Raw genomic sequence first — 56,904 nt, forward strand, 5'->3', positions numbered from 1 at the left:
ACTCAACGACCGCCCCCGAATGACCCTGGGCTGGGCCACCCCAGGTGAGAAAATGACCCAGCTCCTCGGTGTTGCAACCACCGGTTGAGCCCGCCCATCCGCGAAGACCTGCGCTAGATCGAATCACCCGCTTCTTCGAGGAGCGAGTGTTCGGCCCCCACCCCCACGCCGGCACCCTCCGGGTGGCCTTGGATGACGAGGCCGCGCCAATGCTCGGCATCGCTATCGACATTGATCGACCAAGCGAACAGGCTTCTACCAGCAGACACAGAAAGCCGAGCGCAGCAGACCGAATGGCCACTGCTCTCGGCCGGCTTAATGACCTGCGTGGGTGGGCACCAGCTATCACTCGGATCCTTGAGCGGACTGAGAATCACGCACCCAAGGCAGCGGGGAGGGACACGGTGCCGCGCTCGTAGGGCGTGATGTCGATGCTCGTGACGAGGCCGTCGTGGACGCGGATCCGGATTAATGCGAACGGGTGCCCACCAGGGGCGATCACCGCTCCTGGGTAACCCTCAACGAGGACCGGGGCGGCGGCGGCGATGCGGTCCACGAACGCCCTGGTCTCCTTCGCGACCGCCCAGGCGCCCCGAACGACAGGCGCGGCGCCGTTCGCGAGGAATCCGAGGTCGGCCGTGCGGACGACGTCAGGCGCCAGGAGCGTGACGAGCCGCGCGATGTCGCCGCCACGCGCCGCGGCGAGGAACGCGTCGATGATCTCCATCTGGTGGGCGGACCCCGGCAGGTCGACCGCACGAGCGTCCCTGAGCCGGATCCGCGCTCGACTCGCGAGCTTCTTCGCCGCGGCCACCGTCGTGTCGAGCACGGGCCCGATCTCGTCGAACGGGACGGCGAAGAGGTCATGCAGCACGTAGGCCACCCGCTGCGGGGGAGACAGTTCGTCGAGCACGACCAGCAGGGCCCGGGAGACGTCCTCACGCCGGACGAACGCCTCGTCGGCCGCGAGCTGCTCGCTGGGGATGTCGTCGGCCTTGAGCGGGACCTCGCGCCGGCGATGGCGGGCGCGAAGCTGGTCGAGGCACAGGCGTGCCGTCACCGTGGTGAGCCAGCCCTCGGGGTTGACCAGTTGCGCCGGGTCGGCCGACGTCGCGCGCAGCCAGGCGGCCTGCACCGCGTCTTCGGCATCGTTGCGCGAGCCGACGATGCGATAGGCCAACGACATCAGTCGGGCCCTCGAAGCCTCGAAGTGTTCGACGAGTTCCACGTCTGGTCACCTTTCATCCGTGCTGAGCGTCAGAAGGGGCGAGAGACCACAGCCTGATGAACCCGCGCACGTGGAGGCACCTATGAGTCTACCGATTGCTCAATCGCGCCGACGCGCGTCATGATCGCCGTACTGGAGGGCGTCCTGGTCGTCGCGACCGTCCTTTGCGCCCTTGCCAACGCCATCGAGGTGACCGCCAAGGTGATCAGGGCGGACTTCGTGATGCGCAACTGTGCCGAGGTCGGGCTGTCCGCGCGGTGGATCCCCTACCTCGCGGTGGTCGAGGGGGCCGGCGTCGTCGGTCTGGTGCTCGGCTTTTTCGGCGTACATCCCGTCGGATTGGCCGCAGCCGTTGGCCTCGTCCTGTTCTTCGTCGGCGCGATCCTGGCTCACGCCCGCGCGCGGGTGTTTCACAACATCTCGTTTCCCGCGGTCTTCCTCGTCCTCGCCGTCGCCGCCGTGGGGCATTTCGCGTCGACGACCGCCTGATCAATCGCCGATCGGCCTTGGCGGTGCAGGGGCTGAGGGTCCGCGTGTCGGGGTCGCCGATCTGTGCCGCCGGAGGGGATGAGGCGGCTGCACGCCCCCTGCACATGCCCGAAAGGGCGGAGTTCACGCCGATCCTGCGCGACCTCGACCACGCGGCCGGCGAGCCGTCCACGGCCGGAGCTTGTCGGGGTGGCGTACCGCCCAGATGCGCTTGATCCGGTCGCCTACCACCTCGAGGCATACACCGATACGGTGACGCCGTCCTGCTGGGCGATCAGACCGGGTTGGCCGTTGACCGTACGCTCCAGAATCGTCAGATTCCGAAGTCTGCCCTCGAGGTGGATCGGGGAGCGGCCGATACCGAATGGTGGATGCTCAGCAGCACCGAGGAAGTCGCCGCATCCGACCAGCAACGTACCGCATCGTCCTGAGCAATCACCCGGCTAGCCGGCCCTTCACCGTCACAGGGCCCGCGTCGAAGCCGCATGCCCGCAGCGGCCGCAGGATTCGCGTACGGGAGGCACCCCGCCGCGGGTACGCCAGGCGGGAGGCGCCGCCGCCAAACCCCGTGCCGACGGCCAGCTTTCTGGCCTTGGCCGGGGGTGTCGTCGCGGCGCTGATCGTGCGCCGCCGGATCGCCGTGACCACGGTCGCCCGGGCCCGCAGCCGGTGGGTGTTTGCCAGCTTTGAGCGTTGAGTAGCGCCGAGAATCAGCGTCCCCGTGGGTGTCGCCGAACTCACGGGGACAGACACGCCCGACCGCGAGGTGTCGGCCCGGCGGCTCAGGCCGGGATGAACTGGATGAGGAGCGACGCGGTCGGCAGCTCGTCCGGAGCGGGTGGCGCCTCGGTGCGCCAGGCCAGCCGTACGCGCCACCGGCGGCCCGGCGGAAGGCGGTAGGCGTCGGCGATGCCGCCGGCCGTGCCGCTAAAGAACCCGAGGATGCCCGACTCGAAGACCACCTCGAGCACGTGGCTGCGGTCCCAGCCGGCCGGATCGAAGTCGGCCGGCCCGTCCCAGGTCTCCAGCCGGGTGTCGCTACCCAGCACCATGGCGTCGTCGATGTTTTCCACCACCACGTAGCCCGGCGCTGAGCTGACCCATTGATCGAGCTCGTGCGGTGGGGGTGGAACGTTGCGCCGGTCGTTGCTGTCGTCGATCATCGCGAACAGTCGATAGTCGACATCGACGTACAGCTCGGTGTGCTCGACCAGTGCCGCCATGCTGGCCCCTTCCCGCTCGGTGGACTACGAGGGTAGTGATCTCCCGCTGACCGTGAAGTCGCCGCCGTGCTCGACGACCGCGACGGCGTACTCGACGACGCCCACGGTGACGCGTGGCGGGCGTGGCTTCGCCTGTCCAACGCGCTCGCGCTGCGCGACTGGCCGACGATCGTGACGACGACCAGCGTCCTCGGACCGGCGAGCGTCGCCCCGTCCGACGAGACTCCCGGCCACGGGCGCCCCGTGGGTGCGTGGGCCGACGTCTACGACGCCGCCACACCCGACGTCTACGACGCCGCCACACCCGGCGACGAACAAAAGCTCGTCGCGGCCCTCGCCGCCCGCGATGGGCTCGCCCCGCCCGTGGTCGGTGCCGAAGGCCCCGACGGTATCCCGCTCGACCTGTCCTGGCCCGACCAGCAGGTGATCGTCGCCTTCACCCACATGCCACCCCAGGACCGCGCGGACCTCACCGCCGCAGGTTGGCGGGTCGTCGACCCCTCACCCGAGAGCGCCGCCGCCGCCCTGACCGACGCCACCCCCCCACGAGCACGGACGTCAACGGCGACACTTGATGCGCTGTAACGGCTAGGAGCTGGACGTGGGCGAGCGGGGGACGGGAGCACGGTCAAGAGTTGCGGATGAAAGAGCATCACGGTGACCGATCTGCAGTCTCACCCCGCGACGCCGTTTTGCCGACGGTCGTCGAGTACCTACCCCGTGTTGTCGCCGCTGCCGGGCCCGGAGCGCGCCGCGCCTATGGCACCTACTGGGACCGGATGGCCGCCGCGTGGCCCAAGCGGCCTTTGGGCACCATCACCGCAAGCGACGTCGAGGCCCTGAAACAGGCGATGATCGCCAGCGCCGTATCGCGGCACAACAGCCGCAACGGCCGGCACGCCGGTGAGCACGTCATCGCCGCCGCCCGCGCCTTTTACCGACGTGCCATCGCCGACGGGCTGATCGACGCCGCCGGCAGCCCTGCGCACCGAGTCGCGAAACGCCGACGCTTACCCGGCACCCGCCGAGCGTTCAACCCCGCGAGTTGCGTCCGCCTTACCGAGGAGGGATCGACCATCCGCTGGCAGCCCATCACCCTCGATCTCGCCGACCACCTGCGGGAGCATGCCGATGCTCGCGGCGCGGTTCTGCCGACAGAACTTCGGGACCGCCGAAACGGACGCACTGCACAGCTCGCATGATCAGCAACGTACCCCCGCCCGCAGTAACCGGCGAACGCAGCATGATCGATCATCCGCTCTTGCCGCCGATCGTGCGGGCCGCCAAGCGATGTGCCATGACGTACCGAGGTTCCTCCCGACATCCTGTGGCACGCGGAGCCGATGAGCGGACCGGCAGCCGATGCGAGTCGGAGATGCGGTAGCTGGTTGAACTTCAGGGCGTGACGTCCACCAGTACCTTGCCGACCGCGCCGGTCTCCACCGCTCGATGAGCGTCGGCGGTGCGGTGCAGCGGGAAGCGGTGCAGCGGCAGGCCATGTTCTTCGCCGACCGGCAGGGCGCCGTCGCGGATCGCGGCGGCGACGTCCTCGACGGCTGCGGCGCGCGCCTGCGGGCCAGCCGTATAGAGCACCAGGAACTGCAGGCGCGTGTTCAGCACCATGTTCTGCCCCACGTTCAGTTCGACTGCCTGTCCGCCCTGGTTGGCGTACGTCGCGATCGTGCCGCGGGTACGCAGCACGGCCAGGTCCAGAGGCAGGTTCGCGCCCAGCGCCACCTCGGCGACGATGTCGACGCCGGCAGGGGCGATCGCACGGATGGCGGCGGCCGGGTCGCCCTCGCGATAGTTGATGACGTGGTGGGCGCCAGCCGCGATGGCGAGCTTCGCCTTCTGCGGGCCGCTGACCGTGCCGATCACGGTGGCGCCGGCCCAGCGGGCGAGCTGGATCACTGCGTGTCCCACCGCGCCGGCCCCGCCGGCGGCGAGCACCACCGTGCCGTCGAGTGCGCCGGGGTGCAGGCGGCGTGGCCCGTCCTCGGCGACCGTGAGTGCGCGGTGTGCGGTGAGCGCGGGGACGCCGAGCGAGGCGCCGACGTCGAAACCGGCCTCGTCCGGCAGCGGCACGGCCTGATCGGCGGGTACGACGGTGAACTCGGCGGCGGTGCCGGTGGGCCGCCCCGCGGCGGCCATGAACAGCCACACCCGCTGACCGACCCTGCTCGGGTCGACGGCGTCGATCACACCGGCACCGTCGAGGTGCGGGGTGATCTCGGAGAACTGCTTGCGGTGGGCGACGCCGGAGCGGGCCTGCCAGTCGGTCGGGTTGACCCCGGACACGGCAACCCGGACGCGGACTTCGCCGGGTGCGGGCGTGGGCCGGTCACGCTCGACGAGTTGGAGAACGTCGGGGCCGCCGTTGTCGCGGTAGATGATCGCCTTCATGATCCATCCAATGTTCGATCTGCATCGTACTGTTCGAGGCGCGTCGAACAGTACGATGTGAGTCGAACTTTCCGCAACTTCTGGCTAGGCTTCGTCTCGTGACCGAGGTGATCGAACCCGCCATCGAGACCGTGACGATCAACGTCGTGTTCAGCGCGCTTGCCGACCCGGTGCGGCTCACGCTCGTGCGCGCCTTCGCCGCCGCGGGGGACTGGACGTGCGGCAGCGACGTCCTCAAGGAGACCGGCATCACCATCGGCAAGTCGACGCTGTCGCACCACATCAAGGTGCTGCGCGAAGCCGGCCTCATCCGCACGCGCGTCGACGGCGTCCGCCGACTCGTCGCGCTCCGCTACGACGAGGTCGAACAACGCTTTCCCGGCCTGCTGACCATGCTCCGCGAACACGGCCCTACCCGTGGCGCCGCGAAGGCACCCTCCTCAACCGCATGACACGTGAACCGGGGAAGGTGAATGGCGGGTCTCGTCGCGGCCTGCAACTACGGCAAACGCCGTGTCGGAGCACGCTGGCAGGAAGGGAATATGGTTCCCGACCAGTGGAACGCGCGACGGACCCGCCTTTGAGGTCCTGGTCACGTTCCAGCGGACCGCCTCGAGAACGCTACCGTTCGCAAGCCTTCGGACGGACAAGTGCAGCCTGGTTTGAGCCATCAAGGCCCCGTCGACGGATGATCGAGTGTCCGGATCTGCTGCTGACAGAGCGTGGTGTTCGTGAGGCGCTTATTCACGGCCGGGCGGTGGCGTGCCGCGCACAGGGACCTGAGCGAGAATGGGCCAGATCGAACTCTGCTCAACCCTGAAAGGACCCTCCCTTGGCCGGTGGACTCGTAGCCCTGCTGGATGACGTGGCGGTGCTGGCCCGGGCCGCTGCCGCGTCTATCGATGACATTGGGGCGGCCGCCGCGAAGGCCGGCGCCAAGGCTGCGGGCGTCGTCGTCGACGATGCTGCCGTCACGCCGCAGTACGTGCGGAGCCTCGCGGCCGAGCGCGAGTTGCCGATTATCAAGCGCATTGCCGTGGGGTCGCTGCGCAACAAGTTCTTCATCATCCTGCCGGCGGTGCTGCTGCTCAGTCAGTTCGTGCCCTGGCTGCTCACTCCGATCCTCATGCTCGGCGGCGCCTACCTCTGTTACGAAGGCGCGGAGAAGGTGTGGGCCAAGATCGCCCATCACGGCGCCTCCGGCGCGGGCGAGGAGAAGGTGCAGGACGAGACGACACTGGTGTCCGGGGCGGTACGAACCGACCTGATCCTCTCGGCGGAGATCATGGTCATCAGCCTCAACGAGGTGATCGATGAGGCGTTCTGGTCCCGCCTGGTGATCCTGGCTGTCGTCGCCGTCGTCATAACCGTCCTGGTGTACGGCGTGGTGGCCCTGATCGTGAAGATGGACGACGCCGGGCTGCGCCTGGCGCAACGTTCCGGCGCCGTCGCCACGTTCGGCCGCGGTCTGGTGAGGGCGATGCCGGTGGTCCTCACCGTGCTGACGGTGGTCGGCACCGCGGCGATGTTGTGGGTGGGCGGGCACATCCTGCTGCTGGGCACGAACGAGCTGAACCTGCACTTCCTGTACGAGGCCGTGCACCACGTGGAGGTCGCTGCCCACGACGCCACGGGTGTTCTCGGCGGGCTCGTCGGCTGGCTCGTCAACACGGTGGCCAGCGCGATCCTCGGGCTGATCGTCGGAGCGCTGGTCGTGCTGGTCATGACTCTCACGCTCCACCGCCGCAAACCCGAGGCTGCGGCCGCGACTGCGACGGCCGCGACTCGTACTGACGGCACCATCCCCGCGCCGCCGAGCCGTGCAGCTCGGCGTCCCGACGCTCCTGCGGACCAAGCGCCGCGCGGATGACCACGAAATCACCGCAACTCGACCACGGGGCCAGGCGTTCTGGTGCCGAACCGCGCCTGGTACGGGCGCAAGGTGGACCGGAACGGCCGGATTGTCGGGTGATGGTTTCGTCCGGGTCGAGGATTGCCAGGACGGGGGCAGCCGTCGCGGCCGGCTCGCGCACGGTGAAGGTCCGACCGAGCCTGATGCTGGGCAGCACGCCCTCGATGTGCTGGCACCGGACGTCCCGCGCGCGCCCAAGGCCACCGGCGCGACATATGAACCCGGACTCGCGTATGTCGGGCAGTACACGCAACGACGCACACGGTTCGCCGAGGCGTACGCCGCGCTCGCGCGCGACTGACGACCGCAAATCCAACCCGCTGCCGTCGGCCCGGTGTCACCGGTAGCCGAGCGACTGCGTACTGCCTAGCCTCAACGAGATCGAGGAACAGCTCCTGGCTCGGCGGCACGGCGTAGAACGGGAGGCCCTTGCTCGCCGAGATTTAAGGCGACACCGACAGCATCCGAATCTGCCGAAAAGGGGAGTTTGCCCGACGGGCCGTCTGGACACCTGTCTGTCATGTTCGATGACTTCACGGACGAGCGGGTCGACGTCGGGGAAGTGGAGCTACGAGTCCGGCACGCCGGACAGGGCCTTCCGGTTCTTCTCATTCACGGCCATCCCCGTACCGGTTCGACGTGGCATCGGGTCGCGCCGCAGTTGGTCGAACGCGGGTTCACCGTTGTCTGTCCGGACATGCGCGGCTACGGACAGTCGGGGAAAGCGCGTATCCTCCCCGACCACTCCCAGCAGTCCAAGCGAGCAGTCGCAGCGGATCTCGTCCGGCTGATGAATGCTCTGGGCCACCCGAGGTTCGCCGTAGTTGGGCACGACCGCGGTTCCTACGTCGGGCTACGCCTGGCACTGGACCATCCCCACGCAGTTAGCCATCTGGTCGTGCTCGACGGCGTGCCGATCAGCGAGGCCCTCGCGAGGTGCGACGCCACGTTCGCCCGCGACTGGTACCACTGGTTCTTCTTCGCCCAGGCTGACACGCCAGAACGGGTAATTAACGCCGATCCCGACGCCTGGTACGCCAGCAAGGCGCGGCCCGACAGTATGGGAGCCGAAAACTACCAGGAGTTCCGGCAGGCCATCCACGACCCAGCCACGGTGCGGGCGATGCTGGAGGACTACCGCGCTGGCCTCGGAGTTGACCGAGAGCACGAGGAAGCCGACCGGCATGCCGGCCGCACCGTAGGCTGCCCGCCGCTCTTCCTCTGGTCCACGCGGGACGACATGGAGAATCTGTACGGTGATCCGCTCACGGTCTGGGCGGCGTGGGCCGATGATCTTCGTGGTCATCCGATTGAGTCCGGACACCACGTCGCTGAAGAAAATCCCGACGGCTTGACCACAGCGCTGCGGGACTTTCTCACCTGACAGTCTCGCTCCGCCACGCTGGTCCACCACGAGGGCACCGGGCAGCACTTCGGCGCCTGGATCGATTCGGGCTTTCCAACGAAAGCGCCTATGGCGTCGCGGTGCCTTGAGGCGCGTCGTCGCTACGACGACGATGGCTCGTGCTGAGAAGCCTGCCTAAACAGCCTGAACCCGTTAGACAGGAGTGACTGTCATCAGGTCGGCCAGGCCTGCGATGGTCAGGACGGGAGCCAGGAGTGGGCTGGCGATGAGGTGGATCCGCTCGACGTGGGGAAACAGGACCGCGAGACCCGCGCTGTCGAGGTATTCCAGTGCGGTCAGATTGACCGTCAGCTGGCCGCAGGCGGCTTCTACGGCGCGGGTGAGGGCTGCTGCGAAGTCGGCGGCGTTGCTCATGTCGACCTCGCCGGTTGCGGTCAGTACGGGAGTGCCGTCTGACTGGTGACTGGTGGTGAGGGTCAGCGGGGTGCTCATGAAATCCTCGCCTGCATGTCGATGGTGGTGCCGGTGGCGCCGGGCGTGATGGTGATGGCGTCCATCAGGGCACGCATGAGGACCAGGCCCCGTCCCCGGTGGGTGTCGGCGTCCGGCTGGGGTGTCTTCCAGCGCCCGCTGTCGGTAACGCTGAGGTGCAGGCCGCCGGCGGTGGCGGTGGCCCGTAGCCGGATCCGTCCGCCGGGGTTGTCGCGGTGGCCGTGCTCGATGGCGTTGGCGCAGGCTTCGCCGACGGCCACCAGGACGTTGTAGGCGTTGGTGGGATCGAGTCCGCAGCGCTCAAGCCAGCTTCTCAGGGCGGTGCGTACGGGTGCGAGACCGGCGCTTTCGGCGGCGAAGTCGAGTTCCAACGGGCCGGGATGGCGGTAGAGCAGGACCGCGACGTCGTCGTCGTACCCCCCCGACGGGCTGAGTTGGTCCATGACATCGGTGGCGAGCGTCTCGATGGGGTGGGCGCGTCCGTTCTGGATCACCGTCACGACGTGGTCGATGCCTGCGGTGAGCGGTTGGCGGCGGCGTTCGACAAGTCCATCGGTGTAGAGCATCAAGGTCGCCCGCGCTGGCACACGTTCCTCAGCTTCGGGCCGCTCGGCGCTGCCTCGAACTCCGAGGGGACGCGAGTGGCCCTGGTCAAGCATCCGGGTGAGGCCGTCGGGAGAGGTGATGATGGCGGGAGGATGCCCGGCGCTGGCGTAGCGCAGGTGCCCGGTCGTCGGGTCGAGGACGCCGCAGAAGACCGTCGCGCACAGCGCTCCGGGCAACTGGGCGGCGAAACGATCGAGTGCGGTGAGCGTGCGCGACGGGCTGGAATCCTGCAGCAGCAGAGCACGACAGGCGCTGCGTAACTGTCCCATGACGGTGGCGGCTTGCAGTCCGTGACCAACGCAGTCTCCGACGACAATGCCGATCTGCCCGTCGACGAGCGCGATGGTGTCGTACCAGTCGCCGCCGACCTTCAACGGCCGGGTGGCGGGTGCGTACCGCGCGGCGAAACCACTGGGCAGCTGTGCGGGCCCGAGGATGGCCCGTTGCAACGCGAGGGCGGTTTCCCGCTGCTGATCGATCTGCTGCACCCGCTGCAGCCCTTGGCTGAGGTGGCCGGCCAGCAAGGCCAGCAGGGTCTCGTCCTGTTCGGTGACGGGGCGCCTCTCGCCGAGGTCGATCCACAGGGCCATCGTGCCGTGCGGGTGGTCGACGGCGATTCCGACGCCCGTGGTCCGGTCCGCGACCGTGGTGAGCAGGGGTCGGTCCCGCAGGACGGTGAGCATCTGCCGGCGCTGGTCGGACAGGGTGTCCCAGCGCTGGTGCGGATCGGTCGTGGCGATCGTCGGGGTGTGCGAGCCGTCGAAGACCGCCGCGAGCACTCGCCTCGCGCGCCACAGCCCCCGTAGCTCATCGAGGACGCCGTGCAGGGCGTTGGCGAGGTTGTCCGCCTGCGACAGACGGATGCTCAGGGCGGCCAGCGCGCTCTCCCGTTGTACGGCGTAGTGCTCCGCCGTGACATCGCGGAAGGTGCCGACGATGACCCGTCGACCGGTATCGGGGTCCTGCACCTGGTTGAAAGCGGCGGCGGCCCACAGACGATGGCCGTCCCGGTGAGTCACCGGGATGGTGTACGCGCCGCTGGTCTGACCCACCAGCAGGGTGAGGGCATCGACGACTTGCTGGTATGCCTCGGGCTCTGCGTCCCGGCTTGGCCACCAAGGGGGATTGGCGGGGTAGGGAAGCCCTTCGGGGCCGTAGCCGAGGATATCGGTGAACGTGGTGTTGATCTCGATGACGGCGCCGTTCTCGTCGCAGACGAAAAAGGCCTCCTGTAGCGAGTCGATGAGGGCTGTGCGCCACCGAGCGTGGTGATTGCGCAGCCGGGCCAACTTCACGTTCGTCCGCACCCGGGCCAGCAGTTCGGCGGCGGCGAACGGCTTGACCAGGTAGTCATCCGCCCCCGCCTCCAACCCCTCGATGGAAGCCTCCTGCCCTGCCCGCGCCGACAGCAGTAGGACCGGAGTTCCCGCCGTACGAGGTTCGGCGCGCAGCGCGGCTACCAGTTGCAGACCATCCAAGCGAGGCATCATCACGTCACTGACGACCAGATCGGGTTGGTTGACGCGTGCCGCTTGCAAGGCCGCTTGGCCGTCGTTGACTGCCTCGACCCGGTAGCCGGCCGAGCGCAGCAGGCGGGTGAGGTACTCCCGCATGTCAGCGTTGTCGTCAGCGACCAGGACATGCGCCGGGCTTGGCCGCACGTCTGTCGTCGATTCCCGCGCGCTGCTTCCGGCAACCACGTCGAGCGCGCTCGTTGAAGGCTCTTGTGGTAACCATCGCAGCGCCTCTTCGACGAACGGTTCGGCGGTGGCGGCGACGTCGTACTCCTCGCCAGGAGTGACGGTGCCCGCCGGCAGGTGGAGGCTACCGAAGGGCAGCCCGACGGTGAAGGTGGTGCCCTGTCCGACGGTGCTGTCGGCGCTGACGTCGCCGCCCTGTAACCCGACGAGTTCCCTCACCAGCGCCAAGCCGATGCCACTGCCCTCGTTCGAACGTGAGCGGACGTTCTCGATGCGGTGGAAACGTTCGAACAGCCGCGGCATCTCCTCGGCCGGCACGCCGATCCCCGTGTCGGCCACGGTCACCACAGCCCGGCCGCCCTCGGCGCGTAGCCGTACTCGGATCGAGCCGTCGAAGGTGAACTTCAGGGCGTTGCTAAGGAGGTTCAGGATGATCTTCTCCCACATGCCCCGGTCGACATACACCGGCTCGGGGAGCGGGGAGCAGTCCACCTCGAAGGTGAGACCCGCGCGTTCGACGGCGGAGCGGAACACGCTGGCGAGATCAGCGGTGACCGCGGCGAGGTCCACCGGCTCGTAGCGGGCCTGCATCCGTCCCGCCTCGATCCGGGAGAAGTCCAGCAGCGCGTTGACCAGCTTGCCGAGTCGCAGCCCGTTGCGGTGCATGACCTGCAACTCCTCGAGCACCCCCTCGTCGGTGTCGCCGAGTCGGGAACGCAACTCCTCCAGCGGACCCATGATCAATGTCAGTGGAGTGCGGAACTCGTGGCTGATGTTGGAGAAGAATGCCGTCTTGGCGCGGTCGATCTCGGCGAGTTCCTCGGCCCGCTGCTGCTGCGCCTGGTAGCTGCGCGCACTGGAGATCCCGGCCGCCACGTGGCCCGCTGCCAGATCGACGAAGCCTCGGTAACTGTCATCGAGCGCCCGGTACCGATTCAAGCCGGCCACCAGGAAGCCGTACGGCCTCTCGCCCTGTTGCAGCAGCGGTACCAGGAGTGCCTGCGTCGGCGGCTGCGACCACGCACCGGTAGGCAGTCCCACGAACGGGGCGCCATCGAGCCGAACAAGTTGTGACTCACCCCGCGCCAGCGCCGCAAGCGGCCACACCATGGCCGGCTCATTGGCCAAAATCGTGCGAGGGGCTGCGGTGTGACCTGCGGGGATGCCCGCGGCCGCCGCCAGGCGAGCGCTACCGTCGCCATCGAGAAGGTAGATCGCCGTGAACGGCAGGTCGAGGTCGTTACGTCCGAGTTGCCGGCCAGCGAAGGCCAACATCTCCTCTTCGGTCCGCACCACGCTGGGATCGGACCCGAGCTCACGCAGCGTGGTCATCCGCCGTTCGCCGACGACCCGCTCGGTGTCCTCGCTGACCACGCACAACATGCCGATGAGGGCGTTGCCGTCGTCGCGCAGCGGGCTGTAGGAGAAGGTGTGGTAGCTCTCCTCCCGATAACCGGACCGCTCCAGGAACAGCAGCAACGCCTGATCCCAGGTCGCCACGCCGGTGGTCAGCACCCGATCGATCCGAGGGCCAATGTCCGGCCAGATCTCCGCCCACACCTCACTGGCTGGTCGACCCAGAGCCCACGGGTACTTGCGGCCGAGGGTGTCACGCCGGTACGCGGCGTTGCAGAAGAACGTCAGCTGAGGACCCCAGGCCATCCACATCGGGAAGCGCGACGACAGCAGAATGCTCACCGCCGTCCGCAGGCTCTGCGGCCACCCTGCGGGATCCCCCAGCGGAGTCGACGCCCAGTCCACCTTCGCGAGGTCACGGCCGATTTCGCCGTCACCGGCGAACACGTCGGCCCTGGTAAAAGGCCTTTGTGTGGCGCTGCTCATCGTGGCGACACTCCCTCGAACCGCACGCCTGACCCAGCGGCACCCATTTCGCAGCACGGATCGGTGCTGCCCTCTGGCACCGACGTGCCGACGCGCAGATGCCTCGCGGCATCGTAAAACATGTTCAGTCTGCCGGCCCGCCAGAGGACGGCGGGAGCGTGACGCACGGTCGCGTGCGGTTCTACCAGCCCGCCCCCTTGGAGCCGGTATCTGCGCTTCGCTGGCTTGTGCGGTGCCTGGACGAGATCTTCTCCGTGCCTCGCCTCATCACGACGATGCCGCGGGTGGCCGTCGTGGCCGGTCGGACGCTGGGCGAAAATCGCGAACGGCAACAGCATCCGCGACTGCTTCTCGGCGTAGGCCACCTCAACAGGCGACAAGTCGAGCTGCCGTTTCCTCCTGCGCGAGGCAGCTGTGAGGAAGACTGGAACCATCAAGCGGTGGCCAACTTGATCGATGTCTGCCGAAACCGTACGGATTGCGTGCCTGCCCGCTCGTGGCTCCTGGCGGATCCCGAACCTGACCTGAGCGGTCGCACAGGGAGTGGCGAGAGTGAGTTATTCGGATCTTGGTGCCCGTAGCGACCGTGGCAGCGCGTACGCCGAGCTGTCTCGCCTGGTCCGAAGTGCGGGTCTCCTCGACCGTCACCCGCGCCGCTACGCGGCCCGGGTGACGGTTCTGTTGGGCGGCCTCGTGCTGATGGGCGTGGTGTTCGTTCGGCTCGGGTCGTCGTGGTGGCAGACGGGCACAGCGGTCGGCCTCGCGGTACTGCTCGCGCAACTGGCGTTTCTCGGCCACGACGCCGGGCATCGACAGATCTTCCGCTCTCGCCAGGCGAACGACGTGGTGGGCATGGTCTGTGCAAACCTGATGAACGGAATTAGCTACGGATGGTGGGTCGACAAACACAACCGCCATCACGCCCATCCAAACACCGAAGGTCGCGACCCCGACATCGTCGTGGCTCCGCTGTCCTTCACCCCGGGGCAGGCCGCGACGCAGCGCGGCGTGAAGGCGCTGTTCGTCCGCCATCAAGCGGCGCTGTTCTTCCCCCTGCTGATGCTGGAGGGTCTGCACCTGCACGGCGCCAGTGTCCGGGCGGTCATCAGCCGCCGCGGACTCAGGCATCGACCGGCGGAAGCCGGACTGCTCGTCCTGCACTTCGGCGGCTACCTCGCAGCCATATTCCTGGTCCTGAGCGTTCCCCAGGCGATCGTGTTCATACTGGTCAATCAAGCCCTCTTCGGGCTCTACCTGGGTAGCTCCTTCGCCCCGAACCACAAGGGGATGCCCATCCTGACCGAGGCCGACGACCTCGACTACCTACGCCGACAGGTCCTTACCTCCCGCAACGTGAGCGGCGGCCGGCTCCTCGACGCCCTCCTCGGCGGGCTCAACTACCAGATCGAACATCACCTGTTCCCCAGCATGCCCCGGCCGAACCTGCGCCACGCCCAGCCACTGATCCGCCAGTTCTGCACCGAACAGGGGGTCGCCTACCACGAAACCACCCTGATCCAGTCCTGGTCGCAAGGACTGGCACACCTGCGAACAGTCGGGTCCGCAGCGACCCGCCTGGGCAACGACTGAAACCGTGTCCGCGCCTCCCACACTGCCCGCACTCATGACCCGCCGGGCCGCAGGCCGTTGACGACGATCGCGAGCACACGGTCGAACTGGGGGCGATTTTCCGCAGGCGCTCATGGCGACCAGGGCCTGACAGATGCCGCGCCGCTCGGTGGCCCATGCGGCGAACCGGCCCATCCAGATGTGTAGCGCCCGGTCCGGTGGCTGGCTGGCCAGCAGGGCGTGGGCGTCCTCGTGTAGCGGGCGGATCTGGTCGCGGTAGATCTCTTCGACCAGGTCCTCGCGCGTCGGGAAGTGGCGGTAGAGGGTGGCGCTGCCGGCCAGTTTCTTCTGAAACTGCGCACCGGTGAGGTCGGCGCGATGCTGCCCAGCTGGCCGCGGTACAGCTGGAGTACAACCTGATCGAACGCACCGCGGAACGCGACCTGCTTCCCATGGCCCGGGAACTGGGGCTGGGAACGGTCCTCTGGTCACCACTCGCCGGCGGGGTGCTCACCCGCAGATACAGCCGCCAAGACCTGGCCACGCCAGATGCCACAGCCGCCGAAAGCGCCCGTAAGAGCTTCAATCTGGCACTCGGTGGGGTCACCGAACGCAACCTCGCGATCGTCGACGTGGTCAAAGAGATCGCCAGCGACCTGAACCGCACGCCCGCTCAGGTAGGCCTGGCCTGGACCCTGCAGAACCCCGCGGTGACCTCCCCAGTCATCGGTGCCCGTACATCAGCACAGCTACAGGAAAACCTCGGCGCACTGGAGGTCGAGTTCACGCCGTCGCAGCTCACTCGGCTCGACCAAGCCAGCGCCATCGAGCTCGGCTTCCCGCACGCGATGCTCGCCAGCGACCACATCAGAGCCCAAACCCGTGGCGAAATCACATTCGCAACCCACCGCTGACACCACGGCGCGATTCGGATGAGGGCCGGCGTCGGCGAGCCGGTAGCCGTAGGGTTGCCGGCTCGCCGAGGTGTCGGCGGCACCTCGATCTGACGTACGACTGTCCAGCGCACGGCCATCACGGGCTGCCGTTATGCGTGAGGCGGACTCCACGGGCGGAGGTCGTAAGGCGGTCGGCGAACGCGACGACGAGACCGCGGAGGTCATCCGGTCGCTCGATGACAAACGGCCGGTCGAGCGACGCGAGCACCGGAGGCAACCAGTCGAGCCGCTCCGCCCACAGCTCGACGCGGAGCCAGCGCTCGGTCTCCGGATCTGCATCTTCCCCGGACGGGGACTCCTCCACGCTCGCGACGCTGGCGGGAAATCGGGTGCGGATCTGCTCGACCGTCCCCTGGATCCACAGTGTCACTTGATGCCGGTACGGAGCCTTGGCGAGCCCTGAGAGGACGCGCTGCGCCGGATCGAGTCCGGCGGGCGGCTCGAACGCGCCGGGCAGGGTCCTCGCGTCTGCGATGCGATCCAACCGGAACGTCCGGTCTTCGCCGATCTCGGGATCCGCGCCCGTTACGTACCACCGGCCCGAATGGGCGACGAGCCCGTACGGGTGCAGCGTGCGTTCGCTGTGCCGCCCGTCGGCGGCGGTGTACTTGATCGAGACCGGCCGACGATGGTGCACGGCATCGGCGAGAGAGAGCACGATCACGGTCTCCGGGACGGCGAACTCGCCGGGCGGAGCCGTGAAGGTGAGGGATTCGAGCACAGTGTCGAGCCTGTGGGCGAGCCGCTTGGGCAGTACCCGCCGGATCTTCGCCGCCGCCGTCTCACTCGCCGTGCCCGTCGCCGTCGTCAACCCCGCTCGGCGACCGGCGACCAGGCCGAGCAGCACGGCGAGCGCTTCGTCGTCGCCCAGCATGAGCGGAGGCATGCGGTATCCGGAAGCGAGCCGGTACCCGCCGTAGCGGCCGCGCACCGACTCGACGGGCACGTCGAGCTCGATCAGGTGGTCCACGTACCGCCGCACGGTGCGCCCGTCGACGCCGAGCCGGTCGGCCAGTTCGGCCACCGTCCGGCTGCCGCCCGACTGTAGGAGCTCCAGCAGAGTGAGCACGCGAGCGGTAGGTCGAGCCATGCGTGGAACGTAGCGCAAATGTGGACCGTTTCTGTCCGGTATTGGTCCTAGCATGCGAGCTGGAACGGCTCCACCGGAACAAGGAGATCACCATGAACTTCGTCTCGACCCGCATCATCACGGACGACGTCGCACGCCTCGTCGACTTCTACGAGCGAGCCACGGGAGTGCAGGCGAGCTGGGCCAACGAGGACTTCGCCGAGATCAGGACCACCTCCGCGACCCTCGCGATCGGCAGCACCCGCACCGTCCCGCTGTTCGCGCCTGGCGCCGCCCGTCCGGCCGACAACCGTACCGTCATCATCGAATTCCTCGTGGACGACGTGGACGGTGCGCATCAGAACCTGGCCGGCTTCGTCGAGAACTTCGTCAACGAGCCCACCACGATGCCCTGGGGCAACCGGTCGTTACTGTTCCGCGACCCCGACGGCAACCTCGTCAACTTCTTCACCCCTGTGACCCCGGCCGCCATCGAAAAATATGCTCGCTGACGACAGTGCAGCCTCCGACAGGCACCTCCGGCAGGCCGGCGTACGGGCGCGCGTTCGCGGCGTTGGGCGGTCAGAACGTCGCGGTGGTGTGCGGGCGGCGTCAGTCAGCACACCGCCCGCACAGGCTTCTGTCAGGTGCCGGCGACCACGACGACGGCGCCCGTCGCCGCCTCGATGCGGTGGATCGGGTCGAACTCGGCGTAACTGCTACGGTCGGAACAGGTGACGCTGCCCTCGGCGACGAGGTCGTTCGTTGCTGAGGTGGCGGTGTTCCACCTGGTCACCGGCCCGCCCGAGTCACCGCCGAGTACGGGACCGTCCTGCGCGTGTCCGGTGACGGTGTCGACCTCCACCACCGGGGAGCCGCTGCATCCGGTGTTGCCGGTGTCGGTGACCCTGCCGTACACCAGGCCGCCGTTGGAGCCGGAAATGTAGACGGCGGAGCCGATGGCGGGCCACCCGGTCAGCTTCGCCGTGACCGGGTTGGCTGTCGACGTGTCGCGCTCGCCGAACCAGGAGTACCGGCTGAAGTAGGCCCCGTTCTCGCCGGCGACCATGGAGACGTCCGTGCCCAGGGCCAGGTAGTTCGAGCTGACGCGGAGGTTCCAGCCGCCGTTGTGCCAGAAGGTGGTGCCATTGGCACCGCAGTGCCCCGCGGTCGTCACCCAGTTGCTGTTCGTTCCCCCGCGAGTCATCCGGAAGCCGGTCGTGCAGTACGCGTTCACGCTACGCGGGTTGTCTCCCGCAGCGGTGACGTTGTAGTTGAACATCGCCAACCCGCCGTAGTACGGGATGGTGTCAACCCGGCGGCTGGCGGGCGTGATCCCGGCCTGCGAGACCGATACCCGGGGAGTCACGCCGGTGGCCTTGACGGCGGCGGCGGCGAGTGCGTCCGCGTCCCCGAAAGCGTGGATGACGACCTCTCCGGCCAGGCGGTCCAGCTTCACACGGTCAACGCTGTCGGCGTGGGAGCCAGCCCAGGCGCGGCTCTTTGCCAGCCGCTCGGCTGCGGCCTCCAACCGCTTGATCGGCACCGCGGTGGTCTCGAACCGGACCGGTACCTCTCCCGCCTGTCGCGAGCGGGAGCCGACCGCGGAGCGAAGCCGGGCACCTTCGGCGTTCTGTACCTGGCGGACGACCAGTTGACCGGTCACCTCGTCGAAGTAGGTGCCGCCCGCGCCGTCGGGGTGCGCGGCGGCAGCGGCTTCCAGTCGGTGGAACTGCGCGGTCATCGCCTCGACGTCGACTGCTGCGGCAAAGCCGGGTTGCGGGGCCGGCCCGGCCGAAGACTCCTTCGCCTGAGCGGGGGACGATGTGACCGCGATCGTGGTGACTAGGCAGCAGAGCAACACCATGCTTTTACGCATGGAGCCTCCTTAGTGGAAGGTGCCCGGATGGTGCGGTGATCGTATAGTCCCGATCGCGGCGGCGATGGCCCACGCATTGATAAACGACATAGTCTGACTTGTTTCATTCGTCCAGACACGAAACGGGTCCAGGGCCCCCACGCGGGGGGCTCCTGGACCGGTGTACGACCGCGCGACCCGTCAGAAAATGTTCATGGCGATGCCGTTCGTGAGCGACGTGGTGCTCTGTACGCCATCGATCTTGATCGGGTTGCCAGAGACGTGCTGCACGAAGACCCGCATGATGAAGTTGCGGGTGCCGCAGGTCGGGTCGACCGGGATGCCGGACAGGGCGAAGTTCGTGACGTAGTGGTGCGCGTCGTCGCGGATCGTCTTGCGGGACGTCGCCGTGCTCGTCGTGCGACAGGTGTGCGCCGTCGTGTCCAGCTGGATCATCTCGAAGCGCACATCCACCACAGCGTTCGTGCCGCGCGGCATCTCGTAGGCGTCGACGCTGCTGCTGCACGAGGCCGTACCCGTGTAGCAGGTAGTGAGCTCGAGATTGGCCAGCGCCTGGACGCTGGTGGCGTTGCTGTGCGCGTTCCACTTGTACACGGGCGTGCCGTCGTTGTAGAACACCCAGGCCGTGGAGGTGCCCGCGCCGACGTAGGTGCAGGTGCTGGACGTTCCGGTGCTGTTGCAGGAGGGGTTCTGCCACCAGCGTGCGCCCACCTGGTTGGTGTCGCTCACCTCGAGCCAGGTGTTGGTGGCGACGGCGGTCAGATGGTAATCGGTGAGCGAGCTGGAGGCCGTGTATCCGTAGAGGCCGCAGGTGTAGGTGCCGGCCGACGGCGCGGTGAACAGCAGGTCGGCGTAGATGGGCAGATGCCCAGGCATGGCGTAGTACGTGGTGTCCGAGCCCTCGTGGTTGCGGGACGACGTTGAGGTGGTGCCGACCACGGTGCCGCCCGCGTCCACGCACTTGAGCGTGTTGTTCATCGCCACGATCTGCGTGACGCTGCTCGTCGCCTCAAGACGGCCCCGTACGTGCCTCGACTCTCCGGCCGAGAGCGTGACCGTTCGGCTCAGCAGGCGCTCCTCGACTCTTGAGTAGAAGTTGTTCCCGCTCGTCAGCGTCAGTCTCGTCACCGGCCCCGCATCCGCCTGCGCGGGTTGCGCGGAACCGGTGATGATCAGCAGCGCCACGAGCATGCTGAATGCTTTCCGCACGTATCGGCTCCTTCAGAGTTGAGGGAAGGCACCCGGGAGGGTGCCGCGTCGGCCGAATTGCCGGCCATGACCCGAATCGGACCGCAGTTCGAGGCGAGTGAATGTTAATGCCGGCTGATGCCCCACATGGTCCGTACCAGCCGCACGGTGAGCAGCCTTCCGTCGGGTGAGCATTGGCCGTGCGAACAACAGAACGACGGTGCGGGCCACCTCCAGGTGGCCCGCACCGTTATCGAACGCTGGGCGCGTTACGCCCGTCTGCGGAAAGCTGTTGGGTTCGAGTTCCCGGCCTACAGGTCGGCCGTCGTCACGCGGGAGGATTCGTACGTCGTGAAGGACCGGGGGAGGCCGGGCACGGTGGAGACGTTCTTGACCAGCATGCCGGTCGTGGCGTCGATGGTCAGCACCTCGCTGACCTCGCCGCCGAACACCTCGGGACCGGCGGTGATCGTCAGCGTGGCCTTGCCGTGGGTGGTCGAGTCCTTGACGCTGACCGCGGCGATGGTGGACAGCAGACGCAGCACACCGGCCCGGACCTGCGTGTTGCCGTCGCCAGCGGACAGCGCTTCAGTGCTGTACGTCCACAGGGCGTTGTCGAAGTGCCGCTGAACGGCCTGGGGGGTGTACGGCTTCGGCTTGGCGTTGCCGCCCTTCTGCTTGATGATCACCTGGGCGTCCGCCTGCTGCTTGTCCCACACCGCCTTCTGCGCTGCGGGGTCGAGGCCCACCAGCGGGTCCTTGGCTGCCTTGAGCATCTGCGTCCGGCCGTCGGCCGGGCTGCTGTCCGCCGCGGCGACGGCTGCCTCGAGGAGCGGAGCGTAGCCGCCTTCCGTCATCTGATCCTGGTGACGGACGATCGCCCGCTTGATGTCCTTCACGCTGTTGCCCGTATAGATCGCGTGACCGTCGGTGTACAGCGTGTACACGACCTGCATGGTCTTGGTGCCGTGGACCTGCGTCGCCTTCACCAGCCACGCGTCGCCCGCCGACGGGGTGAGCGTCTTGATGGACCCGGCCAGGGTCATCAGCGGCGCGCGCTCGGCGGACCGGTCGACGGTGGTCGAGCTTGAGGTGGCGGCTGGCGAATCCTTGCTGGCCTCCGTGCCCCCGGTCGCCGACGAGTTGAGCACCACAGCGACGACTGCCGCCGCGGCGGCAACCCCCACCCCGGCGCCGATGCCCATTCGGCCCGCGATACCGATACGGCGGCGGCGCTGCTCCCGCGTGGTTGTCGTCGTTTCCATGGTTGAAGTCGCCTCCATAGTCGTGTCCTCCGCTGATACCGCCCCCAGCAGCCGCACGGTTCCGGGGTCGGCCATAGCCGCCCGCAGCACCATCCGCGCCCGCTGATACGCCTCCGGGCGCAGTGGTTCTGCGCTGCCCAACGCACCGACCAGATCGAGCTCGTCGGTCATCGGTGTCTCTCCTTCGCGCTGTTGCGGTCCTTCAGAAGCGCGGACACCCCCGGGGCGTCGCGCAATGCCGTCCTGGCCTGGCTCAGCAGCCGCCGCGCGGTGCCGGCCGGTATGCCGAGTGCCCGCGCGGCGTCGGCTGCGGTCAGGTCCTCCCAGGCGACGAGCCTCAGGACCTCCCGCTCTTCGGGTTTGAGCCGCGTCAGGGCCGACCGGAGCACCGCCCGGGCGTCCACGCCGAGGTCCACCGCCGACCACGGATCCCATCCAGTTGCCACGTCCGGTACGTCCGCGACCAGGTCCTCGGCCGGCCGGGATCGCCAGTAGCGCCGCAAGCGATTCAATGCCACCCCGTACAGCCACGGCCGCGCATCGTTGTACGACCGGTCGTACGAGCGCCGCGACTCGAACGCCGCAACCCACACCTCGCCCAGGAGGTCCTCAGCCGCATCCCGCCCCGCCCGGCGAACGAGGTACGAACCGACGGCGGCCTCGTGACGCTCGACCACCTCTACGAAGGCGTCGACATCGCCATCCAGCGACCGGCCTATCAAATCCGCATCCGAAGCCATGGCCCTCCTCGGCAAAAATCCGCGCTTCAACCTGACATTGCCGATCAGCCGGGAAAGTGTTCAGGTGCCGAGGTCCGACGGCGAGCCGTGTTGTCGCCTCACCTGCTCCGCGGATTGGCCGCCGAAGTCAATCCCAGGTCGCCCCGCCCGGGTCCGCGGCATCGCCGACACCCTCACCGACATTCTGCGCACCGCCCGCGCCACCGGCTCGACCCCGGCCGCCGCCGCCAGGTGGGGGAGGCATCGTCGGGCTTTCGAGCCAGGCTTGGCCGGCCGCCACAGTGTGCCGACAGCGGCGACGATTCGTCGCTGCTCAATAGCAGAACGGTGGCGGGTCGTCCGGGTCCCTGGTGATGCCCAGGTCCGCGCAGTTGAACGCGCTGCCCTCTCCATGGATGCGCCACCCCCGGCTCGGCGTGTACCGGAAGAGGTACAAGCCGTCGCCCTGCTGCTTCGGGTCCCAACCGGTCGCCCAGTCCTTCCAACACTCCACCTTGTCCGGGCTGATCCGGTAACCGTCCGGCAGACCGGGGACGCGGTTCAAGGTCGCCGCCGTTACCGGGCAGCCATGGTCGGGCCGCCCACTCGCCGTCGTCCTCGAAGGCCGTGCTGGAGATGTCGACCCCGACGGTGGTGGCGATGACGCCGACGGTGTCGGCGAGGCGGACGTCGGCTCCGTCGAGGGCGGGGGGACGGGGACAACCGTCGGTGGATCGGTGGCCGGCGGCGCTGGAGGACCAGAGATTCGGCCGCTCACCAGCGTCGCGGAGGCGACGATCGCCAGCACGCCCGTGGCCGCGGCGACGCCCCTCGTGACAACGCTGCGCCGGCGCAGCCGGCGGGACTCGTGCAGCGCGCGCTCATACAGGTCGGTGCTTCCGCCGTGCTCCGCCGTATCGGTCATGACGCCGCGCAGCCGGTCGAGATCGTCGGTCAACGGGGGACTCCCTTCGTCTCCGTCGCCGACAGCAGCTCGGGCGCGATCTGTCGCATCCGCGCCAGCGCCTTGCTCGTCTGGCTCTTGATCGTGCCGATCGAGCAGGAGAGCACCTCGGCCGCCTCGGCCTCGCTGCGGTCCTCGAAGAAGCGCAGCACCAGCACCGCGCGCTGGCGGCGAGTGAGTTGATCCAGCGCCCGGAGCAGCGACAGTTTCAGGTCGGAGCGACCCGCGTGGTCGCTGTCCGGGTGAGCCCGGTCGGCGAGTTCTCCAAACAGGTTCTCGGCAACCCGGGTCCGTCGCCAGCGGCGGACATGCAGGTGGTACATGACGGTGCGGGTGTACGCCTCGAAATGTCCGCCGTCAGCGAGGCGACCCAGCGCCCGATGGGTGCGCGCCAGCGCGTCCTGCACCAGGTCCTCGGCAAGGTGCCGATCACCGGTCAGGAGGAAGGCGCTGCGTTGCAGCGCTGGCGTCCGGGCTCGGACGAACGCGCAGAACTCGGCCTCAGCCGGATCCTCCGGCCCGGCTCTGCTGCTCGTCGCCGGGACAGCCCGACGCGCCGTTGGTTCGGCCACCATCGCTCCGCTTCTCGTCATCGGAACAACACCCGCAATCGCGAACTTCCACCGGTCACCCGTTGCGCCACGAGCAGAACGGTGGCGGGTCGTCCGGGTCCTTCTCGATGCCCAGGTCGCCGCAGTCGAAGGCGCTGCCCTGTCCGTGGATGCGCCAGCCCTGGCCCGCGGTGTACCGAAAGAGGTACATGCCGTCGCCCTGCTGATTGCGGTTCCAGCCGAACGCCCAGCCTCTCCAGCACCCCACAGTGTCCGGGGTGATGCGGTCGCCGTGGGGTAGCCCGGGCACGCGGTTCAGGGTCGGTGCGGTCACGGGACAGCCGCCGTCGGGCTGCCTGCTCGACGGCGACGGCAGTGCCGGAGGTGTCGACGGCGATGCCGAGGGGGTCGACACCGACGGCGGCGGGGTGGTGGTGATCGGGGCGGATGCCGTCCCGGGCGGGATCGAGGGGGGTGCCTCGGCGACAGGTTGACCGTCGGAGCAGCCGGCCGAGGCGACCGCGACGAACGCGGCGGTTACGAGGATGCGTGGTCCGGTGTGGAGAGCCATACCTGGTGACAGACCCGCCGCGCCAGAAAGGTTGCCGTCAGCTGACGAGATCTTCGCCCACCGGCTCGGAGCGCAATCCAAGCGTGATGTGTGGGGACAAACTCGCCGAAGAGATTGGGCGCCTCGAAGCCCGCCCGCAGGGATCGCCGTACCGGTGCTGCGCCAGGCTTTGAACAGGGATTTGAGCTGACATCGCGCACGCCGCGCTGGTCTGGATCGCCGCCGTCCCGGCGCTCAGGGCGGGAGCCGGTGGAACCTGGGAGGGCGATCACGCTTGATGCCACACCAACTGCGATCGCGATGACCTGGCTGCTGATCGCTCTTTCTCCTCCCCGCCATCGTCTTCACACCAGTGCGGAGAGTCGGATGCTGGACGATCGGTGCGACGGCCACGTTCCACCCGTTGCGTCTCGGCGCGATAGACGGTCAGCCGGTCTCGGTGGCGAAGGGGCCGCCGTTGCCGAACGCGAGTCGCGCGACGTTCTCGGCGATACGGCGATGTCCGGCAGAGTCGGGGTGCAGCCCGTCGGGCAGTGGGAGTTCGGCGTAGTCCGCCTCGCCGTACAGGTCCCGTCCGTCGAGGTAGTGCAGGTTCGGGTCATCGGCCGAGCGCTGCCCGGGCCAGGCCAGGGCTCAGTCGAGCAGATAGCTGGCAGGGACCGCGTCGGTCAGCCAGACACCGTTCGCGCTGCGGTGGAACACGTGCCCGTCGGCGGCCATCGCCGCCGCGTCGACGGTGAGGATCACGACCCGACCGGCTCGCCGGGCGCCGACCCGATGGGCGGTCTCGGTGTCGGTGGAGAGATGGACGTGGTGCCGGCCGCCGCGGTGCAGGCCGGTGGCCCGGATCGACTCCAGCGCGTCGGCGCTGGTGCCGTGATAGAGCCGGTCCGGTGGGGTCACCGAGGGCAGCCCGAGGTCCACCGGGACCGAGTGGCCCTGGTTGGCCCGGATCCGCAGCACCCCGTCGGTGCCGCGCTCGACAGCGAACCGCTGCTTGTCGTTGCTGGCGACGACCGCGTCCAGCTCGGCCCGCTCGATCCGTAGGGCGGCGAGCAGAGCGTCGACGGGAGTCCAACCGGCGGGGTCGAGCACCAGGCCGGCCCGGCCGGGGTCGTGCCGGAGGGCCTTCGACAACCGTTTGCTCAACTTCACCAGGTGCTCGCGTTCCACTGTGGCATTGTGGTCGATCCCCGGTGGTCGAATCGAGAGGTTTTCCGACGACACCGAACTCAGGTCTTCTGCCGCACCGCGGCCCGGACATGGTTCAGCCGGCCGCCAGGGGTTGAAGCGGCTACCACGAAACCACCCACATCTGTCGAAGATAACCGCTACCGGGCGCCTGATAGCCGCTGTGATTGTGACGGCGTATCGGGGCAGGATCATCAGCCGTGACACTTGTCCTGCCGCCGCGTCTGACGGCCTCGGCCCGGAGCCTGCGCGACGCCGCTCATCGACGCGGAATACGCACCGTCGAGCTCGGCTCTTTCGACGTGCCCGCCGGACTGCGTGCTGATCACCTTCATGCGGGACCGAGCTTCGCCGACGTTGTCGCACCGTTGCTTGGGATCGCGCCGCTGGAAGCGGAACCTGGTTGGCTGACTGGGCTTCCTCGTGAACTTACCCGCCGCGACATCACCCTGGTCGCCATCGGCGAGGCCTACGAGCTCCGTCGACCGGCGTTCATCAAGTCGCCGAATGACAAGAACATCCCGGCGATGATCTACACGGATGGCTCCCGCCTGCCCGGCCCGGATGCTGTCGACCGGCGGACTCCTGTGCTCGTCAGCGACATCGTCGACTTCACCGCCGAGTACCGGCTACACGTGCTCGACGCTGTTGTCTACGCAGGCAGTCAGTACGCCGCGTACGGCCGATTGCACCTCGGCCCTCCGTCGACCGACGCGCTAGCCTTCGGCGCCGATCTCATCGCCGGCTACTGGCACACGTTGCCCTCCGCCATCGTTGTCGACGTAGGACTGGTGGACGGTCACTGGGCCGTGATCGAGGCAAACGCCGCATGGGCCAGCGGCGCCTACGTAGCGGATCCCGACCTGGTCCTCGATGTCGTCCTTCGAGCGGCAAGCCCAACGGCTTCGGTGACCGACCGTGACCGACAGTTCATCCGACGGCCTCAGCCGAGCGCTGCGCTCTGAGCCGTAGGTCCAAGCGGGTGTACTGAACTGCCGAGTCGAGTGCTCCCTGACAAGGCTTTGTGGCACGACTACGTTAGGGCCCATGACGACGACCTTGGGCCGATTTGCCGGCGTCACGATAGATTGTCAAGACCCACAGAAGCTGGCTGACTTCTGGTCCGCCGTGCTCGGCGGTCGGGTGACGGAGTCCCTACCCGGCTGGCGGCGAGTCATCATTACCGACGGCGGGCCGGTGTTGACGTTCCAACCCGTACCGGAGCCCAAGGTCGGCAAGGCGCGTCTGCACGTGGACATCGCTGTCGCCGACGCCGGTGAAGCGGTGGACCGGATCGGGGCGCTGGGCGGCCGGTGGACCGGCGAACGGCACGACTACCCGGAAGGCGCGGTTCTGGTGATGGCCGACCCGGAGAGCAACGAGTTCTGCGTCGTGCAGTACTACCAAAAATGACGTCCTAGTCCTCACTTTCCGAGCACCGCACTTGCCACCGGATCGCCAGCTGCGGGCTGCCGGGTCAGCGAGCCGTTTCGCGGTGTCGTGAACTGCCGGAACGCTTCGGACCGCTCACCACACTCTCCGATTGCTTCGCGCCACCACGGCATCGGCGGTCAGGTCGTCCTCACTTCGGGGTCACCGACGCTGAGTGTTCGAAAAGGGTGGCGCGTGCAGGGCGTTGATTGGGTAGCGTCCCGGGCGTGATCGAGCTTGTCGAGCGGCATACGGCCCTCGCCGTTGTGGTCGGGTCCCGGGCGTACGGGCTGCACGACCTGGCCTCCGACTACGACCGCCGTGGTGTGTATGTAGCGCCCACACGGGCGTTCTGGCACCTCGACAAGCCGCCCACCCACCTCGACGGTCCGGCGGCGGAGCAGTTCTCCTGGGAGTTCGAACGCTTCTGCGTCCTGGCCTTGCAGGGCAACCCGACAGTTCTGGAGGTGCTCTGGTCCCCGCTGGTCGAGACGATCACCGTCGACGGGGAATGGTTGCTGGCAGCACGGCGGGCGTTCCTGTCGAGGCGGGTGGCCGAGACCTACGGCAACTACGCCAGGGATCAGCTCAACCGAGTGGCGGCCCGCCGCGAGCGGACCGGCGAGACGAATCACAAGCAGGCAATGCACATGGTACGGCTGCTGATCGCCGGGGCGCATGTGCTGCGTACGGGGGAGGTGCTGGTCGACGTTAGTCACCTGCGCGACCGTCTGCTCGCGGTGCGGCGCGGCGAGTTGCCCTGGGATGAGGTTGCCGCCTGGGCGGCGGACCTACTTGTCGAGCTCGCCGACGCGACCGCCGCCACCGTGCTGCCCGATCAGCCCGACCAGATTGACGTGGATCGGCTGCTCGCGGCCGTACGGGAGAGGAACCTGTAGTGACCACCGAGGTGCCGCCGTGGGCCGCCGAGGCAGCCCGCGACCTGCCCCGTCCGCTGCTGTTCGCCACCGTCAGCGGCGCACATCTGTACGGATTCGCGTCCATCGACTCCGATCTGGATCTGCGCGCCGTGCACCTGCTCCCGGCCGAGGAGGTCGTCGGGTTGCGCACCGGTCCGCAGACGTTGCAGCACATGGGCGTGCGCGACGGCGTCGAGTTGGACGTGGTCAGCCACGATCTGCTGAAGTTCGTCAAGCTGTTGAACAGCCGCAACGGGTACGTCCTGGAGCAGCTGCTGTCACCGCTGGTGGTCCTGACCACTGCGGTGCACGCCGAACTCATCGCCGTGGCCCCGCGACTGGTCACCCGTCACCATGCGCACCACTACCTCGGTTTCGCGGCCACTCAGGAGAGGTTGTACGCCAGGACCGGGCAGCTCAAGCCCGCGCTCTATACGCTGCGGGTCCTGCTCACCGGGATCCACCTGATGCGGACCGGCCGCGTAGAGACGAACCTTGCCGTGCTGGGAACGAGGTTGTCGTACGTACCGGATCTCATTGCCGCCAAACGGGAGGCCGAGCATGGCCCGCTCCCCGCGGGCGTTGCAGGGTGGCTCGCCACCGACGTGTCGCGGCTGCGCGCCGAGCTGGAGACGGCCCGGGACACCTCGGTGTTGCCCGAACGCGCAGATCCGGCAGCCGTTAAGGCCCTGCACGACCTGGTGGTGCGCACCCGACTGCACGGGCTCCCCACCAGGGTCGTGAGTCAGCGGACTGAGGTCGGCCGGATGTCCGTCATCTGAGACACAGGCCCCACGGGCAGTGGGCGGGCGAGGTCGATCTCGCCCGCCCACTACTGGGGCGCGTCTCGTCGGGGTGCCTACTGCTTCCGTACCGTCAACTTCTGGTAGTCGGCGGCGTAGGGCTGATAGGTCGGGTTGCCGGAGTAGGCGACGTGGACCCGGTAGGCCCCGGGGTGCAGGTCGGCGGTCTGCAGTTCGACGACGGCCCTGCCGTGCGCCAGTGGCACGACGTACGCGATGCCGCCGAAGGTGACGGTGACCTCGCCGGTCGGGGTCGGAGGGTGGTGCTTCGGTCCGCCCGCCGGCCCGACGGTCACGTTCAGTGTGAACGTGTCCCCGCGGACAACCGACGCCGGCGTGGCCTTCGCCTTGACCTTGACGGCGGCCGGGCCGGAGGGCACCTCGAACGACGCCGTACCTTCCGACGCCTTCAGGTAGTCGAAGCCGAGGTATTCGGCCTTGACCGTCCGGGCACCCGCGGGCAGACCCGTCGGCAGCGTGACGCGCGCCGCACCGTCGCTCAGGTGGGTGAGCTTCGACCACGAGCCGATGCTGATCCGTACCTGACCGCCGGTCTCGAACCCGTCAGCTGCCGTGACCGTCACGGTGGCAGTGGTCGTCTGGGCCCCGCTCGCGTACGGCGCGACAGCCACCTCGGTGGTGGTGGTGACGTCGCTGTTCGGGATTCCGCGGATGTCGTTCCACTCGCGGACGGTCAGCGGGATCACGGTGCCGTGCCGGGGACGGACGACACCTGCGTTGGTCATCGTGATCGCCTTGGCGTTCCACGTGGGAGCCTCGATGTTCTCGTGACACGCGGCCTGGTACCCACCACCGTTCGTGTACCGGTCACCCCAGAGGTAGAACTGGCCGGGGCAGGCGGTGTCACCGGGGTTGGCCTTGAAGATGACCGGTCCCTCGTACCCCTGGTTGGCGACCCACGTCGTGCGCCCCAGAGCTGGCGCGACCAACGTCCAGTTGGCGATGTTGCTGTCCAGGAAGTCGGTGTGCTTCTCCGAGAAGATGTCCGAGCCCTGGTTGCCGGCCTCGTTCTTGGTCACCCGGTAGTAGTGGTCACCGACGCGGATCGCGGTCGTGTCGATCCGCGACAGCGGGGCCGGATCCTGCCAGACCTGGGGAGGGGAGAACGTCTTGAAGTCCCGCGTCGTGGCGTACCACATCTGCGCGTTCCCCTGACCGGTGCGGTTCACGGGGTCGTTCCACAGCGACTGGGCCCAGAACACTACGTAGGCGCCGAGCTCTTCGACCCACAGCGACTCTGGTGCGAAGGCGTTGCCCGCGTTGTCGGGCGCCACCTTCACGTGCCGCTGAGGGGTCCAGTTCACCAGATCGTGCGACTCGAACACCTCGATGTACTGAGTGTCGTTGATGGCGTACCCGCCCTGGTCGTACCAGTTCAGGTCGGTGGCGATCATGTAGAACGTGTCGCCGTCCGGGGAGCGGACGATGTGCGGGTCACGAAGCCCCTGGTCGCCGAGCTGGGAGATGAGTGACGGCCGACCTCCGGTCAGACCGGTCCAGTCCAGAGCGGTGTTTCCGTTGGAAGTGGCGAACATGATCTGCTCGCCGTCGGCGATTCCCTCTCCCTTGAAGTACCCCATGAAGTACCGCTCGTACTCCTCCGATCTCGGCATGGCGGTGATGGTCACCGGGAACGACTTCTCCTGCGAGGCCTTGCCCTTTTTGATGGTCGCCGTCAGGGTGGCGGCGACGTCCGCACGGCCGAAGGTGGGGCGGTTGACCACGCCCGTCGGGGTGACGAGGCCGGTGGTCGACCGCCAGGTGATAGTGGATCCGAACTCGCCGTTGGCGGCGAGGTCGAGGTTTGCGCGTACGCCGTCGGCGCCGTCCACTGTCAGATCGAAGGCGTCACGGTCGACAGCCTGCGCATCGTCGAACTCGGCCTTCACCACCACGGGGATCTCCCGCGTGGTGACCTCCTGTGCGCCCTTGCGGACAGTCGCCGTGAGCGTGGCTGTCGCGTCGGCCTGTCCCTGTGCGGGCCGGGTGATCCTGCCGGTCACCGCGACCTTGCGTGCGCTGGCGACGGCCGGCGGGGTGTTGACCTCGACGACGGACGGGTCGGAACTCGTCCAGGTGATGGCCGAGCCCGCCACGGAGCCGACCTTGGGCAGAACGAGGTCGTGTACGACCGCACTGGTGCGGCCGAGGTCGATGGCCGCGGCGTCGGCGCGAACGCCGTCGGAGACCGTCTCCTCTGCCAGGAGGAGTGTCTCGTCGAGACTCACGGCCCGGTCGTACACCCGGAAGTCCCGGATCGTTCCGCGGAACGAGTAGTGGCCCGCTGACTGCGAGCGACCGAGGAAGTTGCAGTTGGTCCCCGCGGCGTTCACCGACGGCGCGGTCGTCAGGGTCGTCGACGTCGCGTGCGGCACACCGTCGAGGTAGACCCTGCCGGTCCAGCTCGTTCCGTCCGAGTTCAGTGACTGGGTGTAGGTGACATGGGTCCACGCTCCCTCGAGCATGCGGGCCCGGTTCTGTTGGAGGTTCGTCGGACCCACCGCGACGCGGAACCGCTGGGTGTTCGACGCGAAGATGGAACCCTCGGCGCCGGTGTCGGCGTCACACGAGCCGGACTTACGGCCGAAGCCCCACATCTGGTGTTCGCCGACGTTCGCCGGGTCGACCCACACGTCGTAGTCCACGGTGAGGTTGGACATGCCGGCGGTGATGTCGTTCGGCAGCGCCACGTATGCGCCGTCGAGGGCGTTTTCGTAGGAGTCGGGGTTGAACCTGACTCCTTCGCCGGTCAGGGCCGCCTTCTCGGGATTCACGAGCGTGGCGTTCGCCGCCGCACCCGCGCTACCCGAGTTGACCAACGTCGTCCCACTGGTCTCGTCGAGGGCGAAGTGGTGCACCAGGCCTTGGGTGAGTTGCTCCTCGGCAGCGTACGAGGGCGTTGCCGCGATCGAGACCGAAACAAGCGCACCCAGTGCCAGGACCGCGACACCTCTGCCCTTCCGACTCCGCTCGAGACGTGGTCTTGGCTGTCGCAGTCTCAATTGATCCTCCTTGGCCGGGCGCGTTTGTCTCCAAACTGGACGGACTTGTTAACGCTAACTACGGGGTGCTGTCGGGTCAACGCGATGCGTTGCGGCCCGAGCCCACGCAGGCCCGTGAAGGGTCGGCTTGGCCGTTCGATGTCGCAGCCTGACGCTTGCGGTCTGGCACGCACGTGGCCTGCTGGTTCACGACGGGCGCGCCCCCCATCGCAGTGCGGACGCGCCGGAGGCGCCAGTGGCGTGGTGTCACGATCGCTTGTGACGTGGTGTCACTGTTCGCTCGCCGCTGAGCGCCGAATACTGGGGTGGTCACCGCACGATCGCCGCGTCACACCCGCGTCGATCGCGGCGGCCGCGGGGGCGCTCAGCGCGTGGGCGCTGTGTCCGGTCCGCCGTGGCCGACCTGTTGACCAGCCGATTCGGCGCAGGTCAGGACACACCACACTCGTTACGTTGATCCACGGGATGCGCCGCCGCGCTCGGGAGCTGGACGGTGCGTCGTCGGACCCTGCCAGGGTGCGACGCTCGTCGAGCCGACCGAGCTGACCGGGGGCGCGACCGACAACCAGGAAGGACCGCTGATGACCGCGTCGGTGATCGAGAAGCCCGACTTCACCGGGTTGCGAGCGATGTTCATCAACTGCACCCTCAACCGTTCCGCCGTGCGTAGCCACACTCAGGGGCTGATCGATCGCAGTGCGGCGATCATGGAGGCGAACGGGGTCGCCGTGGACCAGATCCGCGCCGTCGACCACGACATCGCCACCGGCGTCCGACCCGATATGACCGAGCACGGGTGGGACACCGACGAGTGGCCGGCGTTGCTGCCCCGGGTGCTGGCGGCCGACATTCTGGTCATCGCCGGGCCGATCTGGCTCGGTGACAACAGTTCGGTGACCCGTCGGGTGATCGAGCGGCTCTACGGTTACTCCGGGGTGCTCAACGAGCAGGGTCAGTACGCTTACTACGGGCGGGTCGGTGGCTGTTTGCTGACCGGCAACGAGGATGGCCTGAAGCACTGCGCGATGAGCATTCTCTACAGCTTGCAGCACATCGGTTTCACCGTCCCGCCGCAGGCGGACGCGGGTTGGCTCGGTGAGGTCGGCCCCGGGCCGTCCTACCTCGACGAGGGCTCCGGCGGGCCGGAGAACGACTTCACCAACCGTAATACCGCGTTCATGACCTACAACCTGCTCCACCTCGCGTCGATGATGCGCAGCGCGGGTGGATTCCCGGCCTACGGCAACCAGCGCACCGCCTGGGAGGCAGGAGTTCATCCGGACGCCGCCAACCCCGAGTACCGCTGACGCGACGACCGACCACGACAACGACCTCTGTCACCCTCTCGTGGCAGCGCCAAGGATGTGAGTAGTGATGACGAGCCCGGCAACGACGACCTGGCCGAGCCTGCGGGTCTCGGACTGGACCGCCACCCGTGACACGGTGCACATGTGGACCCAGATCGTGGGCAAGATCCGCATGGCACACGCTCCGTTTCTCAACCACTGGTGGCAGGTGACCCTGTACGTGAGCCCGCGCGGGTTGACGACGTCCGCCATCCCGTACGGGGCGGGTGCTTTCGAGATCGAGTTCGACTTCATCGGCCATCGGCTCGACATTCGGACCAGCGGCGGCGGCGCACGGAGCCTCGCACTTCGGCCGATGCCGGTCGCCGAGTTCTACTCGCGGGTCATGGCGATGCTCGACGAGCTCGGGATCGAGGCACCTATCCGGCCATACCCCAACGAGGTCGACCCGGCGATTCCGTTCGCAGAGGACCACGACCACGCCTCCTACGACGGCGACGCGGCCGCCCTGTTCTGGCGACAGCTGTTGCAGGCTGATCGGGTCATGGGCGAGTTCCGGTCGCATTTTGTGGGCAAGGTCAGTCCGGTGCACTTCTTCTGGGGTGGGATGGACCTCGCCTGTACCCGTTTCTCCGGCCGGTCGGCCCCGCCACACCCGGGGGGTGTGCCCAACTGCGGGGACTGGGTGATGGTCGAGGGCTACTCCCGCGAACTGTCCAGCTGCGGGTTCTGGCCCGGCGGCGGTGAGGAAGGCGCTTTCTACTCGTATGCCTATCCCGCACCCGACGGGTTCGCCGAGCGGCGGATCGGCCCCGACGGCGCCTACTACAGTTCCGAGTTCCAGCAGTTCCTCCTGCCCTACGAGGTTGCCCGCGCCGCACCGGACCCCGACCGCGCGGTCGCCGAGTTCCTCCGCACCACCTACGAGGCCGCTGCGGACCTCGGGCACTGGGACCGCTCCGCGCTGGAGGACGACCCCCTCCGGTGGCACCGCGGCCCTGCTCGATGAGGACCGAACACTGTGACGATCACGAGTACGCGGACAAGGTCGATCCCGGCACGCCGTATGGAGGACACGAGATGGTGGAAGTGACGGACGCTCCCGAGGCCAACCGGTACGAGGCCCGGGTCGACGGGGAGTCCAGGGTCGCCGGCGTCGCTCAGTACATCCGCACCGCAGAACTCGTCGCGTTCGTGCACACCGAGGTCTCGCCGGAATACGAGGGCAAGGGGGTCGGGTCGGCGCTGGCCCGCACTGCCCTGGACGAAGCCCGTGCCGCGCATCTGCTCGTCCTGGCCACCTGCCCGTTCATTGCGGGATGGATCGACCGGCATCCCGAGTACCAGGATCTGGTCTACCAGTCCCGCAGCAGGGTCAGCGACTGAACGCAGGGGCGTGGCGGTGCCGCCGCGCGACAGTTCCGGCCCGCTGAGCGGAGGCCCGGGGCGTCCTCACGGCATGGCGAAGTCGGCGAAATCGAAGCCCGGACTCACCACACAACTGACGAGGACGTGCTTGTCGCCCGCCGGTTTCGCGGACTGCCACTCGCCCGCCGGAACCAGGATCTGCGGACATTCGGCACTCAGGATCGTCGGCCGACTGTCCCTACCGACTGTCAGCGCCAACGGCCCACCCGAGTGCCAGAACCAGATCTCGTCCGACCGCACGGTGTGCCAGGCCGACGAGTCACCCGGCTCGAGGAGATAGAGGATCGCCGTCGCGGCGGCACGGCTGCCCGGGTAGCCATCGGGCTCGAACGTGACAGCGGACCGATAGGTTTCCCTGAACCAGCCGCCTTCAGGGTGCGGGCGCAGATCGAACTGTTCGGCAAGAGGCGGACGTACGGACATGATGGCCACTGTAGTGGCCCGCCTTGACCTCCCACCTCTGCGCCGACCCCGGCTGAGCGGACCGACGTCACGATCGTCCTTCAGCCCGCCGCGGGTGTTCTGCCTGCCCTCGCCGAACCTGACCTGGGCGTTCTCGCAGGCCGCCACCGAGTGCGCACACCGAGAGATGCATCGCCGGATCGGCTGATGACACGCTCGTGCAACGCCACCGGTCGATCCGCTGCGCCCCGCGGAACGGGCACTTCGGCTTCGCCGGGCGGACCGGCGCGTGGCCGAAACACTCCGCCGAAACTGGGAGTCATCCATGGACAGTTGCCCGTTCTCTCTGGACACCACCGGAAAAGATATCCACGGTGAGGCCGCGAAGCTGCGTTCGCAGGGCGCCGCCACTCAGGTAGTTCTGCCCGGCGGCGTGGTGGCGTGGTCGATCAATAGCTATGCGGTGATCAAGCAGCTGCTCACCGACCCGCGGGTGACGAAGAGCGCCCGCAACCACTGGCCGGCGTTCATCAACGGCGAGATCCCGCCGGACTGGGAAATGATCAGCTGGATCGCGATGGACAACATGGTCACCGCGTACGGCAAGGACCATGTGCGGCTGCGCAAGCTGGTCGGCAAGGCGTTCACCCCGAGGCGTACGGAGGCCATCCGGCCGTGGATCGCCAAGATCACTGAGGAGCTTCTCGACGGTCTGGCCGCCGCCGCCCCCGGTGAGGTGGTGGACCTGCGTGAGCGGTTCGCGTACCCGTTGCCGGCCCGCCTGGTGGCCGACCTCATCGGCATGTCCGAGGAGGCTCGCGCCAAGACGGCGAAGGTCATCGACATGATGGTCGACACCACCGTCACCCCGGAGCAGGCGCAGGCCGTGCTGGCCGGGTGGCGCGGCGCGATGGCCGATCTCATCGCCACCAAGCGGGAGAACCCGGGTGAGGACATCACCAGCGACCTCATTGCCGCCCGTGACGAGGACGGTTCCCGGCTCAGCGAGGAGGAGCTGACGGACACCATCTTCGCCATCCTCGGCGCCGGCTCCGAGACCACCATCAACTTCTTCGACAACGCCATCACGGCCCTGCTCAGCAACCCGGAGCAGCGGGATCTCGTGCTGTCCGGCGAGGCCACCTGGAACGACGTCATCGACGAGACGCTGCGGGTCGAGTCGCCGCTGGCGCACCTGCCGCTGCGGTACGCCGTCGAGAACATCGAACTGGACGGCGTGACGATCCCGCGGGGCGATCCAATCCTGATCAACTACAGCGCGGTGGGTCGCGACCCCGCCCTGCACGGCGACGACTCCGACCGCTTCGACCTGAAGCGCGCCGACAAGGAGCACCTCTCCTTCGGCCACGGACCGCACTACTGCCTCGGCGCCGGGGTGGCCCGGGCGGTCGCGACCACCGGCCTCTCCTCGCTGTTCGAACGCTTTCCCGACATCTCGCTGGCGGTGCCGGTCGCCGACCTGCAGCCGTTGCCCACCTTCATCATGAACGGCCACCGGACGCTGCCGGTCCGGCTGACCGCCCCCGTGCCCGCCGCCTGACAACCATCGACGACCTCAGGGAGCCGCCGTGCTGACCACCACCGACACACCCAGGCGCGAGGAGATCGTCGCGCGCGTCACGGACCTCGCCCCGCTGCTGCGCAAGAACGGCGTACAGGCCGAGCGGGACCGCCGACTGCCCGACGAAACGATCGAGGCCCTGGCCGACGCCGGGGTCTTCAAGCTGCGGGTGCCGAAGCGGTTCGGCGGCTACGAGGCCGACACCCGCACGCTCGCCGACGTCGCGACCGCGCTCGGCCGGGCCGACGGTGCCACCGCGTGGACCGCCTCCGTCTACTGGATCCCGACCTGGATGGCCGGCCTGTTCCCCGAGGCGGTGCAGGAGGAGGTCTTCTCCACGCCGAACGTGCGGATCTGCGGCACCCTGAGCCCGTCCGCCATGGCGGTCCCGGCCGATGGCGGCATCGTCGTCAACGGCAAGTGGGGCTTCATCAGCGGCGCGTTGCACAGCCACTGGCAGGAGATCATCGCGGTGCTGGTCGGCGGTGATGGCCCGCCGATGCCGGTGATGGCGCTGGTGCGGACGTCCGAGCTGCAGATCGTCGACGACTGGCACACGTCCGGCCTGCGCGGCACGGGCAGCGTCAGCACTGTCGCCCAGGACCTGTTCGTGCCGGCCGAGCGGTTCCTGCCGCTGCCGGTGGTGCTCCAGGGCCGGACCGGACCGGACGCGGCTGACGCGCCCGCCATGTACCGGGCGCCGCTGCTGCCGGTTGCCTCCGCGTCGTCCGTGGGCACCGTGCTGGGCCTGGCCCGCGCGGCCGGTGAGACGTTCCTCGAGCGGCTGCCCGAGCGCAAGATCACCTACACGGGGTACGAGAAGCAGGCCGAGGCGCCGCTGACCCACCGCCAGGTGGCCGAGGCGGAGCTGAAGACCGACGAGGCCGAGTTCCACGTGCACCGCCTCACCGCGCAGGTCGACGACAAGTCGGCCGGCGGCCAGCCGTGGAGCCTCACGGAGCGGGCCCGTGCCCGGGCCGACCTGGGAGCCGCGTGCCGCCTGGCGAGGGAGGCGGTCGGCATTCTCGCCGGCGCCAGCGGCGGCTCCTCGCTCTACGACGACGTGCCCATCCAGCGCATCGCCCGCGACGTGCAGGCGGTCAACCTGCACGCGTTGATGAACCCGGACACCAACACCGAGCTGTACGGCCGGATCCTGTGCGGCCTCGAACCCGACACCCTCTATCTCTGAGCCGCCGAGAAAGGACACCAGAATGACCACGAGCACCTTCAACGCCGAGGCTCAGGCCGCCGTGGCCGCGGTACCGCGGCACATCGTCACCGCGTGGGCGGAGCACGACGCCGACGCGTTCGCCCGCACGTTCACCGAGGACGCGACCATGATCCTGCCCGGGGTCTTCTGCCGTGGCCGGGACAAGATCCGCGGATACATGGAGCAGGCGTTCCAGGGCCAGCTCAAGGGCACCCGGGTCACCGGCACACCGGTCGACGCCCGCCTCATCGCGCCCGGCGTCGCGGTGCTGACGACCGAGGGCGGTGTCCTGGAGCCCGGCGCCGAGGACGTGTCGCCGGCCCGGGCCATCCGGGCGTCCTGGATCCTCGTCGAGCGCGACGGCGAGTGGTTGCTGGCGGCTTACCAGAACAGCCCGCGCGGCGAGTCGTGAGCAACCAGGCCAGGAAGGGGCAGCCGTGAGCGCACAGGTGGGAGAGCGTGCCGTCGTTCTCGGCGGCAGCATGGCGGGCCTGCTCGCGGCGCGGGTGCTGGCCGACGCGTACGCCGAGGTGGTCATCGTCGACCGCGACCGGCTCACCGGCGTCTCCACCGCCCGACGTGGCGTGTCACAGGGCCGGCACGTGCACGGTCTGCTCGCCCGGGGCCAGCAGATCCTCGACGAGCTGTTTCCCGGTTTCACAGCGGAGGCGGTGGCCGCCGGGGTGCCGACCGGCGACCTGGGCGAGCTGCGGTGGTTCTTCAACGGACGCCCTCTGGCGCCGGCCAGTACCGGCCTGACCTGCGTGTCGGCCGCCCGTCCCGTGCTGGAGCAGTTGGTGCGCCAACGGGTGGCCGAGCTTGCGGCCGTACGCTTCGCCGAAGAGCGCGACATCGTCGGGCTGACCACCACGCCGGACCGCCGGCGGGTCACCGGGGTGCGGGTGCAGGGGCGTGACGGCGCGGCCGAGGAGACGATCACCGCGGATCTGGTGGTCGACGCCACCGGCCGCGGCTCGCGCACCCCGGTCTGGCTGGAGGAACTGGGGTACAGCCGGCCGGACGAGGACCGGATCCGGATCGACCTGACCTACACGACGCGCCTCTATCGGCTGGCCTCGGACGATGTTCTCAAGGGCGACCTGTCGATCAACCCGGTGTCGACGCCGTCGCACCCCCGTGGCGCCTTCCTGTCCCGCATCGACGGCGGCCGGTGCATCGTCTCTCTGACCGGGGTGCTCGGCGACAGCGCGCCGGCCGACCCGGCCGGATTCCTGGAGTTCGTCAAGTCGCTGCCGGTTCCGGACATCTACCAGGCCATCCAGGACGCCGAGCCGCTGGACGAGCCCGTGTCCCTGCGGTACCCGGCCAGCGTCCGTCGCCACTACGAGCGGTTGTCCCGGCTGCCGGACGGCTTCCTGGTCCTCGGCGACGCGGCGTGCAGCTTCAACCCGGTCTACGGCCAGGGCATGACAGTGGCGGCGTTGGAGGCGCTGACCCTGCGCGACCACCTGGCCGGCGGCACGGCACCCCGGCCGACCGACTTCCAACAGGCCGTCTCCGCGGTCACCGACGTGCCCTGGGAGATCTCGGCGGGTGGTGACCTGAGCTTCCCGCAGGTGCGGGGCCCGCGACCGTTCAAGGTGCGGATGGCGAACGCGTACATGGCCAAGATGCAGGCGGCCGCGACCCGTGACCCGCAGGTGACGCGGACCTTCATGCGGGTGGCGGGGCTCGTCGAGCCGCCACAGGCCCTGATGCGACCCGCGATGATGCTCCGGGTGCTGACCCGCAGCCGCCGTCCGGCACCGGAGGTGCCCGCGTGGCAGCCCGACGCCGTCGGCACCGCCTCGGAGGTCTGATCCAAGAAGTTCGGTGCCCCGGCCCTTCTGGGCCGGGGCACCGACGGGTCCGGGCCCGGCGTCAGCCGGCGAGCACGCCGCGCTTGCGCAGCAGCGGGAGGACGCCCTCCCCGACGACGTAGGCCTCTTCGAGGTGCGGCTGCGCCGACAGGATCAGGTGGTCCAGGCCGAGCCGGTGGTATTCCTCGATCCGGTCCGCCACGTCCTCGTGGCTGCCCACCAGCGCGGTGCCCACGCCGGGACGGACCAGGCCGTACCCGGCCCAGACGTTCGGGTAGACCTCCAGGTCGTCGGTACGCCCACCGTGCAGCGCCGCCATCCGCTGCTGCCCCTGCGACTCGGTGGACCGGAAGCGCTGCTGCGCCTGCCGGATCCGCGCCGGGTCCATGCCGTCGACCAGTTGCCGCGCCACCTGCCAGGCCTGCGCGGACGTGTCCCGGGCGATGACGTGGAAGCGGGTGCCGAAGCTCAGTGTGCGTCCGTGCGCGTCGGCGAGTTCGCGGGCCCGGCCCATCGCCTCCGCCATGGCCGCCGGTGGCTCGCCCCAGGCCAGCAGCACGTCCGCGTGCGCGGCGGCCACCTCCCGGGCCGCGTCGGAGGAGCCGCCGACGAAGATCTCCGGAGCGACCGGGTACGGCCGGGTGAGCAGGCCCGCGCGGATGCGGTAGTGCGTGCCGGTGTGGTCGAACCGCTCACCGGTCCAGGCTCGGCGGAACACGTCGAGGAACTCGCCGGTGCGGGCGTACCGTTCGTCGTGCGACAACCAGTCGCCGTAGCGCCGCTGCTCGTCGGCGTCGCCGCCGGTGACCACGTTGAGTTGGAGGCGGCCGCCGGAGAGACGTTGAAGGGTCGCCGCGGACTGCGCGGCCAGCACCGGCGAGATGAGCCCGGGGCGCATCGCCACCATGAAGCGGATCCGCCGGGTGTCCGCGGCGAGCGCGGCAGACACCAGCCACGGGTCCTCGCAGAACATGCCGAACGGCACGAGCATCCCGGTGAACCCGAATCGGTCCGCCGCGAGGGCGACCTGACGCAGGTAGTCCGGGTCGACGTCGCGGCGCGCGCCGGGCGGTGGCGGGCCGGAGGAGGGTTGGGCCACCTCGCGTCCGTCCCCGTGCGTGGGCAGGAACCAGTGCAGCTGCAACGACATGTGTCGTCCTCTCGATTCGGCGGTGAGCGCCGGCGGTCAGCTCAGCAGCAGGGCCGCGAGCACGTCGTGCGGTGGCACGGAGGTGACCCGGTGGGCGTCCAGCCACAGCGCCCGCCGGTAGCGCAGGTGCAGCCCGAACTCCCAGGTCATGGCAATGCCACCGCAGACCTGCAGGGCCACCTCGCAGGCCAGCACGGCCGCGCGCGGACCGGCCACGGCGGCACAGGCCACCGCCTCGGCGGCGCCTTCGCCGTTCAGCGTCACCGCCGCCCGGTAGGCCAGCGACCGTGCGGTCTCGATCTCCGCGTACGCCTCGGCCAGCTGGTGTGCCACCGCCTGGAACGACCCGATCGGCCGGCCGAACTGGGTCCGGATTCCGGCGTACCGCACGGCTTCGGCCAGTGCGCCGTCCGCGACACCCACCGCCTCGCAGGCCAGCAGCATGGCGCTTCGTAACCGCAGCGCAGGCAGCAGCTCGGCGGTGCGGCCGGGGTCGGCGAGCAGTCGGGCGGGCGCGTGCAGCAACCGGACGGTGGCGTACCGGCGCAGTGGATCGATGTCGTCCCGCTCGGCGATGGAAACCTCCGAGGGCGCGACGCCGAACAGCGCCACCCCCTGGCGGGTCGTGGCGGCCACCACCAGCTCCGTGGCCAGGTGCGCGTCGACCACGCCGGGTGCGCTCCCGCTGATCCGCCAGTCCGGCGTGTCGTGCGCGGCGCACGTGTCCGAGGAATCGACCAGCGCGGCCGGTCCGGGTAGCGGCAGCCCCGCCGACTGGTACACCGGCAGAACCGATCCGGCCGTGCCGACCCAGGGTTGGGGGAGCAGCGCCCGCCCGCTCTCCTCGGCGAGCAGGGCGAGATCCACCGGTCCGAGTTCCGCGTCCAGCCAGCCCTGTCGGTCCAGCGCGGCCCAGTCCTCCGGATCGAGGAGGCCGTGATCCGCCGTCGCGGCGAGCCGGGACGGTGGGAAGCGCTCGCTCAGGTGGCGTCGGGCCGCGTCGGCCAGGTCCCGCTGTGCGGTGGTGGTGGCGAAGTCCATGGTGCGCTCTCCTAACGGTGGCGAGGCAGGCCGAGAACGCGTTCGGCGACGATCCCGCGCAGGATCTCGGAGGTGCCGCCCTCGACGGTGTTCGCGCGGCTGCGCAGCTGCGCCCGCCGCCAGTACGCCGCCCACTGCCCGGCGTGTCCGACGGTGTCGCCCTGCACCAGCCGCAGTCCCAGCCGGCACATCTGCTGGTGGGTCTGCGACCAGCGCAGCTTGAGCACCGAGCTCTCCGGGCCGGGCTCCCCGTCCCGTTCCAGCTGCGCGAGCGCGCGGTAACCGGTGAAGCGCAACCCCTGAAGCCGCACGTGCAGATCGGCGATCTCCCGGCGCACGGCCTGGTCGGCGGTGGCACCGACCGCGTGGGCGGTACGGATCAGCCGGTCCAGTTGCACCGCCAGGCGAGCGGTGAGCGTGATGCCGAACGTGCCGCGTTCGTGCGAGAGAGTCGTGAGCGCCACCTTCCAGCCCTCGCCACGCGCACCCACCACGCTGTCCTCGGGCAGTTCCACGCCGGTCAGCACGATCTCGCTGAAGTCGGTGTCACCGGAGATCTGGCGAAGCGGGCGCACCTCGACGCCGGGGGCGCGCATGTCGAGCAGGAAACAGGTCAGGCCGCGATGCTTGGGCGCGTCGGGTTCGGTGCGGGCCAGCAGGAGACAGCGGTCGGCGAGATGGGCGTACGACGACCACACCTTCTCGCCGGTGACCGTCCACCCGTGCGCGGTCCGCTCCGCCCGGGTGCGCACCGCCGCCAGGTCCGAGCCAGCCTCCGGCTCCGAGAAGCCCTGGCAGAAGATGATGTCGCCGGACAGGATCCCCGGGAGGTTGACGGCCTTCTGGGCCGCGGTGCCGTACCGGATCAGCGTGGGACCGACCATGTGCAGGCCGATGACGTTGAGGTGGTCCGGGGCGCCGGCCAGCGTGCTCTCCTCGGCGTGGATCGCCTGGTACAGCGGTGGCAGGCCCCGCCCGCCGTGCTCCCGCGGCCACGTCAGACCGGCGTACCCGGCCTTGCCGAGGGTGGCGCTCCACTGCCGCATCTCCGGCTCCGGCCATGGCTGTGGCGGACCCGCGGAGGGGGCCGGCACATGCGCGCGCAACCAGGCGCGCAGCTCGGCCCGGAATTCGCCTTCTTCGTCGCTGTCGTCCAGCCGCATAGAGGCACGCTAATGCCCACGGTGGCCGGCGTCGCCATTTGTCGGCGCATTCCGCAACGTGCGAGAAGAAGGGGCACCGGAAATGCGAGGCGGCAATTTTGAAGATGCGCCCGTACGGGCCGGGCAGCGACGATGGCGTCGGATACGGACCCGGGGAGGCACTCGTGCACGTCATCGTCGATTTCGACCAGTGTGACGGCAACGGCCTGTGCGCCGACGCCGCCCCGGAGGTGTTCGAGTTGGGCGAGGACGACGTGCTCCGGGTCCGAGCGGAGCACCCGGCGCCCGCACTGTGGCCGGCGACGGAGATCGCGGCCCGGGGCTGCCCCAAGCTCGCCATCACCCTGCGGACCGACGCGTGACGGCGTCCGGTGAGCGGCTGCCGGTCATGGTCGCGGCCACCCGTACGCCGATCGGGCGACGGGGCGGCGCGCTGGCCGGTCTCAAGGCGGTGGAACTGCTGCGGCACGTGCTGCTGGCGGTGTTGGACGAGACCGGCACCGACCCGTCCGACGTGGAACAGATCATCGGCGGGTGCGTCACACAGTCCGGCGAGCAGAGCCTCAACGTCACCCGCAACGCCTGGCTCAGCACCGGGCACGACCCGGCTGTCGGCTGCACCACTGTGGACGTGTCCTGCGGGTCGGCCCACCAGGCCAATCACCTGGTGGCCGCACTGATCGCGGCCGGGGAGATCGACGTCGGCATCGCCTGCGGCGTCGAGTCGATGAGCCGGGTGCCGGTCGGCACGAACCTCTACCAGGGCCCCGGGCACTACAAGACAGCCGACTATCCGTGGGACGACCCGCCCCAGGCGCAGTTCGGTGGCGCGGAGCGGATCGCCCGGCGCGAGGGCATCACCCGCGCCGACGCCGACGCGTACGGGTTGAAGTCCCAGCGGCGGGCCGCCGCGGCCTGGGCCGATGGCCGGTTCACCGAGGAGGTGACGCCGGTGCGCGCGCCGGTGCTCAACGGCGACGGGAGCCCCACCGGTGCGGTCCGTCTGGTCGAGCGCGACGAGGGGCTGCGCCCGACGACCGCCGCAGGGCTGGCCGCGCTGGCGCCGACCATCGAGGGAGGGGTGCACACCGCCGGGACCACGTCGCAGATCTCCGACGGGGCCTCGGCGGTGTTGTGGATGTCCCAGGGGCGGGCCCGCGCCGCCGGCCTGCGCCCGCGGGCGCGGATCAGCCACCAGGTGGTCACCGGCGCTGACCCGTACTACCTGCTGGATGGTCCGGTCGCCGCCACCGCTCGGCTGCTGGCCCGGGCCGGGCGCAAGATCAACGACATCGACCTGTACGAGGTCAACGAGGCGTTCGCCGGCGTCGTGCTCACCTGGCAGGCGGCGTACGGTGCGGACCCGGAACGCGTCAACCCGAACGGCGGCGCGATAGCCCTCGGCCACCCGCTCGGTTCCACAGGCACCCGGCTGCTGGTGACCGCACTGCACGAACTGGAGCGCTCCGGCCGGGAGTCGGCGCTGATCACCATGTGCTGCGGGGGCTCCCTCGGCACCGCCTCACTGCTGCAGCGGCTCTGACATGCGGGCCGAGGACTTCTACGCCGAAGCGCGGACCGACCTGTCCGGGCCGCTGCAGGGCGTCCGCGTGCTCGACGTGACGAAGGTGTGGTCCGGTCCGCTGGCCACCTGCGTCCTGGCCGACCTGGGCGCGGACGTGATCCGGGTGGAGCTGGCGCACGGCCGCGACGGCGAGGTGCCCCCGGTGATCCCGGGCACCTCGCTGTCCTGGTTCCGCCAGACGGTGCACCGCAACAAGCGCAGCCTCGGCCTCGACCTGCGTACGGCCGAGGGTCGCGCCGAGTTCCTGCGGCTGGTCCAGGTGGCCGACGTGGTGGTCGAGAACTACCGACCGGGCACGCTCGCCAGGTGGGGCGCCGGATACGCCGACTGCCGTGCCGTCCGCCCGGACGTGGTGTTCGTGTCCGTCTCCGGGTGGGGCCAGTACGGTCCAGGCCGGGACCGGCCCGCGTACGACCCGGTGGTGCAGGCGGCCGGCGGCTGGATGGCGCTCAACGGGCCGGTCGACGGCGATCCGGTGCGTGCGCCCACCTTCATCGCCGACGAGCTGGCCGGACTGCACGCCGCGATCGGGGCTCTTGCCGCGCTCGCCCATCGGGACCGGTCCGGCGAGGGTCAGCACGTCGACGTGTCCATGCTGGATGCTCTCCTGTTCGGTAGCAGCGGCCTGCCGACCCTCGCCGCCGCCGGGGCCCCACCCGGCAGGCACGGCAACGAGACCCCGTTCGCGGTGCCGTCGAACGTCTACGCGTGCGCCGACGGGCATCTCTACCTCGTCGTCGCGCTGAACAAGCACTGGCGGGTACTGGCCCGCACGATCGGCCGCCCCGAACTGGCCGACGCCGACGGGTTCCGGACCGGCGACCAGCGGATCGCCAACCGCGACGCGGTCAACCTCGTCGTGGCCGGCTGGTGCGCGGGACGCCCGGTCACCGAGGCGGTCGACGTGCTGACCGGCGCCGGGCTGGTGGCCGCTCCGGTCCGGACGCTGAGCGAGTCGGTCGCCGACCCGCACGTACGGGCCCGCGGGATGCTCCAGGACACCGTGCTGAGCGACGGAACCACCGCGCCGCTCGTCGGGCCGGCGGTGAAATTCTCGCGTACCCCGACCCGGATCCGCCGGTGCGCACCGGCGCCCGGCGCCGACTCGGCGGAGATCCGCAAGGAGCTGAAAAGCGATGTCGCAACGTGAGAGAAGGGACCCCGGCCGGTCGGCCGATAAAGTAGGCGAGTAGCGATCTCCACCATTTAAGGCCAATTCATCAATGCGGCTGTTAATGGTTCGCGCGCAAATGACGACGGAGGCGAAATGGCCGAACAGCACCGGGCTCTGATCACCGGGGCGTCGCGCGGCATCGGCCGGGCGGTGGCCCTGCGACTGGCCCGCGAGGGGTACGCCGTCGCCGGCTGTCACCACTCCGGCGACGACGCCGCCCGGCGTACCGAGGAGGACGTCCGGGTGCTCGGCGTGCCGTGCTACTTCGCGCGCTGCGACGTGGCCGACCCCGCCGCCGTCGAGGACTTCGTGCGCGCCGCCGAAGACCAGCTCGGCACGTTCGACCTCGTCGTCAACAACGCCGGCATCACCCGCGACGCGCCCCTGGTGCTGGCCCCCGCGGACGACTGGGACGCCGTGCTGGCCACCAACCTCACCGGAACCCGCAACGTCTGCCGGGCCATGGCGTTCCGCTTCATGAAGCAGCGCAGCGGCGCCATCGTCAACATGTCGTCAGTGGCCGGGGTCTACGGCAACGTCGGCCAGACCGCCTACGCCGCGAGCAAGGCCGGCATCATCGGGTTCAGCAAGTCGCTGGCCAAGGAGGTGGCCCGGCACGGCGTACGGGTCAACGTGGTGGCGCCCGGCTTCATCGAGACCGAAATGACCGACGCGCTCCCGGACCGGCTCCGCGAGCAGGCGCTGGGCCAGATTCCCGTACGGCGGTTCGGCCGGGCCGACGAGGTCGCCGAAATGGTCGCCTTCCTGCTGAGCGAGCGCGCCTCCTACGTCACCGGTCAGGTGTTCCAGGTGGACGGGGGGATCACGCTGTGACCCGGGCGGTGGCATCCCCGTTGTGCGACGCCGATCTGGTGCGCCTGGACTCCTCCGGGGCGGCCTTCGCCGTGCGGGTCCCCGTGCGCGGCGACGATCCGTACCTGCGGGGCCACTTTCCCGACCTGGCGGTGTTCCCCGGGGTCTTCGTCGTGGAGGCGCTGTGCCGGGCGATGGCCGGCGCCGCCGGGGACCGCCCGCCCGAGCTGGTCGAGCTGCGCTCGGTGCGGTTTCTCGCGCCGTTGCTCGACGGTGACACGCTCACGCTCACGGTGCGGGCCGAGGAGTCGCCCGGTGGCTGGGACGTGCGTGCGGTGGCGTGCCGCTCCGACGGCACCACCACGGCCAAGCTGCGCGCCCTCTTCGCCGCCGCCGGAGCCGGCGATGGGTGAGCACAACGAGATCCGGGCGGTGCTCCCGCAACGTCATCCGATGCTGCTGGTGGACCGGGTGCTCGCGCTGGAGCCGGGACGCTCCATCCGGACGGTCAAGCTGGTCAGCGCGACCGAGCCCTGCTACGCCGACCTGCCGGAGAGCGCCGAGCCGTGGCGGTTCGCGTACCCGCGGTCGCTGTTGATCGAGTCGTTCGGCCAGAGCGCCGCCCTGCTCTGGCTGGGAGGCAGCCCACCGCCGGACGACGACGGCGTGCTGATGTTCGCCGGCGCCCGGGACTGGCACTTCGCCGGCTCGGCGTACCCCGGTGACGTCCTCCGGCACGAGGTCCACCTCGACTCCGTGGTCGCCGACACCGCGTTCGCCCACGGCGAGACCTGGATCGGCGATCGCCGGGTGGCCACCGTGGGCACCCTCATCGCCACCCGCCGCCCCGTCGCCCGGCCGGCGGTCCCGCCGTCCGGCGTCGCCCACCCTCATCCAATGGTTTCGGTCAGCACGGAAGGACAGCGATGACGATCAAGGAACAGCAGCTGGAGGAGCTTCGCGAGATCGTCGCGGAGGTGCTGGAGGTCGAGCCGGAGGAGCTCACCGACACCGGCGACTTCATGGACGAGTACGAGGCGGACTCGCTGCGTGCCATCGAGATCCTGGCCCGTATCGACAAGCAGTTCAAGGTGGAGATTCCGCAGGCCGAGCTTCCCGAACTGCGCAACCTGAAGGCCGTGCACGCCGCCCTGACCCGGCACGCCACCGGCCGGGACTGAGCCGTGGTCCGCGTCGCGGTGACCGGGCTCGGTCCGGTATCGAGCATCGGGGTCGGCGTGTCGGCGTTCGCCGACTCGCTGCGCTCCGGGCGATCCGGCATATCCCGGATCACCAGCTTCGACACCTCCGGGTTTCCGTTCGTCAAGGCAGGTGAGGTGCACGGGTTCCGGCCCGGTGAGCACCTGTCCAGGCTGGACCCGTCCCGGTGGGGCAGGTCCAGCCTGTTCGCGGCCACCGCGGCGCGGCTCGCGGCCGCCGACGGCGGTCTCGACCCGGACCTGATCGACGCCGGACGCGCGCACGCGGTGATCGGCACCACCAGCGGCGAGTCGCAGGTGCTGGAGGCGCTGACCGCCCAGATCCTCGCCGACGGGTTCGCCGGCCAGGACCCGACCCTGCTGGCGCAGCTACCGGCGAACCGGCTCGCGCACGCGGTGAGCGAGGAACTCGGCCTCGCCGGTGAGTCGCTCACCCTGGCCACTGCCTGCTCCGCCAGCAACTACGCGATCGGGTACGGCTACGACCTGCTCGTCGCCGGTGAGGCCGACGTGGTGTTCGCCGGCGGTGCCGACGCGGTGTGCCGGTGGGCGCACGCCGGCTTCTTCAGGCTGGGCGCGCTCACCGAGCACGCGTGCGCGCCGTTCGACCGGGACCGCTCCGGCATTCTCACCGGCGAGGGCGGGGCCGTGCTGATGCTGGAGACGTTCGAGCACGCCCGCGCGCGCGGCGCGCGGATCTATGCCGAGCTGCTGGGGTACGGGCGCAACTGCGACGCGCACCATCCGGTGGCACCGCACACACCCAGCATCGCGGACTGCATCCGGCTGGCGCACCGCAACGCCGGGGTGAAACCCGAGGACGTCGACTACATCTGCGCGCACGGCACCGGCACACCCGCCAACGACCTGGTGGAGGGCGCGGCGATCCTGGAGGTCTTCGGGCCCGAGCCGCCGCCGGTGAGCTCGATCAAGTCGATGATCGGGCACACGATGGGCGCGGCGAGCGGGTTCGGCGCCATCGCCGGGGTGCTGGCGATCGACAGGGGTTTCCTGCCGCCCACAGTGAACTGGGAGCACCCCGACGAGGGGCTGCCGGGTCTGGACCCCGTGCCGAACGTGGCCCGTGACGCCACAGTGCGCGTGGTGCAGAACGACGGGTTCGCCTTCGGCGGCAACAACGCCATCGTGATGCTGGGAGCGGTGGCATGACCGGCGTGAGCGTGTTCGGCTGGTCCGCGCTCACCTCGGCCGGCATGGCCACGTCCGCGGCCCCCGCGTCGCTGCCGCGCTCCGACGCCCCGGTCGCCCCCGGCACCGGTGGCCTGTTCACCGAGTCGCTTCCGTCGCCGCGCGGACACGTCGTGCCGGGCTTCGACATCCGGGCCCGGCTCGGCCGCAAGGGGACCAGCACGTACGACCGGGCCACCGGGCTCGCGGTGGTCTGTTGCGAGGACGCCCTCGGCGCGGCCGAACTGTCCGCCGACGCCGACCGCGGTCGCGTCGGGGTGGTGCTCGGCACGACGATCGGCAGTTTCCGGTCCACCAGCGACTTCAGTCGCGAGACGCTGGTGCAGGAGAAGCCGTACCTGGTGAACCCGATGCTGTTCCCGAACACCGTGATGAACGGCGCCGCCGGCCAGGTCGCCATCCGGCACGGCCTGCGCGGTGTCAACGCCACCGTCGCGGGCGGCGCGCTCGGTTTCCTCAACGCCGTCCGGTACGCCGAGATGGTGCTCGCCGGCGGATACGCCGACGTGATGCTCGCCGGTGCCGTCGAGGAGTTCTCCGCACACCGGGCGTGGGCCGCACACCTCACCGGTACGACGGCCGAGGTGCCGCTCGGCGAGGCGGCCGCCGTGTTCGTCCTGTCCGCGCCCCAGCCACCGGCCTGGGTCGGCGCCGCGCCGGTCGCCGACCTCGTCACCGCGACCGGGTTCGGTCCGGGCGGCACCGGGGCGCGCGCACTCCTGGCCTGCGCCCGGCGCGCCCTGGACCGGGCCGGCGTCGCACCCTCCGACGTCACCGCGGTCCTCACCGGCGAGGCGGACGAGGCGGGTCAGGACGAGTACCTCGCGGTCGCCGGGCTGCTCCGCCACCGACCTCGCCGGGTAGCGGCGAAGAGGCTGCTGGGGGAGTGCGACGCGGCCTCGTCCGCCGCCGCGCTCGCGGTCTGGCTGGCCGACCCGGAGCCTGCCGGGCCGGCCCTGCTGACCGCCCGCAACGCCGACGGCGCGGTGGCCGTAGCTGTCGTGAGGAGGTGCGCCGATGCCGGCACTGGTGACCGGTAGCGCCGTCCGTACCTGCCTGGGCGACGGCCAGCGGACGTTCGCGGCGCTACTCAGCGGCGCCTGCGGCGCGGCGCCGTTGCGGCACCCCGGCAGGGCGCTTCTGAACGTCTCGCACGGCTACCACGCCGCCGGGGCGGCACCGTTCGGCGCCGCCCGCATGTTGTCGGCGTGCGTGGCCGAGGCGGTGGCCGCGTCCGGGCTGGACGCCGGCCGTCGCCGGGTCACCGCCCTGGTGGGTACCGGGCTGCGGGAGCTCGGCGCGGTCGAGGAGTTCGCCCTCAGCGGGGTCCGTCCGCCGCGCTCGAAGCTGCACTTCGCCGAGGCGGTGCGCCGCGTGCTGCCGGGCGTCACCGACGTCATCACGGTGTCCAACGCGTGCAGCGCTGGTGGGCACGTCCTCGCACTGGCCGAGGACATGCTGGCCCTGGGCGACGCCGACGCCGTCGTGGTCGCCGCCGCAGACACCATGACACGCTCCATGCTGGCGATGATCGGGCGGGTGAGCGATCCGCCCACCACCCGGGTCCGCCCGTTCGACCGGGACCGCACCGGTGTGCTGCTCGGCGACGGTGCGGCGGCGCTGGTCGTGGAACCGGCGGACGTCTCCCGACCGGCGCTCGCGCGGGTCGCCGGCACCGGCCTGTCCTGCGACGCCCGGCACGAGACCGCGCCCGACGTGGACGGCATCTGCCGCGCCATGCGCGACGCGTACGCCCGTGCGGGGCGGGAGCCGTCGGAGACCGATCTGGTGATCGCGCACGGCACCGGCACCGCGCTCAACGATCCGGCCGAGTGCCGGGCACTGCGGGCCGTGGTCGACGCCGCGGGCGGCTCGCCGCTGATCACCGCGGTCAAGGGCGCGGTGGGGCACACCTCCGGCGCCGCGGCGCTCGTCAACGTCGACGTGGCGATCCGCTGCCTGGAGACCGGGCTGGTGCCGCCGGTGGCCGGCCTGCGCACGGTCCTGGACGAGGGCGCCGGACTGCGGTTCGTCGTGGGCGACTTCGTCGGGTCGCGGCCCCGGCTGGTGCAGGTGAACGCCTTCGGGTTCGGCGGCGTCAACGCGGTCTCCCTGCTGGAGGCGTCGTGACCACCGCCATCTACGCGACCGGTTGGAGCCTCCACCTGCCCGGTGCCGACCTGAGCGCCGCCGGAACGGGGGAGTGGGCGCGCGCGGAGGCCGCCACCGCCGACCGGGCGGCCACGCTGCTGGGTCGCAAGGGCCTGCTCTCCAAGGACCCCGCGACGCGGCTCGCGCTCTGCGCCGTGCACCGGGCGCTGGGGTTGACCCCGGGCCGTCACCCGCTGCCGACGCCGCTGCCCGCAACCGCGGTGGTGGCCTGTAGCAATCTGGGCAACGTCGAGACCGTCGCCCGGGTGGCCCGGACGGTCACCGAGGAAGGTGGGCGCGCGGTCAGTGTGCTCGACGCGCCGGGCGTGTCCAGCAACGTGGTGTCCAGCGCCGTGGCGCTGTGGTTCGGCTTCGGCGGCCCGAATCTGATGATCTGCTCCGGCGCCCGGTCCGGGCGCGCCGGCCTGGGCACCGCCGCGCTGCTGCTGGCGGCGGGTCGCGCCGACCGGGTGGTGCTGGTCGGCGTGGAGCCGGCCGACGAGATCGCGTCGGCGCTGCACGCCGGTGCTCCGCCGTTGCGCGCGGGTGCCGCGTGCGTCGTGCTCACCGCGCGCCCGGGCCCCCTCGCCGTCCACCCGCGAGCGCCGCTGCCCGCGGCCGAGCCGTTGCCGTCGGGCCCGATCGATGACTGGGGCGACTCCTACGGCGCACGCGACATCGTCGCCCTCGCCCTGGCCGCGCACCTGGTGGCCGACGAGGGACACGGCGCACTGGCCGTGGGCGATCCCGGCGACACGCCGTTCGCCGTTCTCGGCGGTGCGTCGTGACCGTCCCCGTGCACGTGCTCAACGAGGGTGATCCGGGCGCCCCGCTCGTGGCGTTCGCGCACGGGCTGGAGGACACCTGGCAGAGCTGGCGGCCCCTCGCCGAGTGGCTCGGCCCGCGCCGGCGCCTGGTCGCACTGGACCTTCCGTGGCGTGCCGGCAACGACTACCGGTGGCGGCACCGGTCGCCCGCGGAGTGGCTGCGCTCGGGCCTGGCCGCGTTGCCCCGAACCCCGGACGTGCTGGTGGCGCACTCGTTCGGCGGCAACGCGGCACTCCAGTTGCTCTGCGCCGACGAACCTCTCGCCGGGCGGACCGTCGCGCTGATCTGCCCCCTGTACCGACCTCCCGGAGGGCCGGTCACCTGGGCGCTGTTCGACCGTTCCCGGGAGACGTTCGTGCAGCACATCCACGACGGCCTGCGCGCCCGGATGGGCAGCCGGGCGGCCCGCATCGACGCCGGGCTGCTGGGGGCGATGACGGACCTGGCGATCGAGCGGGTGGGCCCGGCCGGGTTCCTCACCGTCTTCGAGCAGTACCTGGCGACCGCCGATCTGTCGCTCGAGGCGGTGGGCAGGCCGGTCGCGGTGCTCGCCGGCGGCGCGGATCCCACGCTGACCCCGAAGGCGGCGGAGGTGCTCGCCGCCGGCATGCCGGGCGGCCTCCTGCACCTGCGCGACGACTACGACCACTTCTGCCATGTACGGCACGCCCAAGGGATCGCCGACCGGGTCGCCGACCTGGCCCGGCTGGCCCGGGCGACGATGGGAACGGCGGGATGAGCAATGACCGTGACGATCACACCAAGACCCACAGTGGTGCACACCGAACCGGGGTACGAGGGCGCCAACATCCGTACCTGGATCGGTTTCAAGCACTTCCTCTACCTGGTCGAGCAGGGCGTGCTGCGCTGGCTCCGCGACCAGGGCGCCGGCGCCGGTGAGCTGTACCTGCGGCACGGTCTCGGCCTGGAGATCGTGGAGAGCTCCGTACAACTGCCCGCCGTGCTCGAACTGGACGACGAGGTGCGGGCCGAGGTCACCTCGGCCACTGACAACCTGCTGAGCGTCCGGCTCGTGTCGACCCGGGACGGACAGGAGGTGACCGCGCTGCGGGGCCGGGTGCGGGTCGCGCTCGTCCGCGAGCGCACCGCCGAGAGCTACCGTCGCGCGCCCGGCGGGCTCGACGCCCTGGAGGTCCCCGAGCTGGCCGCGGCGACAACGGTGCGACACCCGGACCACCGGTCGCTGGCACCCGGTGAGACCGCCGAGGACGTGCTGGGCGCGGAACCGGGCGCACACCTGTGGTCCTGGCGGGCGCCGTACTTCTACTGCCACTACTCCGACCGGGTCCAGCACTCCGGGTTCGTGCGCGCTCTGGAGGAGGTGGTGGACCGGTTCCTCGCCGACCGTGGCATCTCCGTCGGCCGCCTGCTGACCGAGCGGTCCTGGATCCCGGTGGTGTCGCGCAGCCACCTGCAGCTGGTCGAGGCCGCGCGGATGGAGGAGACCGTGCACACCGTCTTCACCGTCACCGACATCCTGCGCGGCGTGCTCTTCGACGGACGGATGCGGTGCCACGTCCAACGCGGCGACCGCCTGGTGCAGGTCGCGCAGGCGCGGATCCTGCACGGCTACGCCATCGCCGCCGGACCCGGCGCGGGCGGCATGGCCGAGCTCGATGACGAGGTGGTCGCGGCGCTGCGGGGAGACCGACGATGAGCGCCCGGCCGCGGCTGTACTTCTCGTTCCGCAGCCCGTACAGCTGGCTCGCGGTGCGGCGGTTGCGCGAGGCCGTACCGGATCTGTTCACCAGGCTGGACCTGCAGCCGTACTGGGACCCGGACGAGCGGTCGACGGCGGCGCTGGCGGCGCGCGGCGGCGAGTTCCACTACGTGCAGATGAGCCGGGCCAAGCACCTGTACATGCTGCTCGACACCAAACGCCTGGCCCAGCGCCAGAACCTGAGCATGGCCTGGCCGATCGACCGGGACCCGTGGTGGGAACTGCCGCATCTGGCCTGGCTGGCCGCACGACGCGAGGGCCTGGCCGAGGGGTTCTACGACGCGCTGGCGCAGGCCCGCTGGGGACGGGGCGAGGACATCTGCCAGCCCGACACGGTGCGCCGTGCGGCCAAGGAGGCCGGGTTCGCCCCGGAGACGGCGGTGCTGGCCGCCGAGTCGGCGAGCATCCGGGAGGAGGGCGTGGACTGCCTGTACCGCGCGTACCTCGACGACATCTTCGGCATCCCCTACCTGAAGCTGGGGCGCCACCGGTTCTGGGGACTGGAACGGGTCGACGCCTTCCTGGAGATGTGGCAGGCGGGTGACGACCGGCCGGTGGTCACCGAGTCGGCCCGGCTGACCCCGCCGTACGACCTCGACACCCCGGGCGGATGCGGATGACCACGCGCCGCGAACCGCTCGCCGAACGGCGCTACCGCAAGCAGCGGCTCGCCGCGACACTGCGGCTGTTCGCCCGCTTCGGCTTCGACCACGGCGCCGGCGGACACGTCACCGCCCGTGACCCGATCGAGCCGGACCACTTCTGGATCAACCCGTTCGGCATGCACTTCGGACACGTGCGGGTCGCCGACCTGCTGCTGGTCGACGAGTCCGGCACTGTGGTCGCGGGCAGGGGCAGCGTGAACCCGGCCGGGTACGCGATCCACTCCCACGTGCACGCCGCCCGACCGGACGTGGTGGCGGCCGCGCACACGCACTCCACCTACGGGCGGGCCTGGTCCACCCTCGGCCGGCCGCTCGACCCGCTCACCCAGGACGCCTGCGCCTTCTACGAGGACCACTCGGTCTATGACGGCTTCGAGGGCGTGGTCCTGGAGTCGCAGGAGGCGAAGCACATCGCCGACCGGCTCGGCGACGCCAAGGCGGTGATCCTGCGCAATCACGGCCTGCTCACCGTCGGCGGGAGCGTGCAGGAGGCGGCGTGGTGGTTCATCACCATGGATCGCAGCTGCCAGGTGCAACTGCTCGCCGAGGCGGCCGGCCGGCCGGTACCGATCCGCCCGGACGCCGCGCGGGCCACGGCGGCCCTGATGGGCGCGCCGGGCATGGGCCGGCTCAACTTCTCCCCGCTGTACGACGACATCCTCCGCGCCCAACCCGACCTGATCGAGGAGTAGACGCGCCCATGCCGACGTTGATCAACGACCTCATCACCGCGAACGGACACCGCACGGCCCTGGTCGACAAGCGCGGCCGTTCCAGCTGGCCGGAGCTCGGTTCGCGGGTGCATCGCTGGATGGGCGTCCTGGCCGCCGAAGGGCTGGGTCGCGGCGACCAGGTGGCCTGCGTGCTCGGCAATCGCCGGGAGACGTTCGAGATCCTGCTCGCCTGCCTGCACCGCGGGATCACCGTGGTGCCAGTGAACTGGCACCTGACCGAGCCGGAGATCGCCTACCTGATCACCGACTCGGAGTGTCGGGGGCTGATCGTCGAGGAGCCCTACGCGCAGGTGAGTGGCCGGGCCGCCGCCCGCGCGCCGGGGGAGGTGCCGACGCGACTGGTGCTCGGCGACCGTGACGTGCCCGGCTTCCGGGCGGTGGAGCCTCTGCTCGCCGCCGCGGATCCGGCCGAACCGGCCGAGCAGTCCTGCGGCTCCACCATGCTCTACACGTCCGGGACCACCGGCGCACCCAAGGGCGTGCTCAACGGCATGTTCGTGGTCGGAGCGCCGTTCACCCGGGTGGCCAAACTGCTGGAGTACGCCCGCGTGGTCCTCGACGTCCCGGCGAACGAGCGGTTCCTGCTCGACGGGCCCTGGTACCACTCGTCGCAGCTGTTCCTCGCGCTGCTCGCCCTGCTGCGCGGCTGCACGCTGCACATCCAGGAGAGGTTCGACCCCGAGGCCACGCTCGCGGTCATCGACGCGGAGCAGATTTCCGCGGCGCATCTGGTGCCGACCCAGCTGGTGCGGTTGCTCCGGCTGCCGGAGCACGTCCGCCGCGGCTTCTCCGGCGCATCGCTACGGCGGGTCTGGCATGGCGGTGGGCCGTGCCCGCCGGACGTCAAACGGGCCATGATCGAGTGGTGGGGGCCGGTTTTCCTCGAGTACTACGGCGCCACCGAGGGCGGCGTCGTAAGCCTGATCAACTCGCACGACTGGCTGCGCCGGCCGGGCAGCGTGGGCCGCGCCGTGCCGCCGTACGAACTCGTGGTGGTCGACGAGGAGGGTGACCCGGTGCCCGCCGGTGTGTCCGGGCGGGTGTTCGTCCGGCGCCTCACCGGGCGCACGTTCCAGTACCACAAGGCGCCCGAGAAGACCCGGGCCGTGCACCTGGCCCCGGACAAGTTCACCTACGGCGAGCTGGGACACCTGGACGAGGCGGGCTTCCTGTACCTCGACGGCCGTGCCCAGGACCTGATCGTCACCGGGGGCGTGAACGTCTATCCAACGGAGGTCGAAGCGGTGCTGCTGGCCCATCCGGCGGTACGGGACGCGGCCGTCATCGGCGTGCCGGACCACGAGTTCGGGGAGCACGTGGTCGCGGTGATCGAGCCCGCTCTGCCCGAGCCGGCCGACCTGTTCGCGCTGCTCGATCCGCACTGCCGCCGCTCGCTCGCGGGTTTCAAGACGCCTCGGGCGTACCACGTGGTGGCCGCCCTGCCCCGGGACACCTCCGGCAAGTTGCGGAAGGACGCGCTGCGCCGCGCCATCGCGCCGCCTGCGCCGGACGACCCGGATGCGGTGCTGGAGCGGACGTCGTCGGCGGAGCCGGTGCCGTGACCGGCGTGTCGGGCGCCACCCGGCCGGACATCGCCCATCCGGCCACCTACGCGCACGGGGTGCCGCACGCCGAGTTCGCCCGTCGGCGGCGCGAAGAACCGGTGGCCTGGGTCGACGAGCCGCTCCTGACCCGGCACAGCGCGAGCGGCCGGATCACCGAGCGGGGCCGCGGGTACTGGGCGGTCACCACGCACGCGGCGGTGCAGGAGGCGTCGCGGCGCACCGGCGACTTTTCGTCCGGGCGGGCCGGCGCCTTCCTCGTCGACCCGCGGACACCGGCGGACCTGCGGCAGACCAGGCAGCTGCTGATCAGCATGGACGCACCGCAGCACGTCCAGATCCGCCGCCTGGTGACGTCGGTCTTCACGCCCCGGGCGGTCGGCGGTCTCGCCGACGGGGTCGCGGCACACGCCACCGAGCTGGTCCGGCGCGTCGTGCGCGCCGGCGAGCTGGACGTGGTCACGGACCTGGCTGCCGAGTTGCCGTTGCTGGTGCTCTGCGACCTGCTCGGTGTCCCGCGCGCCGATCGCCACCTGCTGTACGGGTGGAGCAACCATCTGGTCGGCTTCGACGATCCCGAGTTCGGCGGCGGGGACGTGGACGCGTACCGGCGGACGTTCGCCGAGGCGTTCACCTACGCGCTGGAGCTGGCGGCCGAGCGTCGCGCGCACCCGCAGCCCGACCTGATCAGCCGGCTCGCCGTCGCCGAGGTGGACGGCCGGCGGCTGTCCGATCGCGAATTCTGCATGTTCTGGC

General features: G+C 69.9%; 56 protein-coding genes (1 of these 56 only partly in view). 37 read left to right on the top strand and 19 right to left on the bottom strand.

Annotated elements, in window-relative coordinates; all coding sequences use genetic code 11:
- Positions 1–373: 373 nt before the first annotated feature.
- The gene (locus ABZU43_RS23555; protein WP_238671385.1) at positions 374–1,228 is read right to left on the bottom strand and encodes a sigma-70 family RNA polymerase sigma factor; all 855 of its coding nucleotides are present in this window, start codon (positions 1,226–1,228) and stop codon (positions 374–376) included.
- 120 nt (positions 1,229–1,348) lie between these two features.
- Between ABZU43_RS23555 and ABZU43_RS23560 the strand changes: the two genes are divergently transcribed.
- Positions 1,349–1,717 carry a DoxX family protein gene (locus ABZU43_RS23560; protein ID WP_355008642.1) on the top strand — a complete coding sequence of 123 codons (369 nt, stop codon included), beginning with the start codon at positions 1,349–1,351 and terminating at the stop codon, positions 1,715–1,717.
- 782 nt (positions 1,718–2,499) lie between these two features.
- Here the strand turns inward: ABZU43_RS23560 and ABZU43_RS23565 are convergent.
- Positions 2,500–2,940 (bottom strand): hypothetical protein, encoded by a 441-nt coding sequence (locus tag ABZU43_RS23565; RefSeq protein ID WP_355008643.1) that lies wholly within the window; start codon positions 2,938–2,940, stop codon positions 2,500–2,502.
- 66 nt (positions 2,941–3,006) lie between these two features.
- On the opposite strand from ABZU43_RS23565, the gene ABZU43_RS23570 reads away from it, so the two are divergent.
- Both ABZU43_RS23570 and ABZU43_RS23575 read left to right on the top strand, forming a co-directional pair.
- Entirely contained in the window at positions 3,007–3,525 is a 519-nt protein-coding gene (locus ABZU43_RS23570) for a hypothetical protein (protein ID WP_355008644.1), read from the top strand.
- Positions 3,526–3,575: 50 nt separating this feature from the next.
- Entirely contained in the window at positions 3,576–4,142 is a 567-nt protein-coding gene (locus ABZU43_RS23575; protein WP_355008645.1) for a hypothetical protein, read from the top strand.
- A gap of 193 nt (positions 4,143–4,335) precedes the next feature.
- On the opposite strand, the gene ABZU43_RS23580 is transcribed toward ABZU43_RS23575, so the two are convergent.
- Entirely contained in the window at positions 4,336–5,343 is a 1,008-nt protein-coding gene (locus ABZU43_RS23580; protein ID WP_355008646.1) for an NADPH:quinone reductase, read from the bottom strand.
- Positions 5,344–5,441: 98 nt separating this feature from the next.
- Between ABZU43_RS23580 and ABZU43_RS23585 the strand changes: the two genes are divergently transcribed.
- The 3 genes from ABZU43_RS23585 to ABZU43_RS23595 all read left to right on the top strand — a co-directional run bounded on the left by ABZU43_RS23585 (position 5,442) and on the right by ABZU43_RS23595 (position 8,639).
- Positions 5,442–5,795 carry a metalloregulator ArsR/SmtB family transcription factor gene (locus ABZU43_RS23585; RefSeq protein ID WP_355008647.1) on the top strand — a complete coding sequence of 118 codons (354 nt, stop codon included), beginning with the start codon at positions 5,442–5,444 and terminating at the stop codon, positions 5,793–5,795.
- 380 nt (positions 5,796–6,175) lie between these two features.
- Positions 6,176–7,213 (top strand): DUF808 domain-containing protein, encoded by a 1,038-nt coding sequence (locus ABZU43_RS23590; protein WP_355008648.1) that lies wholly within the window; start codon positions 6,176–6,178, stop codon positions 7,211–7,213.
- Positions 7,214–7,775: 562 nt separating this feature from the next.
- The gene (locus tag ABZU43_RS23595) at positions 7,776–8,639 is read left to right on the top strand and encodes an alpha/beta hydrolase (protein WP_355008649.1); all 864 of its coding nucleotides are present in this window, start codon (positions 7,776–7,778) and stop codon (positions 8,637–8,639) included.
- A gap of 174 nt (positions 8,640–8,813) precedes the next feature.
- Here ABZU43_RS23595 and ABZU43_RS23600 read toward each other — a convergent pair whose 3' ends face one another.
- Entirely contained in the window at positions 8,814–9,113 is a 300-nt protein-coding gene (locus ABZU43_RS23600; RefSeq protein ID WP_355008650.1) for an STAS domain-containing protein, read from the bottom strand.
- On the bottom strand, positions 9,110–13,261 hold the full coding sequence (locus tag ABZU43_RS23605) for a SpoIIE family protein phosphatase (protein WP_355008651.1): 4,152 nt from the start codon (positions 13,259–13,261) through the stop codon (positions 9,110–9,112). Before ABZU43_RS23605 ends, ABZU43_RS23600 begins: the two co-directional genes overlap by 4 nt.
- A gap of 669 nt (positions 13,262–13,930) precedes the next feature.
- Between ABZU43_RS23605 and ABZU43_RS23610 the strand changes: the two genes are divergently transcribed.
- Both ABZU43_RS23610 and ABZU43_RS23615 read left to right on the top strand, forming a co-directional pair.
- Complete coding sequence (locus ABZU43_RS23610; protein ID WP_355008652.1) at positions 13,931–14,851, top strand: acyl-CoA desaturase; 921 nt, start codon at positions 13,931–13,933, stop codon at positions 14,849–14,851.
- 368 nt (positions 14,852–15,219) lie between these two features.
- Positions 15,220–15,744, top strand: coding sequence for an aldo/keto reductase (locus ABZU43_RS23615; RefSeq protein WP_355008765.1), 525 nt, complete (start codon positions 15,220–15,222; stop codon positions 15,742–15,744).
- Positions 15,745–15,862: 118 nt separating this feature from the next.
- On the opposite strand, the gene ABZU43_RS23620 is transcribed toward ABZU43_RS23615, so the two are convergent.
- Positions 15,863–16,855: a YafY family protein gene (locus tag ABZU43_RS23620; protein ID WP_355008653.1), complete on the bottom strand. Its 993-nt coding sequence runs from the start codon at positions 16,853–16,855 to the stop codon at positions 15,863–15,865.
- Positions 16,856–16,878: 23 nt separating this feature from the next.
- Between ABZU43_RS23620 and ABZU43_RS23625 the strand changes: the two genes are divergently transcribed.
- The gene (locus ABZU43_RS23625; RefSeq protein ID WP_355008654.1) at positions 16,879–17,367 is read left to right on the top strand and encodes a VOC family protein; all 489 of its coding nucleotides are present in this window, start codon (positions 16,879–16,881) and stop codon (positions 17,365–17,367) included.
- A gap of 131 nt (positions 17,368–17,498) precedes the next feature.
- Here ABZU43_RS23625 and ABZU43_RS23630 read toward each other — a convergent pair whose 3' ends face one another.
- The 8 genes from ABZU43_RS23630 to ABZU43_RS23665 all read right to left on the bottom strand — a co-directional run bounded on the left by ABZU43_RS23630 (position 17,499) and on the right by ABZU43_RS23665 (position 25,165).
- On the bottom strand, positions 17,499–18,734 hold the full coding sequence (locus ABZU43_RS23630) for a hypothetical protein (RefSeq protein ID WP_355008655.1): 1,236 nt from the start codon (positions 18,732–18,734) through the stop codon (positions 17,499–17,501).
- 180 nt (positions 18,735–18,914) lie between these two features.
- Positions 18,915–19,943, bottom strand: a complete 1,029-nt coding sequence (locus tag ABZU43_RS23635) for a hypothetical protein (RefSeq protein WP_355008656.1) — start codon at positions 19,941–19,943, stop codon at positions 18,915–18,917.
- 290 nt (positions 19,944–20,233) lie between these two features.
- Positions 20,234–21,280, bottom strand: coding sequence for a hypothetical protein (locus ABZU43_RS23640; RefSeq protein WP_355008657.1), 1,047 nt, complete (start codon positions 21,278–21,280; stop codon positions 20,234–20,236).
- A gap of 74 nt (positions 21,281–21,354) precedes the next feature.
- Positions 21,355–21,927, bottom strand: coding sequence for a sigma-70 family RNA polymerase sigma factor (locus ABZU43_RS23645; RefSeq protein WP_145780037.1), 573 nt, complete (start codon positions 21,925–21,927; stop codon positions 21,355–21,357).
- A gap of 313 nt (positions 21,928–22,240) precedes the next feature.
- A complete protein-coding gene (locus ABZU43_RS23650; RefSeq protein ID WP_355008658.1) occupies positions 22,241–22,471 on the bottom strand; it encodes a hypothetical protein in 231 nt (76 codons plus the stop codon).
- 389 nt (positions 22,472–22,860) lie between these two features.
- On the bottom strand, positions 22,861–23,463 hold the full coding sequence (locus ABZU43_RS23655; protein WP_355008659.1) for a SigE family RNA polymerase sigma factor: 603 nt from the start codon (positions 23,461–23,463) through the stop codon (positions 22,861–22,863).
- A gap of 34 nt (positions 23,464–23,497) precedes the next feature.
- Entirely contained in the window at positions 23,498–23,731 is a 234-nt protein-coding gene (locus ABZU43_RS23660; RefSeq protein WP_355008660.1) for a hypothetical protein, read from the bottom strand.
- 894 nt (positions 23,732–24,625) lie between these two features.
- Positions 24,626–25,165, bottom strand: coding sequence for an RNA 2'-phosphotransferase (locus ABZU43_RS23665; protein ID WP_355008661.1), 540 nt, complete (start codon positions 25,163–25,165; stop codon positions 24,626–24,628).
- A gap of 218 nt (positions 25,166–25,383) precedes the next feature.
- On the opposite strand from ABZU43_RS23665, the gene ABZU43_RS23670 reads away from it, so the two are divergent.
- The 4 genes from ABZU43_RS23670 to ABZU43_RS23685 all read left to right on the top strand — a co-directional run bounded on the left by ABZU43_RS23670 (position 25,384) and on the right by ABZU43_RS23685 (position 28,316).
- Complete coding sequence (locus tag ABZU43_RS23670; protein ID WP_355008662.1) at positions 25,384–26,148, top strand: ATP-grasp domain-containing protein; 765 nt, start codon at positions 25,384–25,386, stop codon at positions 26,146–26,148.
- 82 nt (positions 26,149–26,230) lie between these two features.
- A complete protein-coding gene (locus ABZU43_RS23675) occupies positions 26,231–26,596 on the top strand; it encodes a VOC family protein (protein WP_355008663.1) in 366 nt (121 codons plus the stop codon).
- A gap of 245 nt (positions 26,597–26,841) precedes the next feature.
- Positions 26,842–27,513: a nucleotidyltransferase domain-containing protein gene (locus tag ABZU43_RS23680; RefSeq protein ID WP_355008664.1), complete on the top strand. Its 672-nt coding sequence runs from the start codon at positions 26,842–26,844 to the stop codon at positions 27,511–27,513.
- On the top strand, positions 27,513–28,316 hold the full coding sequence (locus tag ABZU43_RS23685; RefSeq protein WP_355008665.1) for a nucleotidyltransferase domain-containing protein: 804 nt from the start codon (positions 27,513–27,515) through the stop codon (positions 28,314–28,316). The genes ABZU43_RS23680 and ABZU43_RS23685 overlap by 1 nt, the downstream gene beginning before the upstream one ends.
- A gap of 77 nt (positions 28,317–28,393) precedes the next feature.
- Here ABZU43_RS23685 and ABZU43_RS23690 read toward each other — a convergent pair whose 3' ends face one another.
- The gene (locus tag ABZU43_RS23690) at positions 28,394–31,216 is read right to left on the bottom strand and encodes an immunoglobulin-like domain-containing protein (protein ID WP_355008666.1); all 2,823 of its coding nucleotides are present in this window, start codon (positions 31,214–31,216) and stop codon (positions 28,394–28,396) included.
- A 725-nt stretch (positions 31,217–31,941) separates the two neighbouring features.
- On the opposite strand from ABZU43_RS23690, the gene ABZU43_RS23695 reads away from it, so the two are divergent.
- The 3 genes from ABZU43_RS23695 (at position 31,942) to ABZU43_RS23705 (ending at position 34,053) form a co-directional block, all read left to right on the top strand.
- Positions 31,942–32,667 carry a flavodoxin family protein gene (locus tag ABZU43_RS23695; RefSeq protein ID WP_355008667.1) on the top strand — a complete coding sequence of 242 codons (726 nt, stop codon included), beginning with the start codon at positions 31,942–31,944 and terminating at the stop codon, positions 32,665–32,667.
- A gap of 67 nt (positions 32,668–32,734) precedes the next feature.
- Positions 32,735–33,676 carry a DUF5996 family protein gene (locus tag ABZU43_RS23700; RefSeq protein ID WP_355008668.1) on the top strand — a complete coding sequence of 314 codons (942 nt, stop codon included), beginning with the start codon at positions 32,735–32,737 and terminating at the stop codon, positions 33,674–33,676.
- Between the two features lie 71 nt (positions 33,677–33,747).
- Positions 33,748–34,053 (top strand): GNAT family N-acetyltransferase, encoded by a 306-nt coding sequence (locus ABZU43_RS23705; RefSeq protein ID WP_355008669.1) that lies wholly within the window; start codon positions 33,748–33,750, stop codon positions 34,051–34,053.
- Positions 34,054–34,119: 66 nt separating this feature from the next.
- On the opposite strand, the gene ABZU43_RS23710 is transcribed toward ABZU43_RS23705, so the two are convergent.
- Entirely contained in the window at positions 34,120–34,518 is a 399-nt protein-coding gene (locus tag ABZU43_RS23710) for a cupin domain-containing protein (RefSeq protein WP_355008766.1), read from the bottom strand.
- Between the two features lie 304 nt (positions 34,519–34,822).
- On the opposite strand from ABZU43_RS23710, the gene ABZU43_RS23715 reads away from it, so the two are divergent.
- The 4 genes from ABZU43_RS23715 to ABZU43_RS23730 are packed head-to-tail and all read left to right on the top strand — an operon-like array spanning position 34,823 to position 39,112.
- Entirely contained in the window at positions 34,823–36,058 is a 1,236-nt protein-coding gene (locus ABZU43_RS23715) for a cytochrome P450 (protein ID WP_355008670.1), read from the top strand.
- A 31-nt stretch (positions 36,059–36,089) separates the two neighbouring features.
- On the top strand, positions 36,090–37,271 hold the full coding sequence (locus tag ABZU43_RS23720) for an acyl-CoA dehydrogenase family protein (RefSeq protein ID WP_355008767.1): 1,182 nt from the start codon (positions 36,090–36,092) through the stop codon (positions 37,269–37,271).
- Between the two features lie 22 nt (positions 37,272–37,293).
- Complete coding sequence (locus ABZU43_RS23725) at positions 37,294–37,704, top strand: SgcJ/EcaC family oxidoreductase (RefSeq protein WP_355008671.1); 411 nt, start codon at positions 37,294–37,296, stop codon at positions 37,702–37,704.
- 25 nt (positions 37,705–37,729) lie between these two features.
- Positions 37,730–39,112 carry an FAD-dependent monooxygenase gene (locus ABZU43_RS23730; protein ID WP_355008672.1) on the top strand — a complete coding sequence of 461 codons (1,383 nt, stop codon included), beginning with the start codon at positions 37,730–37,732 and terminating at the stop codon, positions 39,110–39,112.
- Positions 39,113–39,173: 61 nt separating this feature from the next.
- Here the strand turns inward: ABZU43_RS23730 and ABZU43_RS23735 are convergent, their stop codons facing one another.
- The 3 genes from ABZU43_RS23735 to ABZU43_RS23745 are packed head-to-tail and all read right to left on the bottom strand — an operon-like array spanning position 39,174 to position 42,466.
- Positions 39,174–40,262 carry an LLM class flavin-dependent oxidoreductase gene (locus ABZU43_RS23735; protein WP_355008673.1) on the bottom strand — a complete coding sequence of 363 codons (1,089 nt, stop codon included), beginning with the start codon at positions 40,260–40,262 and terminating at the stop codon, positions 39,174–39,176.
- A 36-nt stretch (positions 40,263–40,298) separates the two neighbouring features.
- Entirely contained in the window at positions 40,299–41,303 is a 1,005-nt protein-coding gene (locus ABZU43_RS23740) for an acyl-CoA dehydrogenase family protein (RefSeq protein ID WP_355008674.1), read from the bottom strand.
- Positions 41,304–41,314: 11 nt separating this feature from the next.
- Entirely contained in the window at positions 41,315–42,466 is a 1,152-nt protein-coding gene (locus ABZU43_RS23745) for an acyl-CoA dehydrogenase family protein (protein WP_355008675.1), read from the bottom strand.
- A gap of 164 nt (positions 42,467–42,630) precedes the next feature.
- On the opposite strand from ABZU43_RS23745, the gene ABZU43_RS23750 reads away from it, so the two are divergent.
- The 17 genes from ABZU43_RS23750 to ABZU43_RS23830 all read left to right on the top strand — a co-directional run.
- Entirely contained in the window at positions 42,631–42,828 is a 198-nt protein-coding gene (locus ABZU43_RS23750) for a ferredoxin (RefSeq protein WP_355008676.1), read from the top strand.
- A gap of 26 nt (positions 42,829–42,854) precedes the next feature.
- Positions 42,855–44,009, top strand: a complete 1,155-nt coding sequence (locus tag ABZU43_RS23755) for a steroid 3-ketoacyl-CoA thiolase (RefSeq protein WP_355008768.1) — start codon at positions 42,855–42,857, stop codon at positions 44,007–44,009.
- Position 44,010: 1 nt separating this feature from the next.
- A complete protein-coding gene (locus tag ABZU43_RS23760) occupies positions 44,011–45,201 on the top strand; it encodes a CoA transferase (RefSeq protein ID WP_355008677.1) in 1,191 nt (396 codons plus the stop codon).
- A 117-nt stretch (positions 45,202–45,318) separates the two neighbouring features.
- Positions 45,319–46,059, top strand: a complete 741-nt coding sequence (gene fabG, locus ABZU43_RS23765) for a 3-oxoacyl-[acyl-carrier-protein] reductase (protein ID WP_355008678.1) — start codon at positions 45,319–45,321, stop codon at positions 46,057–46,059.
- Positions 46,056–46,451 carry a hypothetical protein gene (locus ABZU43_RS23770; protein WP_355008679.1) on the top strand — a complete coding sequence of 132 codons (396 nt, stop codon included), beginning with the start codon at positions 46,056–46,058 and terminating at the stop codon, positions 46,449–46,451. Before fabG ends, ABZU43_RS23770 begins: the two co-directional genes overlap by 4 nt.
- Complete coding sequence (locus ABZU43_RS23775) at positions 46,444–46,968, top strand: beta-hydroxyacyl-ACP dehydratase (RefSeq protein ID WP_355008680.1); 525 nt, start codon at positions 46,444–46,446, stop codon at positions 46,966–46,968. Before ABZU43_RS23770 ends, ABZU43_RS23775 begins: the two co-directional genes overlap by 8 nt.
- Positions 46,965–47,219 (top strand): acyl carrier protein, encoded by a 255-nt coding sequence (locus ABZU43_RS23780; protein ID WP_355008681.1) that lies wholly within the window; start codon positions 46,965–46,967, stop codon positions 47,217–47,219. Before ABZU43_RS23775 ends, ABZU43_RS23780 begins: the two co-directional genes overlap by 4 nt.
- A gap of 3 nt (positions 47,220–47,222) precedes the next feature.
- Positions 47,223–48,428 (top strand): beta-ketoacyl-[acyl-carrier-protein] synthase family protein, encoded by a 1,206-nt coding sequence (locus ABZU43_RS23785; protein ID WP_355008682.1) that lies wholly within the window; start codon positions 47,223–47,225, stop codon positions 48,426–48,428.
- Positions 48,425–49,507: a beta-ketoacyl synthase N-terminal-like domain-containing protein gene (locus ABZU43_RS23790; protein ID WP_355008683.1), complete on the top strand. Its 1,083-nt coding sequence runs from the start codon at positions 48,425–48,427 to the stop codon at positions 49,505–49,507. The genes ABZU43_RS23785 and ABZU43_RS23790 overlap by 4 nt, the downstream gene beginning before the upstream one ends.
- A complete protein-coding gene (locus ABZU43_RS23795; RefSeq protein WP_355008684.1) occupies positions 49,485–50,597 on the top strand; it encodes a beta-ketoacyl synthase N-terminal-like domain-containing protein in 1,113 nt (370 codons plus the stop codon). Before ABZU43_RS23790 ends, ABZU43_RS23795 begins: the two co-directional genes overlap by 23 nt.
- Positions 50,594–51,406 carry a beta-ketoacyl synthase N-terminal-like domain-containing protein gene (locus ABZU43_RS23800; protein ID WP_355008685.1) on the top strand — a complete coding sequence of 271 codons (813 nt, stop codon included), beginning with the start codon at positions 50,594–50,596 and terminating at the stop codon, positions 51,404–51,406. The genes ABZU43_RS23795 and ABZU43_RS23800 overlap by 4 nt, the downstream gene beginning before the upstream one ends.
- Entirely contained in the window at positions 51,403–52,185 is a 783-nt protein-coding gene (locus ABZU43_RS23805; RefSeq protein WP_355008686.1) for an alpha/beta fold hydrolase, read from the top strand. Before ABZU43_RS23800 ends, ABZU43_RS23805 begins: the two co-directional genes overlap by 4 nt.
- Positions 52,186–52,188: 3 nt before the next feature.
- Positions 52,189–53,124 carry a thioesterase gene (locus ABZU43_RS23810; protein ID WP_355008687.1) on the top strand — a complete coding sequence of 312 codons (936 nt, stop codon included), beginning with the start codon at positions 52,189–52,191 and terminating at the stop codon, positions 53,122–53,124.
- Positions 53,121–53,807 (top strand): DsbA family protein, encoded by a 687-nt coding sequence (locus ABZU43_RS23815; protein ID WP_355008688.1) that lies wholly within the window; start codon positions 53,121–53,123, stop codon positions 53,805–53,807. Before ABZU43_RS23810 ends, ABZU43_RS23815 begins: the two co-directional genes overlap by 4 nt.
- Entirely contained in the window at positions 53,804–54,544 is a 741-nt protein-coding gene (locus tag ABZU43_RS23820; protein ID WP_355008769.1) for a class II aldolase/adducin family protein, read from the top strand. The genes ABZU43_RS23815 and ABZU43_RS23820 overlap by 4 nt, the downstream gene beginning before the upstream one ends.
- An 8-nt stretch (positions 54,545–54,552) precedes the next feature.
- Positions 54,553–56,148, top strand: a complete 1,596-nt coding sequence (locus ABZU43_RS23825; RefSeq protein ID WP_355008689.1) for an AMP-binding protein — start codon at positions 54,553–54,555, stop codon at positions 56,146–56,148.
- Positions 56,145–56,904: the 5' portion of a cytochrome P450 gene (locus ABZU43_RS23830; RefSeq protein WP_355008690.1), read on the top strand. Its footprint extends 497 nt past the window's final position; only the first 760 of its 1,257 coding nucleotides appear in the window; its start codon is at positions 56,145–56,147; its stop codon lies off the right edge, out of view. Before ABZU43_RS23825 ends, ABZU43_RS23830 begins: the two co-directional genes overlap by 4 nt.

The organism is Micromonospora sp. NPDC005205, assembly GCF_040608275.1.
Taxonomy (GTDB): Bacteria; Actinomycetota; Actinomycetes; order Mycobacteriales; family Micromonosporaceae; genus Micromonospora.

What these genes read in the sequence shown, in the direction of transcription:
- ABZU43_RS23560 (WP_355008642.1), top strand. Translation starts at nt 1,349, where the DNA reads ATGATCGCCGTACTGGAGGGCGTCCTGGTCGTCGCGACCGTCCTTTGC.
- ABZU43_RS23565 (WP_355008643.1), bottom strand. Translation starts at nt 2,940, where the DNA reads ATGGCGGCACTGGTCGAGCACACCGAGCTGTACGTCGATGTCGACTAT.
- ABZU43_RS23580 (WP_355008646.1), bottom strand. Translation starts at nt 5,343, where the DNA reads ATGAAGGCGATCATCTACCGCGACAACGGCGGCCCCGACGTTCTCCAA.
- ABZU43_RS23595 (WP_355008649.1), top strand. Translation starts at nt 7,776, where the DNA reads ATGTTCGATGACTTCACGGACGAGCGGGTCGACGTCGGGGAAGTGGAG.
- ABZU43_RS23600 (WP_355008650.1), bottom strand. Translation starts at nt 9,113, where the DNA reads ATGAGCACCCCGCTGACCCTCACCACCAGTCACCAGTCAGACGGCACT.
- ABZU43_RS23605 (WP_355008651.1), bottom strand. Translation starts at nt 13,261, where the DNA reads ATGAGCAGCGCCACACAAAGGCCTTTTACCAGGGCCGACGTGTTCGCC.
- ABZU43_RS23630 (WP_355008655.1), bottom strand. Translation starts at nt 18,734, where the DNA reads ATGCGTAAAAGCATGGTGTTGCTCTGCTGCCTAGTCACCACGATCGCG.
- ABZU43_RS23640 (WP_355008657.1), bottom strand. Translation starts at nt 21,280, where the DNA reads ATGGTGCTGCGGGCGGCTATGGCCGACCCCGGAACCGTGCGGCTGCTG.
- ABZU43_RS23645 (WP_145780037.1), bottom strand. Translation starts at nt 21,927, where the DNA reads ATGGCTTCGGATGCGGATTTGATAGGCCGGTCGCTGGATGGCGATGTC.
- ABZU43_RS23655 (WP_355008659.1), bottom strand. Translation starts at nt 23,463, where the DNA reads ATGACGAGAAGCGGAGCGATGGTGGCCGAACCAACGGCGCGTCGGGCT.
- ABZU43_RS23675 (WP_355008663.1), top strand. Translation starts at nt 26,231, where the DNA reads ATGACGACGACCTTGGGCCGATTTGCCGGCGTCACGATAGATTGTCAA.
- ABZU43_RS23695 (WP_355008667.1), top strand. Translation starts at nt 31,942, where the DNA reads ATGACCGCGTCGGTGATCGAGAAGCCCGACTTCACCGGGTTGCGAGCG.
- ABZU43_RS23700 (WP_355008668.1), top strand. Translation starts at nt 32,735, where the DNA reads ATGACGAGCCCGGCAACGACGACCTGGCCGAGCCTGCGGGTCTCGGAC.
- ABZU43_RS23705 (WP_355008669.1), top strand. Translation starts at nt 33,748, where the DNA reads ATGGTGGAAGTGACGGACGCTCCCGAGGCCAACCGGTACGAGGCCCGG.
- ABZU43_RS23710 (WP_355008766.1), bottom strand. Translation starts at nt 34,518, where the DNA reads ATGTCCGTACGTCCGCCTCTTGCCGAACAGTTCGATCTGCGCCCGCAC.
- ABZU43_RS23715 (WP_355008670.1), top strand. Translation starts at nt 34,823, where the DNA reads ATGGACAGTTGCCCGTTCTCTCTGGACACCACCGGAAAAGATATCCAC.
- ABZU43_RS23725 (WP_355008671.1), top strand. Translation starts at nt 37,294, where the DNA reads ATGACCACGAGCACCTTCAACGCCGAGGCTCAGGCCGCCGTGGCCGCG.
- ABZU43_RS23735 (WP_355008673.1), bottom strand. Translation starts at nt 40,262, where the DNA reads ATGTCGTTGCAGCTGCACTGGTTCCTGCCCACGCACGGGGACGGACGC.
- ABZU43_RS23740 (WP_355008674.1), bottom strand. Translation starts at nt 41,303, where the DNA reads ATGGACTTCGCCACCACCACCGCACAGCGGGACCTGGCCGACGCGGCC.
- ABZU43_RS23745 (WP_355008675.1), bottom strand. Translation starts at nt 42,466, where the DNA reads ATGCGGCTGGACGACAGCGACGAAGAAGGCGAATTCCGGGCCGAGCTG.
- ABZU43_RS23755 (WP_355008768.1), top strand. Translation starts at nt 42,855, where the DNA reads ATGGTCGCGGCCACCCGTACGCCGATCGGGCGACGGGGCGGCGCGCTG.
- ABZU43_RS23760 (WP_355008677.1), top strand. Translation starts at nt 44,011, where the DNA reads ATGCGGGCCGAGGACTTCTACGCCGAAGCGCGGACCGACCTGTCCGGG.
- fabG (WP_355008678.1), top strand. Translation starts at nt 45,319, where the DNA reads ATGGCCGAACAGCACCGGGCTCTGATCACCGGGGCGTCGCGCGGCATC.
- ABZU43_RS23775 (WP_355008680.1), top strand. Translation starts at nt 46,444, where the DNA reads ATGGGTGAGCACAACGAGATCCGGGCGGTGCTCCCGCAACGTCATCCG.
- ABZU43_RS23780 (WP_355008681.1), top strand. Translation starts at nt 46,965, where the DNA reads ATGACGATCAAGGAACAGCAGCTGGAGGAGCTTCGCGAGATCGTCGCG.
- ABZU43_RS23790 (WP_355008683.1), top strand. Translation starts at nt 48,425, where the DNA reads ATGACCGGCGTGAGCGTGTTCGGCTGGTCCGCGCTCACCTCGGCCGGC.
- ABZU43_RS23795 (WP_355008684.1), top strand. Translation starts at nt 49,485, where the DNA reads ATGCCGGCACTGGTGACCGGTAGCGCCGTCCGTACCTGCCTGGGCGAC.
- ABZU43_RS23810 (WP_355008687.1), top strand. Translation starts at nt 52,189, where the DNA reads ATGACCGTGACGATCACACCAAGACCCACAGTGGTGCACACCGAACCG.
- ABZU43_RS23815 (WP_355008688.1), top strand. Translation starts at nt 53,121, where the DNA reads ATGAGCGCCCGGCCGCGGCTGTACTTCTCGTTCCGCAGCCCGTACAGC.
- ABZU43_RS23820 (WP_355008769.1), top strand. Translation starts at nt 53,804, where the DNA reads ATGACCACGCGCCGCGAACCGCTCGCCGAACGGCGCTACCGCAAGCAG.
- ABZU43_RS23825 (WP_355008689.1), top strand. Translation starts at nt 54,553, where the DNA reads ATGCCGACGTTGATCAACGACCTCATCACCGCGAACGGACACCGCACG.